The sequence below is a fragment of the Nonomuraea sp. NPDC049152 genome, from assembly GCF_040648355.1.
Lineage (GTDB): Bacteria > Actinomycetota > Actinomycetes > Streptosporangiales > Streptosporangiaceae > Nonomuraea.
Genome location: NZ_JBEZDO010000017.1, coordinates 169,220 through 225,518, shown reverse-complemented (window position 1 = coordinate 225,518; position 56,299 = coordinate 169,220). Strand labels below are relative to the sequence as shown.

General features: G+C 70.5%; 58 protein-coding genes (1 of these 58 only partly in view). 22 read left to right on the top strand and 36 right to left on the bottom strand.

The annotated features are described in order from the left end of the window. Both AB0B45_RS29170 and AB0B45_RS29165 read left to right on the top strand, forming a co-directional pair. The coding region (locus AB0B45_RS29170; RefSeq protein WP_358136799.1) for a transposase at positions 1-437 on the top strand (437 nt) is incomplete at its 5' end. A gap of 21 nt (positions 438-458) precedes the next feature. Beyond that, on the top strand, positions 459-1,445 hold the full coding sequence (locus AB0B45_RS29165; protein ID WP_358136797.1) for a site-specific integrase: 987 nt from the start codon (positions 459-461) through the stop codon (positions 1,443-1,445). Here the strand turns inward: AB0B45_RS29165 and AB0B45_RS29160 are convergent. The 3 genes from AB0B45_RS29160 to AB0B45_RS29150 form a co-directional block, all read right to left on the bottom strand. Beyond that, positions 1,442-2,089: an HAD-IA family hydrolase gene (locus tag AB0B45_RS29160; RefSeq protein WP_358136795.1), complete on the bottom strand. Its 648-nt coding sequence runs from the start codon at positions 2,087-2,089 to the stop codon at positions 1,442-1,444. The two genes, AB0B45_RS29165 and AB0B45_RS29160, sit on opposite strands and share 4 nt — an antisense overlap. Positions 2,090-2,095: 6 nt before the next feature. Then, a complete protein-coding gene (locus tag AB0B45_RS29155) occupies positions 2,096-2,764 on the bottom strand; it encodes a DUF4240 domain-containing protein (RefSeq protein WP_358136793.1) in 669 nt (222 codons plus the stop codon). A gap of 141 nt (positions 2,765-2,905) precedes the next feature. Continuing rightward, entirely contained in the window at positions 2,906-4,060 is a 1,155-nt protein-coding gene (locus AB0B45_RS29150) for an acyl-CoA dehydrogenase family protein (RefSeq protein WP_358136791.1), read from the bottom strand. Between the two features lie 123 nt (positions 4,061-4,183). Here AB0B45_RS29150 and AB0B45_RS29145 point away from each other — a divergent pair, with 123 nt between their 5' ends. After that, entirely contained in the window at positions 4,184-5,497 is a 1,314-nt protein-coding gene (locus AB0B45_RS29145) for a UDP-glucose/GDP-mannose dehydrogenase family protein (RefSeq protein WP_358136788.1), read from the top strand. Positions 5,498-5,507: 10 nt separating this feature from the next. Here AB0B45_RS29145 and purE read toward each other — a convergent pair whose 3' ends face one another. Next, positions 5,508-6,020: a 5-(carboxyamino)imidazole ribonucleotide mutase gene (gene purE / locus AB0B45_RS29140; protein ID WP_358136785.1), complete on the bottom strand. Its 513-nt coding sequence runs from the start codon at positions 6,018-6,020 to the stop codon at positions 5,508-5,510. Beyond that, a complete protein-coding gene (locus AB0B45_RS29135; protein WP_358136783.1) occupies positions 6,017-7,168 on the bottom strand; it encodes a 5-(carboxyamino)imidazole ribonucleotide synthase in 1,152 nt (383 codons plus the stop codon). The genes purE and AB0B45_RS29135 overlap by 4 nt, the downstream gene beginning before the upstream one ends. Positions 7,169-7,733: 565 nt before the next feature. On the opposite strand from AB0B45_RS29135, the gene AB0B45_RS29130 reads away from it, so the two are divergent. Further along, positions 7,734-8,225, top strand: a complete 492-nt coding sequence (locus AB0B45_RS29130) for a GtrA family protein (RefSeq protein WP_358136781.1) — start codon at positions 7,734-7,736, stop codon at positions 8,223-8,225. 203 nt (positions 8,226-8,428) lie between these two features. On the opposite strand, the gene AB0B45_RS29125 is transcribed toward AB0B45_RS29130, so the two are convergent. Next, the gene (locus AB0B45_RS29125) at positions 8,429-9,073 is read right to left on the bottom strand and encodes a maleylpyruvate isomerase family mycothiol-dependent enzyme (RefSeq protein WP_358136779.1); all 645 of its coding nucleotides are present in this window, start codon (positions 9,071-9,073) and stop codon (positions 8,429-8,431) included. 83 nt (positions 9,074-9,156) lie between these two features. On the opposite strand from AB0B45_RS29125, the gene AB0B45_RS29120 reads away from it, so the two are divergent. Next, the gene (locus tag AB0B45_RS29120) at positions 9,157-9,594 is read left to right on the top strand and encodes a MarR family transcriptional regulator (protein ID WP_358136776.1); all 438 of its coding nucleotides are present in this window, start codon (positions 9,157-9,159) and stop codon (positions 9,592-9,594) included. A 4-nt stretch (positions 9,595-9,598) separates the two neighbouring features. On the opposite strand, the gene AB0B45_RS29115 is transcribed toward AB0B45_RS29120, so the two are convergent. The 9 genes from AB0B45_RS29115 to AB0B45_RS29075 all read right to left on the bottom strand — a co-directional run bounded on the left by AB0B45_RS29115 (position 9,599) and on the right by AB0B45_RS29075 (position 16,899). Next, on the bottom strand, positions 9,599-10,873 hold the full coding sequence (locus AB0B45_RS29115) for an ATP-binding protein (RefSeq protein ID WP_358136774.1): 1,275 nt from the start codon (positions 10,871-10,873) through the stop codon (positions 9,599-9,601). 4 nt (positions 10,874-10,877) lie between these two features. Continuing rightward, the gene (locus tag AB0B45_RS29110) at positions 10,878-11,546 is read right to left on the bottom strand and encodes a response regulator transcription factor (RefSeq protein ID WP_043620820.1); all 669 of its coding nucleotides are present in this window, start codon (positions 11,544-11,546) and stop codon (positions 10,878-10,880) included. A gap of 347 nt (positions 11,547-11,893) precedes the next feature. Next, entirely contained in the window at positions 11,894-12,373 is a 480-nt protein-coding gene (gene bfr / locus AB0B45_RS29105; RefSeq protein WP_358136771.1) for a bacterioferritin, read from the bottom strand. Between the two features lie 18 nt (positions 12,374-12,391). Then, positions 12,392-12,571 carry a (2Fe-2S)-binding protein gene (locus tag AB0B45_RS29100; protein ID WP_358136770.1) on the bottom strand — a complete coding sequence of 60 codons (180 nt, stop codon included), beginning with the start codon at positions 12,569-12,571 and terminating at the stop codon, positions 12,392-12,394. A gap of 266 nt (positions 12,572-12,837) precedes the next feature. Further along, entirely contained in the window at positions 12,838-13,434 is a 597-nt protein-coding gene (locus tag AB0B45_RS29095) for an MBL fold metallo-hydrolase (RefSeq protein WP_358136767.1), read from the bottom strand. Next, positions 13,431-14,516, bottom strand: a complete 1,086-nt coding sequence (locus AB0B45_RS29090) for an S-(hydroxymethyl)mycothiol dehydrogenase (RefSeq protein ID WP_358136764.1) — start codon at positions 14,514-14,516, stop codon at positions 13,431-13,433. Before AB0B45_RS29090 ends, AB0B45_RS29095 begins: the two co-directional genes overlap by 4 nt. A 16-nt stretch (positions 14,517-14,532) precedes the next feature. Continuing rightward, positions 14,533-15,489 (bottom strand): adenylate/guanylate cyclase domain-containing protein, encoded by a 957-nt coding sequence (locus AB0B45_RS29085; RefSeq protein ID WP_358136761.1) that lies wholly within the window; start codon positions 15,487-15,489, stop codon positions 14,533-14,535. 11 nt (positions 15,490-15,500) lie between these two features. Continuing rightward, positions 15,501-16,013, bottom strand: a complete 513-nt coding sequence (locus AB0B45_RS29080; protein WP_358136758.1) for a PH domain-containing protein — start codon at positions 16,011-16,013, stop codon at positions 15,501-15,503. A gap of 34 nt (positions 16,014-16,047) precedes the next feature. After that, positions 16,048-16,899, bottom strand: coding sequence for a biotin--[acetyl-CoA-carboxylase] ligase (locus AB0B45_RS29075; protein WP_358136755.1), 852 nt, complete (start codon positions 16,897-16,899; stop codon positions 16,048-16,050). 320 nt (positions 16,900-17,219) lie between these two features. On the opposite strand from AB0B45_RS29075, the gene fdhD reads away from it, so the two are divergent. From fdhD to AB0B45_RS29050, 5 genes are all read left to right on the top strand, one after another. Then, positions 17,220-18,047: a formate dehydrogenase accessory sulfurtransferase FdhD gene (gene fdhD, locus AB0B45_RS29070; RefSeq protein ID WP_358136753.1), complete on the top strand. Its 828-nt coding sequence runs from the start codon at positions 17,220-17,222 to the stop codon at positions 18,045-18,047. 84 nt (positions 18,048-18,131) lie between these two features. Continuing rightward, positions 18,132-18,545: a peptidase inhibitor family I36 protein gene (locus AB0B45_RS29065; protein WP_358136750.1), complete on the top strand. Its 414-nt coding sequence runs from the start codon at positions 18,132-18,134 to the stop codon at positions 18,543-18,545. Positions 18,546-18,707: 162 nt separating this feature from the next. After that, positions 18,708-20,120 carry an MFS transporter gene (locus tag AB0B45_RS29060; RefSeq protein WP_358136748.1) on the top strand — a complete coding sequence of 471 codons (1,413 nt, stop codon included), beginning with the start codon at positions 18,708-18,710 and terminating at the stop codon, positions 20,118-20,120. Between the two features lie 32 nt (positions 20,121-20,152). After that, entirely contained in the window at positions 20,153-21,265 is a 1,113-nt protein-coding gene (locus tag AB0B45_RS29055; RefSeq protein WP_358136746.1) for an epoxide hydrolase family protein, read from the top strand. 313 nt (positions 21,266-21,578) lie between these two features. After that, positions 21,579-22,721: a DUF418 domain-containing protein gene (locus AB0B45_RS29050; protein ID WP_358136744.1), complete on the top strand. Its 1,143-nt coding sequence runs from the start codon at positions 21,579-21,581 to the stop codon at positions 22,719-22,721. A 4-nt stretch (positions 22,722-22,725) separates the two neighbouring features. On the opposite strand, the gene AB0B45_RS29045 is transcribed toward AB0B45_RS29050, so the two are convergent. The 4 genes from AB0B45_RS29045 to AB0B45_RS29030 form a co-directional block, all read right to left on the bottom strand. Beyond that, positions 22,726-23,157 carry a GNAT family N-acetyltransferase gene (locus AB0B45_RS29045; protein WP_358136742.1) on the bottom strand — a complete coding sequence of 144 codons (432 nt, stop codon included), beginning with the start codon at positions 23,155-23,157 and terminating at the stop codon, positions 22,726-22,728. Continuing rightward, the gene (locus tag AB0B45_RS29040) at positions 23,154-25,778 is read right to left on the bottom strand and encodes a phosphoenolpyruvate carboxylase (protein ID WP_358136739.1); all 2,625 of its coding nucleotides are present in this window, start codon (positions 25,776-25,778) and stop codon (positions 23,154-23,156) included. The genes AB0B45_RS29045 and AB0B45_RS29040 overlap by 4 nt, the downstream gene beginning before the upstream one ends. A gap of 64 nt (positions 25,779-25,842) precedes the next feature. Further along, entirely contained in the window at positions 25,843-27,402 is a 1,560-nt protein-coding gene (locus AB0B45_RS29035) for a hypothetical protein (protein ID WP_358136736.1), read from the bottom strand. After that, a complete protein-coding gene (locus tag AB0B45_RS29030) occupies positions 27,378-28,142 on the bottom strand; it encodes an ABC transporter ATP-binding protein (protein WP_358136734.1) in 765 nt (254 codons plus the stop codon). The genes AB0B45_RS29035 and AB0B45_RS29030 overlap by 25 nt, the downstream gene beginning before the upstream one ends. Positions 28,143-28,297: 155 nt before the next feature. On the opposite strand from AB0B45_RS29030, the gene AB0B45_RS29025 reads away from it, so the two are divergent. Then, positions 28,298-29,896, top strand: a complete 1,599-nt coding sequence (locus AB0B45_RS29025) for an acyl-CoA carboxylase subunit beta (RefSeq protein WP_358136731.1) — start codon at positions 28,298-28,300, stop codon at positions 29,894-29,896. After that, a complete protein-coding gene (locus AB0B45_RS29020) occupies positions 29,893-30,093 on the top strand; it encodes an acyl-CoA carboxylase subunit epsilon (protein WP_358136729.1) in 201 nt (66 codons plus the stop codon). The genes AB0B45_RS29025 and AB0B45_RS29020 overlap by 4 nt, the downstream gene beginning before the upstream one ends. Positions 30,094-30,135: 42 nt before the next feature. Here AB0B45_RS29020 and AB0B45_RS29015 read toward each other — a convergent pair whose 3' ends face one another. Continuing rightward, the gene (locus AB0B45_RS29015; RefSeq protein ID WP_358136824.1) at positions 30,136-30,363 is read right to left on the bottom strand and encodes a hypothetical protein; all 228 of its coding nucleotides are present in this window, start codon (positions 30,361-30,363) and stop codon (positions 30,136-30,138) included. Here AB0B45_RS29015 and AB0B45_RS29010 point away from each other — a divergent pair. After that, entirely contained in the window at positions 30,253-31,143 is an 891-nt protein-coding gene (locus AB0B45_RS29010; RefSeq protein ID WP_358136821.1) for an NYN domain-containing protein, read from the top strand. The genes AB0B45_RS29015 and AB0B45_RS29010 overlap by 111 nt on opposite strands. 45 nt (positions 31,144-31,188) lie before the next feature. On the opposite strand, the gene AB0B45_RS29005 is transcribed toward AB0B45_RS29010, so the two are convergent. Further along, entirely contained in the window at positions 31,189-32,058 is an 870-nt protein-coding gene (locus AB0B45_RS29005) for a DUF5937 family protein (protein WP_358136726.1), read from the bottom strand. A gap of 143 nt (positions 32,059-32,201) precedes the next feature. Between AB0B45_RS29005 and AB0B45_RS29000 the strand changes: the two genes are divergently transcribed. The 3 genes from AB0B45_RS29000 to AB0B45_RS28990 are packed head-to-tail and all read left to right on the top strand — an operon-like array spanning position 32,202 to position 35,284. Beyond that, positions 32,202-33,410, top strand: coding sequence for an MFS transporter (locus tag AB0B45_RS29000; RefSeq protein WP_358136723.1), 1,209 nt, complete (start codon positions 32,202-32,204; stop codon positions 33,408-33,410). 9 nt (positions 33,411-33,419) lie between these two features. Next, the gene (locus tag AB0B45_RS28995; protein ID WP_358136720.1) at positions 33,420-34,787 is read left to right on the top strand and encodes an AlkA N-terminal domain-containing protein; all 1,368 of its coding nucleotides are present in this window, start codon (positions 33,420-33,422) and stop codon (positions 34,785-34,787) included. Beyond that, on the top strand, positions 34,784-35,284 hold the full coding sequence (locus AB0B45_RS28990; protein ID WP_358136718.1) for a methylated-DNA--[protein]-cysteine S-methyltransferase: 501 nt from the start codon (positions 34,784-34,786) through the stop codon (positions 35,282-35,284). The genes AB0B45_RS28995 and AB0B45_RS28990 overlap by 4 nt, the downstream gene beginning before the upstream one ends. 56 nt (positions 35,285-35,340) lie before the next feature. On the opposite strand, the gene AB0B45_RS28985 is transcribed toward AB0B45_RS28990, so the two are convergent. Next, complete coding sequence (locus tag AB0B45_RS28985; protein WP_358136715.1) at positions 35,341-36,258, bottom strand: sporulation protein; 918 nt, start codon at positions 36,256-36,258, stop codon at positions 35,341-35,343. 96 nt (positions 36,259-36,354) lie between these two features. Here AB0B45_RS28985 and AB0B45_RS28980 point away from each other — a divergent pair, with 96 nt between their 5' ends. Then, a complete protein-coding gene (locus AB0B45_RS28980; protein WP_358136712.1) occupies positions 36,355-36,966 on the top strand; it encodes an AAA family ATPase in 612 nt (203 codons plus the stop codon). A 21-nt stretch (positions 36,967-36,987) separates the two neighbouring features. On the opposite strand, the gene AB0B45_RS28975 is transcribed toward AB0B45_RS28980, so the two are convergent. Beyond that, complete coding sequence (locus AB0B45_RS28975) at positions 36,988-37,629, bottom strand: hemerythrin domain-containing protein (RefSeq protein ID WP_358136709.1); 642 nt, start codon at positions 37,627-37,629, stop codon at positions 36,988-36,990. Positions 37,630-37,698: 69 nt separating this feature from the next. Here AB0B45_RS28975 and AB0B45_RS28970 point away from each other — a divergent pair, with 69 nt between their 5' ends. Continuing rightward, positions 37,699-38,520 (top strand): MarR family transcriptional regulator, encoded by an 822-nt coding sequence (locus AB0B45_RS28970; protein WP_358136706.1) that lies wholly within the window; start codon positions 37,699-37,701, stop codon positions 38,518-38,520. Here the strand turns inward: AB0B45_RS28970 and AB0B45_RS28965 are convergent. The 12 genes from AB0B45_RS28965 to AB0B45_RS28910 form a co-directional block, all read right to left on the bottom strand. Then, the gene (locus tag AB0B45_RS28965; RefSeq protein ID WP_358136703.1) at positions 38,507-39,427 is read right to left on the bottom strand and encodes a hypothetical protein; all 921 of its coding nucleotides are present in this window, start codon (positions 39,425-39,427) and stop codon (positions 38,507-38,509) included. The genes AB0B45_RS28970 and AB0B45_RS28965 overlap by 14 nt on opposite strands. Beyond that, positions 39,424-40,023, bottom strand: coding sequence for a hypothetical protein (locus AB0B45_RS28960; protein ID WP_358136700.1), 600 nt, complete (start codon positions 40,021-40,023; stop codon positions 39,424-39,426). Before AB0B45_RS28960 ends, AB0B45_RS28965 begins: the two co-directional genes overlap by 4 nt. Before the next feature lie 52 nt (positions 40,024-40,075). Continuing rightward, on the bottom strand, positions 40,076-42,979 hold the full coding sequence (locus AB0B45_RS28955; protein ID WP_358136697.1) for a BTAD domain-containing putative transcriptional regulator: 2,904 nt from the start codon (positions 42,977-42,979) through the stop codon (positions 40,076-40,078). A gap of 210 nt (positions 42,980-43,189) precedes the next feature. Further along, a complete protein-coding gene (locus AB0B45_RS28950; RefSeq protein ID WP_358136694.1) occupies positions 43,190-43,600 on the bottom strand; it encodes a pilus assembly protein TadG-related protein in 411 nt (136 codons plus the stop codon). Further along, positions 43,597-43,965 (bottom strand): TadE/TadG family type IV pilus assembly protein, encoded by a 369-nt coding sequence (locus AB0B45_RS28945; protein ID WP_358136692.1) that lies wholly within the window; start codon positions 43,963-43,965, stop codon positions 43,597-43,599. Before AB0B45_RS28945 ends, AB0B45_RS28950 begins: the two co-directional genes overlap by 4 nt. 17 nt (positions 43,966-43,982) lie before the next feature. Next, positions 43,983-44,402 carry a TadE family protein gene (locus AB0B45_RS28940; RefSeq protein ID WP_358136690.1) on the bottom strand — a complete coding sequence of 140 codons (420 nt, stop codon included), beginning with the start codon at positions 44,400-44,402 and terminating at the stop codon, positions 43,983-43,985. Positions 44,403-44,467: 65 nt separating this feature from the next. Beyond that, positions 44,468-44,698, bottom strand: a complete 231-nt coding sequence (locus AB0B45_RS28935) for a hypothetical protein (protein WP_358136687.1) — start codon at positions 44,696-44,698, stop codon at positions 44,468-44,470. Then, entirely contained in the window at positions 44,698-45,618 is a 921-nt protein-coding gene (locus AB0B45_RS28930; protein WP_358136685.1) for a type II secretion system protein, read from the bottom strand. The genes AB0B45_RS28935 and AB0B45_RS28930 overlap by 1 nt, the downstream gene beginning before the upstream one ends. Positions 45,619-45,704: 86 nt before the next feature. Further along, positions 45,705-46,568 (bottom strand): type II secretion system F family protein, encoded by an 864-nt coding sequence (locus tag AB0B45_RS28925; protein WP_358136684.1) that lies wholly within the window; start codon positions 46,566-46,568, stop codon positions 45,705-45,707. Continuing rightward, complete coding sequence (locus AB0B45_RS28920; protein ID WP_358136681.1) at positions 46,568-47,866, bottom strand: ATPase, T2SS/T4P/T4SS family; 1,299 nt, start codon at positions 47,864-47,866, stop codon at positions 46,568-46,570. Before AB0B45_RS28920 ends, AB0B45_RS28925 begins: the two co-directional genes overlap by 1 nt. Next, positions 47,863-48,597 carry a hypothetical protein gene (locus tag AB0B45_RS28915; RefSeq protein WP_358136678.1) on the bottom strand — a complete coding sequence of 245 codons (735 nt, stop codon included), beginning with the start codon at positions 48,595-48,597 and terminating at the stop codon, positions 47,863-47,865. The genes AB0B45_RS28920 and AB0B45_RS28915 overlap by 4 nt, the downstream gene beginning before the upstream one ends. 1 nt (position 48,598) lies before the next feature. Next, positions 48,599-49,276 carry a hypothetical protein gene (locus AB0B45_RS28910; RefSeq protein ID WP_358136675.1) on the bottom strand — a complete coding sequence of 226 codons (678 nt, stop codon included), beginning with the start codon at positions 49,274-49,276 and terminating at the stop codon, positions 48,599-48,601. Between the two features lie 237 nt (positions 49,277-49,513). On the opposite strand from AB0B45_RS28910, the gene AB0B45_RS28905 reads away from it, so the two are divergent. From AB0B45_RS28905 to AB0B45_RS28890, 4 genes are all read left to right on the top strand, one after another. Beyond that, positions 49,514-49,732: a hypothetical protein gene (locus tag AB0B45_RS28905; RefSeq protein WP_358136673.1), complete on the top strand. Its 219-nt coding sequence runs from the start codon at positions 49,514-49,516 to the stop codon at positions 49,730-49,732. 200 nt (positions 49,733-49,932) lie between these two features. Beyond that, a complete protein-coding gene (locus tag AB0B45_RS28900; RefSeq protein ID WP_358136670.1) occupies positions 49,933-54,417 on the top strand; it encodes an FtsK/SpoIIIE domain-containing protein in 4,485 nt (1,494 codons plus the stop codon). A 48-nt stretch (positions 54,418-54,465) separates the two neighbouring features. Then, a complete protein-coding gene (gene eccB / locus AB0B45_RS28895; protein ID WP_358136667.1) occupies positions 54,466-55,875 on the top strand; it encodes a type VII secretion protein EccB in 1,410 nt (469 codons plus the stop codon). Positions 55,876-55,936: 61 nt separating this feature from the next. Then, on the top strand, positions 55,937-56,074 hold the full coding sequence (locus AB0B45_RS28890; protein WP_358136665.1) for a hypothetical protein: 138 nt from the start codon (positions 55,937-55,939) through the stop codon (positions 56,072-56,074). Positions 56,075-56,202: 128 nt separating this feature from the next. On the opposite strand, the gene AB0B45_RS28885 is transcribed toward AB0B45_RS28890, so the two are convergent. Beyond that, positions 56,203-56,299: the 3' end of a hypothetical protein gene (locus tag AB0B45_RS28885; RefSeq protein ID WP_358136663.1), read on the bottom strand. 746 nt of this gene lie beyond the right edge of the window; only the last 97 of its 843 coding nucleotides appear in the window; the start codon falls outside the window, past its right edge; its stop codon occupies positions 56,203-56,205.

Sequence of the window (56,299 nt, the reverse complement as noted above, 5' to 3'; positions counted from 1 at the left end):
CCTGGCGCTCGGACACCACCAGGCAACCGCCGCTCCCAGCCCCGCCCACGGTGCGGCAAGCCACCGGATGGCTGCTGCGCAACCCCGCCACCCTCACCACCGACGAGCAACGACACCTGGACGCACTCACCACCGCCTGCCCACCCCTGGCCAGGCTCTACGACCACGTCCGCAACTTCGCCGACATGATGGTCAACCGGCACGGCCACCACCTCGAACGCTGGATGGCCACAGCCGACGCCGACGACCTACCCGAACTGCGCTCCTTCATCACGGGCCTGCGCCGTGATCTCGACGCAGCCCGCGCGGGTCTGACCCTGCCCTACAGCTCCGGCCCGGTCGAGGGACACGTCAACCGCATCAAGATGCTCAAGCGACAGATGTATGGACGAGCCAACCCCGACCTACTGCGCAAACGCGTCCTACTCGCCGACTGAGCCCGCCCCTTCACGGAATTCGTGCCAGACCCTCCGTCGACGAAGATCCGCTACGAGTACATCTATCGCCTCCACGTCGCTCCGGCCTTCGGCCGCCGCCAAGTGAAGGGCATCAAGCCGTCCGATATCCAGCGCTGGGTCAGCGAACTGAGCGAGCGCTTCGAGAGCTCCACGGTTCAGACCTCGTTCCTGGTCCTGCAAGGGGTCCTGGAGCTCGCCGTGGCTGATGACGCGATCCGGAAGAACCCCGCAAAGTCATCGATCGTCCAGGTTCCCAAGAGAGTGGGAGAGGAGGTCACCGCGTGGCCTGACGAGCGCGTGCACGCGATGATCGACGCTCATCCGGAGTTCCTGCGTGCCCTTCCGATCATCGCTGCGGCATGTGGTCTGCGGCAGGGGGAGCTGTTCGGGCTGGCGTTGGAGGACATCGACTTCGACGAGCAGACCGTTCGCATTCGGCGGCAGATCAAGAAACTGGGAGACAAGCACGTCTTCGCGCTGCCGAAGAACGACCGGGAGCGTACGGCCCCGCTCCCCGCGTGGGCCGCGGCTGCGATTCGGGCACACGTTGCCAAGCATCCACCCCTGCTGTGCACCCTGCCGTGGGAGAAGCCCAACGGGAAGCCTCGTACTCACAACCTGCTGTTCCGGTGGACGGATGACCAGTTCGTCCGGGCGCGGTCCTACAGCGAACTCGTCTGGAAGCCCGCCTTGGTAGCCGCCGGAGTGATCCCATCGCCCACGAAGGACGCTCGTCAGCGCAGCCGCTTCACCACGACTCGCAAAGAAGGCATCCACCAGCTTCGCCATTACTACGCAAGCGTCATGCTGGCCGGCGGCGTCTCGGTCAGAGAGCTGGCGGAGTACCTCGGCCACGCGGACCCGTCCTTCACGCTTCGCGTCTACGCCCACATGATGCCTGGCTCTCATGACCGCGCCAGGCACGCGATCGACAGCAGACTGTTCAAGCCTCGGCCTACCACCACCAGCACGGAGGCCATGGCCTAGCTCTCTCGCAAGATCTCCATCGCGCGGACCACGTCAGTGACGACGTGGTCCGCTTCCTTATGCTCGCTCGCGCTGCCGTCACGGTTGATCCAGATCGTTCGGAGTCCGGCGGCGCGGCCACCTGTGATGTCGGCGTCGAGACGGTCACCGACCATCCACCCGCCTTCCTCGAGACTCGCGCCGCACCGCCGAGCGGCGATCTCGAACAAGCCTCGCTCAGGTTTACGGACACCTTCGAGGCCGGACAAGGCATACGCGTCCACAACGTCGATCAGGCCTGTGCGCTGGATCTTCCCGAGCTGGTTGTCCGCCGTTCCGTTGGTGACGATTCCCACCTTCCAACCAGCCCCGCGTAGACGCACGAGACCGTTCAGGACCTCGGTTCGACATCGAACGAGATGAGGCATGCGTCGACGGTAGGCACCCCACAGCACGTCGACAGGCTCAGGGAGGCCGAATTCCCCGCGTACCTTGGCGAAGAACTCCTCGCGATGGGGAAGTCCGTCGCGGTCCAGAGAGACCAGCCAGTCGGTCGCCCCGTGCGGCAGCCGGTGCTGATCGGCGAACTCGACGATCCAGACCCTGAAGGCGGCATCCAGATCTATGAGTGTGTTGTCCAGGTCGAAGAGCGCGAGTCGCTGCACGAGGCCTCAGGAGCTGTCGTAGCGGCGTGCAACAAGAGGGAGACGGCGCGCGATTTCCGCTTCGTCGCCGAAGTCCCATTCCTCGCCGTCGGGCTCATCGTTGACGGTGACGAAAGGGAACTTGCCGATGACTCCTCGGGCTCGTACGGCCTCACCCAGGTGATCTGTCTCGAATCCGGTGACTTTGAGGTAAGGGTCGAATGTCACGTAGCCGAGCGCCTCGTACCCGGGATAAACCTCCCCAGGCCAAATCTCGCGCCGCCGCAGGGCGATCCGCACCAGACGAAATGCCCCATCCTCCGACCGCCATGTACGGCGATAGCCACGGAAGAAGGATCGCTGCAACTCCCTGAGATGCTCGACCTCTGGCAACTCGACGACGCGATCAGGGCGGTCGACCACCATCTCGAAGGTCTCGCGACCAAGACTCACCAGCCAGTTCACGAAGTACTCGAAGCCGTCGGTCGAGGGGCCGTCGAACACGATGCAGAAGAGCGCATACATGTCCCACGTGCAGGCGCGGTTGGTGGTGATCGTCCAGAAGGTGTCGTAGTCGACGATCTCTTCGGCGGACAGACCGGACAGGTGCCTCTCCAGCCACGCCACACGCGCACGCCTGGTGTCGGTTTCCCTGCCGGAACGTTCGATCAGGTCCCAGAAGCCGTCGATGTCCACAAGGTGTCATCGTGACAGCTCATTGCTCCAGCGCCAAGATCACGGAACAGCCACGGAACAGAGGGATAGTTCAAGATCCTTCTGAACGCGCGAAACCCGGCCCCCCTCACCGTAGAGACCGGGTTTTCGCAGGTCATCACCCTACTTCAGAAGCTGCCTCGCCATCACCATGCGCTGGATCTGGTTGGTGCCCTCGTAGATCTGGGTGATCTTGGCGTCGCGCATCATGCGCTCGACGGGGAACTCGCGCGTGTAGCCGTACCCGCCGAGCAGTTGCACCGCGTCGGTCGTGATTTCCATAGCGGCGTCCGATGCGGCGCACTTCGCGGCGCTCGACAGGAACGTAAGGTCCTTCTGGGGTCGGCCGTGCATCGCCAGCTCCGACTTGGCCGCGGCGTGGTAGGTCAGCTGCCGAGCCGCCTCCAGCTTCATGCCCATGTCCGCGATCATGAACTGCAGTCCCTGGAACTCGGCGATCGCCTTGCCGAACTGCTTCCGCTCCTTCACGTACCCGATCGCGTAGTCGAGCGCTCCCTGGGCGATGCCCAGCGCCTGGGCGGCGATCGTGATCCGGGTGTGGTCGAGGGTCGCCAGGGCGGTCTTGAAGCCCGTCCCTGGGGCGCCGATCATGCGGGATGCCGGGATGCGGACGTCCTCGAGGATGACCTGGCGCGTCGGCGATGCCTTGATGCCGAGCTTCTTCTCCTTGGGCCCGAAGGAGACGCCTTCGTCAGACTTTTCCACGACGAAGGCGGAGATGCCGCGACCGCCCGCGGAGGGGTCGGTGACGGCCATGACCGTGTAGTACTCGGAGACGCCCGCATTGGTGATCCACATCTTGACGCCGTTGAGGACGTAGTGGTCACCGTCGAGGACCGCACGGGTCTTCATGGCGGCCGCGTCGGATCCGGCCTCGGGCTCGGACAGCGCGTAGGAGAACATCGCCTCGCCCGTGGCGACCGGCGCGAGGTAGCGCGCCTTCAGCTCCTCCGACGCCGACAGGAGGAGGGGGACGGTGCCGAGCTTGTTCACGGCGGGGATCAGCGAGGAGGAGGCGCAGGCGCGGGCGACCTCCTCGATGACGATGACCGCGGCGAGCGCGTCGCCTCCCGCACCGCCGTACTCCTCGGGGACGTGGATCGCGTGCAGGTCAGCGGCCACGAGCGACTTGTAGACGTCCCACGGGAACTCCTCCCGCTCGTCGGCCTCGGCGGCGCGCGGCGCGATCTTCTCATCGGCGAGGGCGCGGACGGTCTCGCGGAGCATCTCGTGCTCCTCGGTGAGGGCGTAGGTCATACCCGAATACTAGGACGTCCAAGCATCTTGTTACCAGCCGGTACGATTTCGCGGTTTACCCAGGTGGCACAGTGGAACTTACGGAGACCGGTAACATGCCTTGGCGATGAAAGGAGCTCACTCGTGCCATATCGCCTTACGGTGATCGGAACCGGGTATCTGGGCATCACTCACGCGGCCTGCATGGCCGACCTGGGGTTCGAGGTTCTCGGCCTCGACGTGGACGCCGACAAGGTCCGTCGATTGCAGAGCGGTGAGCTGCCGATCCACGAACCCGGACTGGAAGAGATCCTGAGGCGAGGGCTCGCGTCGGGACGGCTTCGCTTCACCACCTCCTACGAGGAGGCGGCCGCGTTCGGTGACGTCCATTTCCTGTGCCTGGGCACGCCGCAGAAGCAGGGTGAGTACGCCGCGGACATCTCCTACCTCGACGCGGCCGTCGAGTCGCTCGCGCCGTACCTCGAGAGGGAGTGTCTGGTCGTCGGCAAGTCGACGGTCCCCGTCGGCACCGCGGCCCGCCTGGCCGCCAAACTCGCGCGGCTGGCTCCGGTCAACGCGTCGGCCGAGCTGGCGTGGAACCCCGAGTTCCTGCGCGAGGGCTTCGCCGTCCAGGACACGCTCAAGCCCGACCGCATCGTGATCGGCGTCGCCTCCGAGCAGGCGGAGAAGATCCTGCGCGAGGTCTACGAGCCGCTCGGCGACATTCCGATGGTGGTGACCGACTACCCGACGTCCGAGCTGGTCAAGAGCGCGGCGAACGCGTTCCTCGCCACCAAGATCTCCTTCATCAACGCGATGGCCGAGGTCTGTGAGGCATCTCACGCGGACGTTCAGCAGCTGTCTAGAGCGCTGTCGTTCGACGACAGGATCGGCGGGCGCTTCCTCAACCCCGGTCTCGGGTTCGGCGGCGGGTGCCTGCCCAAGGACATCCGCGCGTTCATGGCGCGGGCGGGCGAGCTGGGCGCCGACCAGGCGCTGACGTTCCTGCGCGAGGTCGACGCGATCAACATGCGCCGACGGGCGCGGATGGTGGACCTGGCGAGGGAGCTGGCGGGCGGCTCGTTCCGCGGGTGCACGGTCGGCGTGCTGGGCGCGGCGTTCAAGCCGAACTCGGACGACATCCGCGACTCCCCCGCGCTCGACGTCGCCGTGACGATCGGGCAGCAGGGCGGGCAGGTCACCGTCTACGACCCGATCGCGCTGGACAACGCGCGCAAGGCGCATCCCGAGCTCTCCTACGGCATCTCGGCGCTCGACGCGGTTCGTGGCGCGCACGTGGTGCTGCTGCTGACCGAGTGGCAGGAGTTCGTGGAGCTGGACCCGGAGGAGCTGGGCGCCGCGGTCGCCACCCGCAAGATCGTCGACGGGCGTAACGCGCTGAACTCCGAGGCCTGGCGCTCTGCGGGCTGGCACTACCGCGCCCTCGGCCGCCCGTAGCCGCCGCCGGCTACGGGCGGTGGGCCGGCAGCCCCAGCTCGGCCGCCTCGGCGCGCAGCTTCTCGCCCTTGGCGTGGGCCTGGTCGCGTAGCGTCTCCTGGAAGGCCTCCATGCGCCGGAGCAACCCCTCGTCGGAGGCGGCGAGGATGCGGACGGCCAGCAGCCCCGCGTTGCGCGCCCCGCCGACGGCGACCGTCGCCACGGGCACGCCCGCGGGCATCTGCACGATGGACAGCAGGGAGTCCATGCCGTCGAGGTACTTCAGCGGCACGGGCACGCCGATCACCGGCAGCGGGGTGACCGAGGCCAGCATGCCGGGCAGGTGCGCCGCGCCACCGGCGCCCGCGATGATCACCTTGAGGCCGCGGGCCGCGGCGTGCCTGCCGTACTCGATCATCTCGGTCGGCATGCGGTGCGCGGAGACCACGTCGGCCTCGAACGGCACGCCGAACTCGGCCACCGCCTCCGCCGCCAGCTTCATGACCGGCCAGTCGGAGTCGCTGCCCATCACGATGCCGATCATGTGTACTCCCCTGTGGTGAGGTAGACGGCCGCGTGCCTGGCACGGGCCCTGGCGTCGTCGAGGTCGGCGCCGAGCACGGTCACGTGGCCGATCTTGCGCCCCGGCCGCACCTCCTTGCCGTAGAAGTGCACCTTGACGCCCGGGTCGTGGGCCATCACGTGCTCGTAGCGCTTGAAGATGGCGGGGTCGTCGCCGCCGAGGAGGTTGGCCATGACGACGTACGGAGCGGCCAGGGAGGGCGAACCGAGCGGCAGGTCGAGCACCGCGCGCAGGTGCTGCTCGAACTGGGAGGTGCGGGCGCCCTCGATGGTCCAGTGGCCGCTGTTGTGGGGGCGCATGGCCAGCTCGTTGACCACGAGCCCGTCGGCGGTCTCGAACATCTCCACCGCCAGCAGCCCGGTCACGCCCAGCTCGTCGGCGATCTTCAGCGCGATGCGCTGGGCCTGGGCGGCGTCCTCGGGGTCGAGGCCGGGCGCGGGGGCCAGGACCTCGACGCAGATGCCGTTCTCCTGGACGGTCTCCACCACCGGGTAGCTGACGCCCTGGCCGTGGGGTGAGCGGGCGACCAGCACGGCCAGCTCGCGCTGGAAGGGAACGAACGCCTCGGCCATCAGCGGGACACCGGTCGCGACCACGTCGGCGGCCTGGGCCGCGTCGTCGCACACCCAGACACCGCGGCCGTCGTAGCCACCCCTGATCGCCTTCAGCACGACGGGCCAGCCGTTCTCCGCGCCGAACTCCTCGACGTCGGCGACCTTCTCCACGGTCCGCCACGCGGGGCACGGCGCGCCGAACTCGGTCAGCCGCCTGCGCATCTCGGCCTTGTCCTGGGCGTGGACCAGCGCGTCGGCTCCTGGATGCGCCTCGACGCCCTCGGCGGCCAGCGCCCTGATGTGCTCGGTGGGAACGTGCTCGTGGTCGAAGGTGACGGCGTCACAGCCGGAGGCGAAATCGCGCAGGACCGTGAGGTCGCGGTAGTCGCCCAGCCTGGTGTCGACGATCACCTTGGCGGCGCTCTCGTCCGGGGTGTTGGCGAGGACCCGCAGCTCGATGCCGAGCGGGATGGCCGCCTGCTGCATCATGCGGGCCAACTGGCCCGCCCCGACAACGCCCACCACGGGGCCGACATGCGAAGAGGTGCTGCTCACGTGCCCGAAGCATACCGGCAGGCGCGCCGCTTCCATCCGGTGGATGGATTTGTGACGCCTGCGACGATACGGCAGGCCCCCGAAAGCCCACCGAGGTCACCGGTGGCCGCCCGTCCTCCCACGCCACTCCAGCGGGGCTTCGCCTCCCGCCGTCACGTCGCACGTTCATACCGGGGAGAGCTGGGCGGTCGTTCCGGGTCGCCTCACAGCACGACCGCCCAGCGCGTACTCCGTCCGGCGTGCTCAGCCGCCCGATCGGATGCGGATGGGACGGCGCTCCGCCCGGCCCCTCGCGGAGCCCCGGCACAGGTCACCCAGGGTGACGGCCGTCCATCGCGAGCCCCCCGACCCCGCGACCTGCGCGTCAGCGTAACGGCCATCGAGCCGCTTTACCCGTCACAAGACGATATTTCTAGAAATGCCGGTTGAGCGTGTGCAATGCGTGACGCACCGGGCGGCTTCGGAGGGTCTTCGCGCCCGGTCGTCCCCCTGGCCGGTAACCTGGTGGCGTCGGACCTGGTTGGAGGGTGCGGCAGGCGAAGCCGGAAAGGACCGTGCAGGAGACGTGGAGTTCCTCAAACGCGCCTACAAGCGGTTCGTTCAGATGGTTCACGAACTGGCGAAGTTCGGGACGATCGGCGGCATCGCCTTCCTCCTCGACATGGGCGCGACGAACCTCTTCCGGTTCGGGTTCGGCTGGGGCGCGCTGTTCTCGGCGGTGCTGGCCACCTGCATCTCGGCCACGTTCGCGTACGTGGGCAACCGCTTCTGGACGTTCCGGCACAGGGAGCAGAGCGGGCTGGCCAGGGAGTACGCGCTGTTCTTCCTGCTCAACGGGATCGGGCTGCTGATCGCGCTGATCTTCATCGGGTTCACGACCTACACCCTCGGCCTGTACGACCCGCTCAGCTACAACATCGCCAAGATCATCGGTGTGGGGTTCGGCACGCTGTTCCGGTTCTGGTCGTACAAGCGGTGGGTCTTCCTGGCCCCCGAAGACCCGCCGGTCGAGCCGTCCACCGGCCTCCCCGAGGCCGTCTCCTCCCCCAGGCACTGACCAGCGAGCCTTCGTTCGGACCGGCATGGGCCCGGTCGTGTCGGCGGATCGCGACCTCCGGCCGCGCCGTCGACGGTCCGAGGCCGCCCGTCCCCGACGCGGCCCGGAACTACCGCTGGACGGTTGAGGCCAAGCGGGAGCGAAGATCGGGCGGGGCTGCCGCTGGACGACTGGGATCGGGCGGGATCGAAGGTCGGGCGGGACTACAGCTGGACGGCTGGGGTCAGGCGAGACTGAAGGTCGGCCAGGCCGGGGCCGGACAGCTGTGAGAGGGCGGCCCGCCGCTCGGCCAGCAGCAGCAGGATCGCCCCGATGGTTCCCTCCACTCGAAGCCCCCGCCCCACGGACCAGGAGCAGTCGGTGGCGACGAGTTCGAGCCCTTCCAGCTTCCGCTGCGCGTGGAAGGGCCCTCCCATCGTCCAGACCCGGGTCGCGGCGGCGGCAGCGGGCCCGGCGGGCATGGTCCGGTCCCTGCCCAGCGGGATCGCGATGTCCTGCCCGTGCACGAGGACGTCGATGAGCGGTTCGAGGTCGCTGATGACGGGAGCCTTCCTGCGCGATCCGACCATCTCCCGCAGCAGGACGCCGTACTGCCGTACGGGCAGCTCGGCCTGCCGTACGGCGGTGTCGTGGATCATGCGGTTCATGTCTCCACGAGCCCTCAGCATCGCGAGTACCGCAGTGAGCAGGCCGATGTGGGCGAGCGTCAGGTGAGCCGCGACGTCGCGCACCCGCCAGCCCTCGCACAGGCTCGGTGTCGCCCACTCCTCCTCGGACAGCTCGTCGAAGAGGTCCGCGAGGCCGGACCGTTCGTGGTCGATCGCCTGCCACACCTCGTCGCGGTCCATCCCGGCCTCCCGCCGTCCGCCAACTTGGTACGATGTTGGAACCATTTTGGTTCGATAATCTGTCCAACGTCAAGGGGGTTTCCGTGTCTGAGGACGAGCTCAACCTCGGCGTGCTGTGCTTCATCCCCTACCGCGCCATGGAGACCAGAGTCATGGAGGCCCTGGCCAGGGCCGGCTTCGACGACATCACCCCCGCCCAGGGCCGGGTGTTCCAGCGGATCGGGCCGAACGGCACGCGCGTGAGCGACCTGGCCGAGCAGGCCAGGGTGAGCAAGCAGACGACCACGTTCCTCGTCGATCAGCTCGAGAAAGCCGGCTACGTGGAACGGGTGCAGGATCCGACCGACGCGAGGGCCAGGCTGGTGCGGGTCGCCGCTCGCGGCCACGCGGCCGGCGTGGTCGCCAAGGTCGTCGAGGCCGAGGTCGAGTCCGAGTGGACACGGCACCTCGGCAAGCGGGACGCCGGCCACCTTCGCCGGGCTCTCACCCGCCTCCGCGAGATCACCGACCCCTACCGGTGACGGTTCAGGCGGGGCCGGTCACCACGCGGCGGCTCGCGTTGTCGGCCGGGCGCAGGAAGATGGCGAACACCGCGGGACGGCGGCGCACGAGTTCGAGCCGCCCGCCGTCGGCGGCGGCCAGCGCGCGGGCGAGCGTGAGGCCGAGGCCGGTGCCGCCGCCCCCGCTCACGTTGCGTTCGAAGACCTTGGGGGCGATCTCGTCGGAGATGCCGGGCCCTTCGTCGGCCACCTCGATGACGATGTAGTTGTCGCTGCTGCTCGTCGACACGGAGACGGCGCCGCCGCCGTGCTGGATGGAGTTCTCCAGGAGGGACGCGATGACCTGGCCGAGGCCACCGCCGGTGGCCAGGGCCTTGAGGCCGCGGGCTCCGCCGAGGGACAGGGAACGGCCCGCGCGGCGGAAGGCGGGCTCCCACTCGGTGACCTGCTGGACGAGGACCTCGTCGACGGAGATCGGCTCGGCCTGGGCGATGCGCTGGCGGCGGGCGGCGGCGAGGAGTTCGTCGATGACCGCGGTGAGGCGTTCGGCCTGGACGATGGCGGCCTCGCCCTCCTCTCGGACGATCGCGGGCTCGTCGGAGGCGGCGACGATCTCCTCCAGGCGCATAGTGAGCCCGGTCAGGGGGGTGCGCAGCTGGTGGGAGGCGTCGGTGGCGAACTCGCGCTCGCGCGTGAGCAGGTCGGCGATGCGGGTGGCGCTGCGGTCGAGCACCTCGGCGACGCGGTCGAGTTCGGGGATGCCGTAACGGTGTTTGCTGGGCCGGGCATCCCCCGAGCCCAGCCGATCAGCGATCTTGGCCAGGTCCAGTAGGGGGAGGGTGAGCCGGCGGGACTGCACGATGGCGAGACCCACCGCGACCGCGAGAGCCGCGGCGGCCAGCGCCACGATGAGGAGCAGGCGAGCGCGGACGTCCCGCTCGACCTGATCCTTGTCGCGGCTCACCCTGACGTAGATGCCGCTGTCCGACTTGGCCTCCTCGTGCATGGAGTGGCCGGACGGCGGGGAGACGCCGACGACGGTAGCCGTCGGCGGGTTGCCGTTCACATAGATCTGGATGTATCGGTCCGGGTACTTCTGTGCCAGCTGTTGCGGATCGAGTGGTGTCTCCTGGATACGGGCGTATTCCACCTCACCCACGAGGCGGGTCGCCTCCGCCCTCAGCTGCTGGTTGGCGTCCTCGACGATCAGTCGGCTGACCACCACGCCCAGGGGCACCCCGAGCAGGAGGACGGCGATGACCGCGACGACCAGGGTGGAGGAGAGCAGGCGGCGGCGCACTGACCTACTCTCGCTCGAATCGGAAGCCGACTCCCCTGACGGTGGTGATGTAGCGCGGCTTGGCGGCGTCGTCGCCGAGCTTGCGCCTGAGCCAGGAGATGTGCATGTCGAGGGTCTTGGTGGAACCCCACCAGTTGGTGTCCCATACCTCGCGCATGATCTGTTCGCGGGTGACCACCTTGCCGGCGTCACGCACGAGGACGCGTAGCAGGTCGAACTCCTTGGTCGTCAGGTGGAGCTCCTTCTCCCCCATCCAGGCGCGACGGGAGTCGGCGTCGATGCGGACGCCCTGGACCACCGGGGTCTCTGAGGTGCCGCGCCTGAGCAGCGCTCTGACGCGAGCGAGGAGTTCGGCCAGGCGGAACGGCTTGGTGACGTAGTCGTCGGCACCGGCGTCGAGACCGACGACGGTGTCGACCTCGTCGACGCGTGCGGTGAGGATGAGCACCGGCGTGCCGTGCCCTTCGGCACGGATCCGGCGGGCGACCTCGAGGCCATCCATCTCGGGTAGGCCTAGGTCGAGAACGATGAGGTCGATGCCTCCCGACAGAGCCCTCTCGAGGGCCTGCGGGCCGTCGGGGCTCACCTCAACCTGGTAGCCCTCGCGGCGCAGGGCGCGCGCGAGTGGCTCGGAAATCGAGGTGTCATCCTCGGCGAGAAGTACGCAGGTCATGAAGCGATCGTAGGACCTTAGGCGATCGTTTCCCGGGCACAGCGCGCGGTTTGACTCGCGTTTGACCTATCTATTGACCTGGGCAAACGCTGATAAATGAGGGCTAGTGCGAATTTAATGCCCCACACATTACCCGGCCCTCAGCGTCCGCTCTTTCCTCTGCTAGGGCAAGCCCCCGTCTGCGCGCCATGGTCATCGCAGACCGCCGTCCAAGCACGACACTCCGGCGGGGCTCCGGTTCTCGCCGCCACGTCGCCCGAGAATCGCCCGTTTCGCCGAACGGCTTCGCCGTCCGGACAGCGAAACGCCCGCCGGGACGGATGTCACGGCGGGCGGGCCACGTTTTGCTAGTCGGAGGTCGGCTCGGCGTAGCGGGCGAGGTACAGCTGCTCGCCCAGGCTCTGGATGAGCCCCAGCTCGGTCTCCAGGTAGTCGATGTGGTGCTCCTCGTCCTCGAGGATGTCCTCGAAGAGGCGGGCGGAGGTCGTGTCGCCCTTCTCGCGCATCAGCTTGATGCCCGGCTTGAGCCGGTCGACCACGCTCAACTCGACCTCGAGGTCGGCTCTGAGCTGCTCCTCGACGGTCTGGCCGATGTGGAGGGTGCCGAGCCGCTGGTAGTTGGGCAGTCCTTCGAGAAAAAGAATGCGATCCGTGAGCCGCTCGGCGTGGCGCATCTCGTCGATGGACTCGTCGCGCGTGTGCTTGGCCAGTCTGGTGTAGCCCCAGTTCTCCTGCATCTTCGCGTGGAGGAAGTACTGGTTGATAGCGGTGAGCTCCGCGGTCAGCTGCTCGTTGAGCAGCTCGATGATCTGCTTGTCGCCCTGCATTGAACTGGGCTCCTCGTGCTATGCGGTCGGAATCAGGTCCTCGGACCGCTTCAGGATCGCACAGATCTTACGTACGCAAGTGGCACAGTCCGCCCCGGCGCCCGTGGTGTCGCGGATCTGCCGTGCGCTCTTGGCGCCCGCGGCGATGCAGTCGTGGACCTCGTTCTCGGTCACGGCGCGGCAGACGCATACGTACATCGGGGGACAAACCTCTCGCAGAAGACGGAGCCATAAGGTTAGGCACACCTAATGTAACCCACGTTGGTAAGGCTTGCCTATGTGTAGTGCGACACAGGCATAAAACACCCATAGGAGGACATCTCTCCTACAGGGATGCTCGGCCCTTCCCGTCAAGGATCTCCGGCCGGGCGCCGCGCGCGCATCCGCCCGCGGGCGCACGTTCCCACGGCGGCACTGCGCCTCCGGATGGCGGTGCCGCTACCTCCGGAGGCGGACGCGGGCTCCTAGAAGGAGGAGCTCTCCGCGCCGATGGTGGTGGAGTCGCCGTGACCGGTGTGGACGACGGTCTCCTTCGGCAGCGGCAGCAGCCTGGTCCTGATCGACTCGACGAGCGTCTCCCTGGAGGAGAACGACCGGCCCGTGGCGCCAGGGCCGCCCTGGAACAGCGTGTCGCCGGTGAAGACCGCGCAGAGCTCGGGCGCGTAGAGGCACACCGCACCCGGCGCGTGACCAGGGGTGTGGATGACCTGGAGCTCCACGCCGCCCGCCGCCAGCCTCTGGCCGTCCTCCAGCGGCGTGTACGGCACCGCGTCGCCGTACTCCATCTCCCACAGCACCTGATCCGCGGGGTGCAGCAGGATCGGCGCGCCGGTCAGCTCCGACAGCGCGGAGGCGGCGTTGATGTGGTCGTTGTGCGCGTGGGTGCACACGATCGCGGTGACGGTCCTGCCGCCCACCCGCTCGGCGATCTTCTCCGCCGAGTGGGCGGCGTCGATGACGATCACCGAGCGCGCGTCGCCGACCAGCCAGACGTTGTTGTCGACGTCCCATGTGCCGCCGTCGAGGGAGAACGTGCCCGAGGTGACGACCCTGTCGATCACAGCGTCACCACCGAGCGCAGGACCTCGCCCCTGTGCATCCTGGCGAAGGCCTCCTCGACCTGGCCGAGCGGGATCGTCTCCGACACGAACTTGTCGAGCGGAAGCCTGCCCTGCAGGAAGAGGTCGATCAGCATGGGGAAGTCGCGGGAGGGCAGGCAGTCGCCGTACCAGGAGGACTTGAGCGCGCCGCCGCGGCCGAAGACGTCCAGCAGGGGCAGCTCCAGCCGCATGGCCGGCGTGGGCACTCCCACGAGGACGACGACGCCCGCCAGGTCCCTGGCGTAGAAGGCCTGCTCGTAGGTCTCGGGGCGGCCGACCGCCTCGATGACGACGTCGGCGCCGAACCCGCCGGTCAGCGCGCGGATGGCGGCGACGGGGTCCTCCGCGCTCGAGTTCACGACGTCGGTGGCGCCGAAGTCGCGGGCCCAGGTCAGCTTGCGGTCGTCGACGTCCACCGCGATGATCTTGACGGCGCCCGCGAGCGAGGCGCCGAGGATGGCCGCGTCGCCGACGCCGCCGCAGCCGATGACGGCCACGGTGTCGCCGCGCGAGACGTTGCCCGTGTTGAGCGCGGCGCCGAGGCCCGCCATCACGCCGCAGCCGAGCAGGCCCGCGACCTCGGGCGGGGCGTCGGGGGAGACCTTGGTGCACTGGCCCGCCGCGACCAGCGTCTTCTCGATGAACGCGCCGATGCCAAGCGCGGGGCTGAGCTCGGTGCCGTCCTTCAACGTCATCTTCTGCGTGGCGTTGTGGGTGGCGAAGCAGTACCAGGGCCGCCCGCGCAGGCAGGCGCGGCAGTTGCCGCAGACCGCACGCCAGTTGAGGATCACGTAGTCGCCCGGCGCGAGGCCGGTGACCCCTTCGCCGACCGCCTCGACGACGCCGGCCGCCTCGTGGCCGAGCAGGAACGGGAAGTCGTCGTTGATCCCGCCCTCCCGGTAGTGGAGGTCGGTGTGGCAGACGCCGCACGCCTTCACGGCCACGACCGCCTCGCCCGGTCCCGGGTCCGGCACGAGTACGGTCTCGACGGAGACTTCCTGGCCCTTACCTCGGGCGATGACGCCCTGGACTTCGTACGGCATGCCGCTCATCATCTGCTCAAGACGATGATCTCCGCAAGACATACGGCTGCACCACGCCGAGACCCCTCGCAGGTCGGCGGCGGATCTTGTGCAGATCGAAGTCCTTGCCGGCCAGCCCCTCGGCCAGCTCCGCGTCGATGATGATCGTGCCAGGCCGGGCGATGGCGGTCAGCCTGGCGGCCAGGTTGACGGTCGTGCCGAACACGTCGCCCATCATCGGCAGCACGGGACCGTAGGCCATGCCGATGCGCAGCTCGCCCGTCTCGATGAGGTCGAGCGCGATCGCGGCGGCCTGTGCCTGGGTGGGCGCGGTGAACAGCACCTCGTCGCCCAGCGTCTTGACCAGCCTGGCGCCGTGGGCGGCGACCACGTCGGAGGCGCGCGACTCGAATCCCTCCACGAGCTCGGCGAGCTCCCGCTCCGACAGCTCCCTCGACCTCCTGGTGAAGGAGACCAGGTCGGCGAATCCCACCGCGATCGACACGCGGGTCGGCACCCGCTCGTCGTTGATGTCGGCCATTGCGAGCAGGCGGGTCCCCGCGGCGGCGAGCTGGGCCCGCCAGACGTGGACGAGCACGTGCTCGAAGTCGGGCAGCAGCTGCTGTGACGTCTCCAGGATCCTGGCGAGGTCGCCGTCGGACGGCTCCTCGCTCGGCAGCATCGCCCCGATCATGATCTCGGCCTGCCATTGGGCGAGCCTCGCGGTGGTCTGTCCGAGCGCCCTGGCCAGGCGGATGACCGTGGGCTCGTCCAGCAGCCCGCCGTCGAGCATCTTGCGGACCCTGCCCAGCGCGGCCACGTCCGCGTCGGAGAACGCCACCGCGTCGTCGGCGTGCGTCGCGAACCCCAGAGCGCGCCAGATCCGTTCGGCGAGCTCCTGCGACACCCCCGCCGCCGCGGCGACCTGCTCCCTGGTGTAGCGGGCCGTGGTGCCGACCAGCAGCCGCTCGATCTCCTCCGCCGTCGGCCTCATCGTCGTGACGACTACCTTCCGTCGACGTCGCCGTCGGAGACGTCCTCGACCGCGCGGAACAGGTCGGCCCGCACGTCCTGGATCTTGGGGATGTCGCGGAGGGCCAGCTGGCCCTGTTCGCTGGCCGACTCGACGGTCAGCGTGCCGCAGCCCAGCATCCGCTCGGCGAAGGACTGGTCGGAGCTCACCGAGTTGACCTTGGTGAGGGGGATCTCGTCGGTCGACTTGTTCAGCACGCCCGTGCTGATCGTGAAGCGGTGCGTGGTGAGCACGTAGCCGGTGTTCTTCCACTGCAGGTAGGGGACGAACGACCAGATCGTCAGCAGGATGACCGCGATCACGACGACCGCGGCCCTGCCGTACAGCGCGAACTCCCAGTCGCCCGGGATCAGGTACAGCCCCGCGCCGGTGGCGGCGAGGATGAGGACGAGCGCGAGCGCGGGCCCGACGAGCCGCTTCCAGTGCGGGTGGAACGACCTGATGCGCCGTTCGCCCTGAGTCAGGTGATGATCCGGGAGAGTCATGGCAGAAATCGTGGCACGGACCCCTCGTCGAACGCTACGAAGAAGGACGAACGTGGACCACGTCGCCCGCGCTGAGGGTCTGCCCCGCGACCTGGAGATGCCCCGACGGGTCGATGCCCGTCGCCATGCCGGTCAGCAGCCGCTCGCCCGGCAGCTCCACCCGCACCTCGCGGCCGATCGTGGCGCTCGAAGCCTGGTAGGCGGCGCGCAGGCCCGAGGCGTCGGCGTCGCCGTCGGCCGCCGTCCACTCGCGGTAGTGGCTCTCGATCTCGCGCAGGATGGCCTTGATCAGCGGGTCCCTGTCAGTGCCTTGCGGGCGCTCGCGGTCGGGGTCGGGGTCGGCCTCCGCGCCCTCGAGCTCGATGGCGATCGAGGTGGCGGCGTCGGTGGGCAGCTCGGGGGTGCGGAGCGTGACGTTCAACCCCATGCCGACGACGACCGCGCCGTTCTCGACCCGCTCGGCCAGGATGCCTGCCAGCTTCCTCTCGCCGACCAGCAGGTCGTTCGGCCACTTCAGCCTGACGTCCAGCTCCGCGACACGCCGTACGGCGGAGGCCGCGGCCACCCCGAACAGCAGCGGCAGCCAGCCCTGGCGGTCGGGCGGCACCTGGGGGCGCAGCAGCACGGAGAAGGTGAGCCCTGAGCGGGGTGGCGCGTTCCAAATGCGGCCCAGCCTGCCGCGGCCCGCGAACTGGGCCTCGGCGATCAGCACCGACCCCTCCCTCGCACCCGCTCTGGCCTGCTGGGCGAGGTCCGCGTTGGTGGATCCGGTACGGTCCACGACGGTGAGGTCCGTCCACAGGCCGCCCGGCCTGACCAGGGCGCGGGCGAGCGCCGCCTGGTTCAGCGGCGGGCGGTCGAGATCGGCGAAGCGAGAATCGGACACCTCACCATCTTCTCCCAGATTGACCCCTCATCGCGCCCGATTCGGCCGACCCAAACCCCCACCCGAGGTCCCCGCCTCCTGAGGCCGCCGAAGAGGCACCGATCGGCGGCCGGCTGACGTCTCCTTGAAGGGCAGGGGGCTTCGTTTCCTGAGGTCTCGCGGAGAGGTGCCGGGCGGCCCGCGGGGATGCGTCTTCCTGGAGGACGGGGGGATGGCAGGGTCTTCGCGCGGGTCACCGTTCAGGGCTTCCGTCAGGAGGAAGATGAAGGCATGAGCGGACGCGGCGGTGCTGCGGAGTTTGCGAAAGTAGGGTACGAAAGGTGACAACCCCGACCACGCGCGCCCAGATCACCGAAATCTCTGGAAAAGTCGCCAGAGATCGACGGGACTACCTGGCCACCGAAGAGCCCATGGAGATCCGTGTCACCGCTCCGGGCGGCGAGCGCAGGACCGTGGCCATCACCATGCGCACGCCGGGTCACGACTTCGAGCTGGCAGCCGGGTTCCTGCACGGCGAGGGACTGGCCAGGCCGGGCGGGATCAAGGCCATCGGCTACTGCACCGACGAGGACGTGACGCTGGAGGCCCGCTACAACACGGTCACGGTCGCGCTGGACGGCCCGCTCCCCGACCTGCCCGCCCTCGACCGGCACTTCGTCACCTCCAGCGCGTGCGGGGTCTGCGGCTCGGCCAGCCTTGACACGCTGCGCGGCCGCTGCCATCCCCTCCCTCCGGGCGAGCTGTCGATCACCCCCGAGATCCTGTACGGCATGCCGTACCGGCTGAGGGAGGCTCAGGGCGGCTTCGGCAAGACCGGCGGCCTGCACGCGGCGGGGCTGTTCACGGCGGACGGCGCGCTGGTGGCGCTCAGAGAGGACGTCGGCAGGCACAACGCGGTCGACAAGCTGGTCGGGTGGGCGTCACTGAACCAGAAGACGCTCGCCGGGCACGTACTGATGGTCAGCGGCAGGGCCAGCTACGAGATCATGCAGAAGGCGCTGGCCGCGGGCATCCCGATGGTCTGCGCGGTGTCGGCGCCGTCGTCGCTGGCGGTCGATCTGGCCAGGGAGTTCGGGATGACGCTGGTCGGGTTCCTGCGCGACGAGCGGTGCAACGTCTACGCGGGCAGGGAACGCATCACCCTCTAGCCGTTCACGGCCTCTTCACCAGCAAGATCGAGTCATGTATCTTCGTAAAGTCCGTCGAAGAAAAGTTTCATTAAAGGAGAGGTAGTGGACAAGAAGCTTCACATGCTGGCGTTACCGATCGCGGCCGTTGCGCTGTCCATCCTGCCGACCGCTCCCGCCCATGCCGCCGTTGGCTACGACCGTTGCCATGCCGGCTACTACTGCATGTTCTCGGGTCTCGATGGCACGGGCGACATCATCGAGCTCCAGGCGAACGCGCCGGACCTGGCCGTGTTGAACATGGACGACCGGGCCAAGTCCGACTGGAACCGGACCGGTTCCTACATCCACCTCTACTCCGAAGCCGACTTCGGCGGTTGTTCGGCCGTGACCACCCCGGGCGGCAAGGGCAACTTCTTCATCACCTACCGCGACTTCTTCAGCTCTGTTCGCATCGGCGGTCCGAACGGCCCGTCCTGCGGCACCGACCAGGAGTTCCGGGTCAAGGCACACGTCTGACGAAAGCGGTCAACGGCCCGGCATCGTGCTCACGATGCCGGGCCGTTCGCATGCGATCCCATCCGGCCTGTGGCGCCACTTCTCTGCGCGAAACTATGGAATGAATCATTCCGTTCTGCTATTCTGGAACAGAACAAGCCGTTCCGATGCAGGAGGCCTGCGATGACCGCCCTCGACACCCGTCCCGTGGTGACGATCCCTCAGCAGCCAGTCGCCTACCGCTGGCGCTGGCCCGCGCTGTTCGTGATCCTCGCCGGCTCCGTGATGGAGCTGCTCGACGCCACCGTCACCCACATCGCGGGCCCCACCATGCGGACCGAGCTCGGCGGCGGCACCTCGCTGATCCAGTGGCTCGGCGCCGCCTACACCCTGGCCATGACCGCGGGCCTGCTGACCGGCGGCAGGCTGGGTGACATCGTGGGACGCAAGCGGATGTTCCTGATCGGCGTCACCGGCTTCACGATCGGCTCGATGCTCTGCGCCGTCGCGATCTCGCCCCAGACGATGATCGCCGCCAGGGTCCTGCAGGGCCTGTTCGGCGCGGCGATGATCCCGCAGGGGCTCGGGCTGATGAAGGAGATGTTCCCGCCGAAGGAGCTTCAGGCGGCGTTCGGGCTGTTCGGGCCCGTCATGGGCCTGTCGGCGATCGGCGGCCCGATCCTCGCGGGCTGGCTGGTCAGCGCCGACCTGTTCGGCACCGGCTGGCGGATGATCTTCCTGATCAACCTCCCGCTCGGCATCGCGGCGGTCCTCGCGGCGGCTCGCTTCCTGCCCTCCTCGCCTCCGGCCGGCGGCGTCAAGCTCGACCTGCCCGGCGCGATCCTCGCCTCCCTCGGCACCGTTCTGATCGTGTTCCCGCTGGTCCAGGGCGGCGAGTACGGCTGGCCGATCTGGGCGTTCGCGATGATGGCCGCCTCCGCCGCGACCTTCGCCGCCTTCGTCACCTACGAGAAGCGCCGCGACCGCGACCCGCTGATCGCCCCGTCCCTGTTCCGCAAGCCCGCGTTCGTCTCCGGTCTGGCCGTCGGCGCCATCTACTTCGCCGCGTTCGGCGGCGTGTTCCTGGTGATCGGCCTCTACACGCAGCTCGGCCTCGGCTACTCGCCGCTGAAGGCTGCGCTGACCGGCGTGCCGTCCTCCATCGGGATGATCATCGGCATGGGCGTCGCGCAGGCCACCCAGAAGTACGGGCGCAAGGTCCTGCTCGCCGGCGCGGTCGTCATGGGCCTGGCGGTGTCGGCCCTGCTCGTCATCGCCGAGCCCGGCGTCACCCCGTGGCAGCTCGCCCCCGCTCTCGCCTTCACCGGCCTCGGCAGCGGGCTGATCATGGGCCCCTACTTCACCATCGTGATGGCCGCGGTCGACCCGCGGGAGACCGGCTCGGCCTCGGGCGCCCTCACCGCGATCCAGCAGGTCGGCAACGCGCTCGGCCTGGCCGTCCTCGGCACCGTCTTCTTCGGCACGAACAGCGTGGAGATCACCCTCGCGGTGGCGACCGTGATGATCGCGGCTACGTTCCTGGTCGGGCTGATGCTGCCCAAGCAGGGCCGTACCGACACCGAGTTCGTGCACTGACCCCTGCAGACGCCTCTCCGAAAGGACCTGAGATGATTCACCCCTTCCGCATCGAGATCCCCCAGGCCGACGTCGACGACCTGCGCGAGCGGCTGCGCCGTACCCGATGGAGCGGGGAGATCCCCGGCCAGGGCTGGAGCCGCGGGGTGCCCGTGGACTACCTGAAGCAGCTGGCCGCCTACTGGGCCGACGGCTTCGACTGGCGGGCGCAGGAGGCGCGGCTGAACGGCTTCCCGCAGTTCACCACCGAGATCGACGGCCAGAACATCCACTTCGCGCACGTCCGCTCGGCCAACCCGGACGCCACGCCGCTGCTGCTCGTGCACGACTGGCCCGCCTCGTTCGTGGCGTTCGTCGAGGTGATCGAGGAGCTGTCGCGCGACTTCCACGTCGTCGCGCCCAACGTCCCCGGCGTCGGCTTCTCCGGGCCGCTGACCGGCCCCGGCTGGAGCACCGGCAAGATCTCGGCCGCGTTCGTCGAGCTGATGGACCGGCTCGGCTACGAGAGGTACGGCGTGCAGGGCCAGGGCGGCGGCGCCTGGTACGCGGTCGAGATGGGCCGCCGGGCCCCTGAGCGCGTGATCGGCGCCCACGTCAACGGGTACGTCACCTTCCCCTCCGACGATCCGCAGGACTTCGCGGGACTGACCGAGGGCGAGCAGGAACGGCTGGCCAGGCTGCAGCACTTCCGCGACGACATGATGGGCTTCAACGTCCAGCAGTCGACCAGGCCGCAGACGGTGGCGTACGGGCTGCACGACTCGCCGGTGGGGCAGCTCGCGTGGATCGTCGAGAAGTTCAAGGAGTGGACCGACCCGGCGGCGCCTTCGCCCGAGGACGCGGTCGGGCTGGACAACCTGCTGACCAACGTGAGCCTGTACTGGTTCACGGGGACGGCGGGCTCGTCGGCGAACCTGTACTACGAGAACGCGCACGACCCCGCCGCGTGGGGGCCGAAGGAGCGCAGCACCGTCCCGACGGGGGTGGCGCTGGCCAAGGGCACCGACATCACGATCCGCCGGTTCGCCGAGCGGGACGCGCCGGTGGTGCGGTGGACGGAGCTGGAGCGGGGCGGGAACTTCCTGCCGCTGGAGCGGCCCGAGGCGTTCGTCGAGGACGTCAGGGCGTTCTTCGCCGCCCTCTGACCGAACCTTCGAGACCCCGGGCACCCGGCGCCCGGGGTCTTCGGCGTGCCTCCCCTGCCACGACACGCCCTCGGTCTCCGACGGCCCGAGGGAAATCCCGGGACGGAGGTCCCTCGGGAGTGGGGGGATCTCGGGGGTGGAGGGCCCCGGAGCGCTACAGCGGCGCCGGCGAGGGTGGAGGTCTTCGCGGGTGGTGGGGCTGGGAGAGGCGCGCGCGACGGTCCCGAGAACGATCGAAGAGGCGACTTTGGTCGGATGCGGGAGCGTCGGAGGTTCGATGTGCGGGCCGTAAGCGATCTCTAGCGTCAAGGTCATGACGCAGACCGTGGCACCCCCGACAAGGCGCATCCACGAGATAGACGCCGTCCGCGGCTTCGCCCTCGCCGGCATCCTGGTGGCGAACATCGGCTTCTTCGCCGACCCCGGCTACGCCACGAGCGACGGCGCGATGCCGATGTCCGAAGGCCCCGTCGCCGCCCTCGTCATGACGCTGGTCCTCACGAAGTTCTATGTGATCTTCTCCTTCCTGTTCGGCTACTCCTTCACACTCCAGATGCGCTCGTGGGGCGACAAGGTCAAGGGCCGCATGCTGCGCCGCTGTCTCGGCCTGTTCGCGCTGGGTGTGGCCCAGGGCTTCCTGCTGTGGATCGGCGACATCCTGACCCTCTACGCCGCCCTCGGCCTGATCCTGCTCGCCATGCGCAACGTCCGTCCCAGGACCGCCGTCATCACAGGATCGGTGATCATCGTCGTACTGACGGTGATCTGGCTGGGGCTGGCGGCGCTGACCCTGCTCGACCCCACCGCGGGTACGGCCCCCGCCGTGGACCACGCGGCCGCCGCGAGGGCGCAGGCGCTGGTCACCGGCACCCCGCTGGACTTCCTCACCTACCAGGTCGAGACCTACCCGATGCTCGCGCTGTTCGTCTGGCTCGGGCAGGGCCCGATGGCGATGGCGCTGTTCCTGTTCGGGATGGCGGCGGGCAAGTCGCGCCTGTTCGAGGAGCGGGAGCGCTGGGCGCACCTCGTGCCGCGCATCCAGCTGGCGGGCTTCGGCATCGGCCTGCCCGCCGCGTTGTTCTACACCTGGTCGAACACCGCTTACGGCTCCTGGCAGCTGGTCGGCCTCGCGGTCAACGACGTGGCCTCGCCGCTCCTGTCCGCCGCCTACGTGGTCACGCTGCTCCAGCTGGTCAGGCGCTTCCCCGTGGTCGGCTCCGTGCTGTCCAACCCCGGCCGGCTGGCGGCGTCCAACTACATCGGCCAGTCGGTGCTGATGTGCCTGGTCTTCACCGGGTACGGCCTGGCGCTCGGCGGCAGGCTCGCGCCGATCGCGGTGATGGGCGTGGCCGTGCTGATCTACGCGGTGCTGGCGGCGCTGAGCGCGTGGTGGCTGCGCAACCACCGTTACGGCCCCATCGAGTATGGCCTGCGCGGCCTGACGAACCTGAGGTGACGCGCTAGAGCTCCTTGCGCATGAAGACCACCTCGCGCTCGCCGATCCGCTCCACCGTGGTGACGGTGTAGCCGAGCCGCTGGTAGAGCGCGATGTTCGGGGTCATCTTGGCGTTGGTGATGAGCCGCAGCGCGGGCAGACCCAGCTCGGCGGCGCGCGCCTCGGCGAAGGCGAGCAGTCGTCTGCCCAGGCCCTGGCCGTGCTGGTCGGGCCGGACCGCCACGTTGTCCACGTACAGCACGCCGTCCTCGGGCACCAGCACGATCAGCCCGCGCAGATCGTCGAGGACGAACACGTGCCCCGCCGCGAGGTGCGCGGCGTAGTCGTCGTCCATCGGCTTGGGGCGGATGCCGATGACCTCCGCCCACGGCTGGTACGCCTCGGCGACGATCTTCTCAATGGTGGGCAGGTCGCCGGGGCGAGCGGGTCTGATCAACCTGTGTTCTGCAATCCGGCGGCGACGCCGTTCACCGACAGCAGCAGCAGCGTCGACAGCCTTTCGCGTTCGTCGTCGGTGAGGTTCTCGGTGGTCCGCAGCGCGGTGAGCGCGCGCAGCTGCAGGTGGGACAGGGCGTCCACGTAGGGGTCGCGCAGCTGTACGGCCCGCGAGAGCACCTTCCTGCTCTCCAGCAGCCTGGAGTGCCCGGTCACCCGCAGCACGAGCCGCCTGGTCCTGTCGTACTCCTCCAGCACCTGCGCCTCGAAGTCGGGCCGGCCGCCGAGGGCGAGGTAGCGGGCGGCGATGGACCGGTCGGTCTTGGCGAGTGACATCTCGACGTTGTCGAGCAGCGAGGCGAACAGCGGCCACTCCTTGTAGGCCGCCTGCAGTTCGCCGAGGTCCTCGACGGAGGCGAGGCCGCTGCCGAGGCCGTACCAGCCGGGCAGGTTGACCCGGGTCTGCGCCCACGCGAACACCCACGGGATGGCGCGCAGGTCGTCGAGGGAGCGCGGCGCGCCGAGCCCGCGCCGCGCGGGGCGCGAGCCGAGACGCAGCGAGCCGATCTCCTCCAGCGGGCTGACCAGGGCGAACCACTCGGGGAAGCCGGGGGCCTCGGTGAGCGCGCGGTAGGCCTGCTCGGAGGCGTTGGCCACCCGCGAGGCCAAGCCGCGGAAGCGGGCGGCAGCGGCCGCGGTGCGTTCGCCGACGACCGGGGAGGAGGCGAGCAGCACCGCGTTGGCGACCTGCTCCATGTGGCGGCGGGCGATGGCCTGGTGGCCGTAGCGGGCGAAGATGACCTCACCCTGTTCGGTCACCTTGAACCGGCCCGCGACCGACCCCGGCGCCTGGGCCAGCACGGCCCTGTTGGCGGGGCCGCCGCCGCGGCCGAGCGCGCCGCCGCGGCCGTGGAAGAGCCTGAGCTTGATGTCGTTGGCCAGTGCCCAGGCGGTCAGTCGTTCCTGCGCCTCGTACAGCTTCATCGTCGCGGCCGCGGGGCCGAGCTCCTTGGCGGAGTCGGAGTAGCCGAGCATGACCTCTATACGGCGGTCGTTGTCGGCCAGGCGGCGCCGCACCTGGGGCAGGTCGAGCATGCCGGCGAGCACGTCGGCCGAGTTGTCGAGGTCCTGGCCCGACTCGAAGAGCGGCACCACGTCGAGGACGGGCGCGCGCTCGCCCAGCGCGTGGAAGGCCAGCTCGTGGACGGCGGCGATGTCGTCGGCGCCGCGGGTGAAGGACACGACGTAGCGGGAGCAGGCGGTGACGCCGAAGCGCTCCTGGATCCAGGCGATCACCCTGATCGTGGCCAGGACCTCCTCGGTACGCTCCGACAGCGTCCCGCCGGCGCGGATCTCCTCCAGCGCGGCGGCGTGGACCTGGGAGTGCTGGCGCACCTCGAGCTCGGCCAGGTGGAAGCCGAACGTCTCCACCTGCCAGATGAGGTGCTGCAGCTCGCCGTAGGCCTGCCTGGCGGCGCCCGCCTCGGCCAGGGACGACTGGGCGAGGCGCAGGTCGGCCAGCAGGTCGGACGGCGAGCGGTAGGCCAGGTCGAGGTCGCGCCGGCGAGTGGCGCCGATGCGGGCGGCGACGAACAGCAGCCACTGCCGGTGCGGCTCGGACGGCGAGCGGGTGGCCAGCTCGGAGACCAGGTCGGGGTTGGCGTCCTGGGCGGCGGCCAGCGCCCTGCGCAGGCCGGCGGAGGGCGGGGTGAACTGGGCGGCCGCGGTGAGCGTGCGGGCGATGCGGGAGGTGGCGGTCTCCAGCGCGGTCAGCACGTGGTCGGCCTGGATGAGGACGGCCTCCCTGGTGACCTTGGCGGTGACGTTGGGATTGCCGTCGCGGTCGCCGCCGATCCACGAGCCGTAGCGGATGAACGGCCTGGCCAGCGGCGCGCGGGTGCCCGAGCCCTCGTCGAGGGCGGCGTCGAGCGAGCGGTAGACCTGCGGGACCACGCGGAACAGCGTCTCGTCGAAGGCGGCCATCGCGGTACGCACCTCGTCGAGCGGGTCGAGCTTGGTGTTGCGCAGCTGGGCCGTACGCCAGAGGAGGTCGATCTCCTCCAGCAGCCTGCGCCTGCTCTCCGCCCGCTCGGAGGAGCCGCGTCCCGGCATGTTGTACTCGGTCAGCTGGCCGCTGACGCGCTGGATGGCGGTGACGACCGCGCGCCTGCGCGCCTCCGTGGGGTGCGCGGTCAGCACGGGGTGCAGTTCGAGTCCCTCGACCAGCTCGGCGACGCGTTCCTTGCCCAGCTCCTCCACGGCGGAGGCCAGCGACTCGCGCTGGACGGCGTCACCGGCGTCGCGCTCGCGCAGCGTGCGGATGCGGTAGTGCTCCTCGGCCAGGTTGGCCAGGTGGAAGTAGCAGGTGAACGCCCGAGCGATCTGGACCGCCCTGTCGATCTCCCACTCGCCCACGAGGCGTTCCACCTGCTCGTGGGACACCTCGCGGCGGCGCGCGCCGATGACCGCTTTGCGCAGGCGTTCGACATCCTCCAGGAGCCCGGGACCGCCCTGCTCGGCGATCACCTGGCCCAGCAGCTCGCCGAGCAGCCGCACGTCGCGGCGGAGCTCGTCGGGCATCTCGCTGACGGCACTGTGGCGCGGGATGGCCTGGTCAATCATGTCTCGCACGATATCTACTCGTCCCGCGCGACTGGAGACCGGTCTCACCAAATGGACTAGACCATTAGGTGGGCCTGGAGACGGCGGCGAGCAGCTCGGGCATGCGCGGGTAGCCCCACTTGCCCGCCAGCAGCCTGCCCGTCCACGCCAGCGCCAAGCCGTACGGCAGCGCCACCAAGCTCATCCAGCCGACCCCCAGCAGCACGGGCAGCGCGACGGGCAACGCCAGCACGGCCGTGGCGATCATGGCGCCGAAGGAGGTGACGAAGGCCACCCCGCCCTGGCCGGGCGCCGCGCCGGTGAAGGCGTTGAGCCGGTCGGGCACCGTGTACGGCACGAGCACGCTGGTCACCGCGCCGACGCCGAGCCCGATGCCGAGCACGCCCCACGCGGTGAGGACGGCGGGCACGACCCAGGCCAGGTTGCCGGCGAACAGCCCGCCGATCACGCCGAGCGCCGTCAGGATCGGAACCGCGATGATCGCCACGGCGAGATGCCGTCCCGCCAGGTCGCCGCGCAGGTCACGGCCGTCGCCGTAGACGACCGCGTTCATCCACAGGGAGCGGCCGTCGATGCCGAAGGTGTTGCACTGCTGCAGGCCGATCATCAGAGCGCCGACGCAGGCGGGGCCGATCGCGGCGCCCGCGCCGCCTGCCGAGCCGTCGCCGTTGATGCTGAAGGCCAGCACGCACGTCACGGCGATGGAGGCGAACCAGCCGACGCGCCCGCGCGGGTCGCGCCTGGCGTACTTCAGCTCCTTCGACACCACGGCCGCGACCTGGCCGTCGGGCAGGAACCGGTCGAGCAGGCCGCTGGATCTGCGTACCGAGGCAGCCTGGGTGGAGGCGTCGGTCGTGACGAGGGCGCGGCCCAGCGCCTTGATCCACAGCCAGCCGAGCACCAGGACGAGCACGGCGAGCGCGGCCAGTTCGAGCGCACCGGTCGCGCCGCCGTCGCCGATGGCGTGGGCGGCCCAGCCTGGCGGCGTCCAGCGCAGCACGGAGGCGAGGCTGTGCAGCATCGCGAGGGGGTCCCCGCTCAGGCCGCGGTTGACGATCAGGTTGGGCAGCTGGGCCATCAGCACGAAGACGATGACGGCGACGGCCAGCAGGTCGCGGCCCCTGCGCGAGCGCAGCAGCCCCGACAGCGCGGTCGTGATCAGCCTGGAGGTGACGATGCAGAGCGCGAACTGCAGGATCACCGCGACGAGGCCGAGCAGGAAGCCGCCCGCTCCTCTCGCGAGGCCTGCCAGCGCGCCCGCCGTCACGATCAGGGAGACGATCGGCCACACGCCGGTGACCGAGGCGGCGAACATGCCGGTCGCCAGCTGTCTCGTGCGCAGGGGGAAGAGGGCGAGCCTGGCGGGGTCGAGGGTGTCGTCGAGCCCGAAGGCCAGCAGCGGCACCGTCGCCCAGAAGACCAGCAGGACGGTGAAGGCGATCACTCCGACATCGGTGGCCACCTGCGGTGATGTCATCCTGAGGAGCGTCAGCAGCAGGAAGCCGCCCGCCGCCACGATGAGCGCGGCGAGCAGGGAGAAGGCGAAGCCGATGATGCGCTGGGTGTCGCCGCGCAGTCCTCCGGCGATCAGCCTGATCTTCAGCGCGACGAAGAGCCCAACCACGTCAGCCCCTCCTCTCCGCCGTGCCGTACGCCGACGAGGTCGAGGAAGGCCTGGTTGAGGCTGCGCCCGGCGCGGACCTCGTCGATGGGGCCCTGGGCGACGATGTGGCCGCCGCTCATCACCGACACCCAGTCGCACAGCCGCTCGACCAGGTCCATGACGTGGCTGGAGAAGATGACGGTGGAGCCGGAGGCGGTGTAGCGCTGGAGCACCTCGGTGAGCGTGTTGGCGCTGACGGGGTCGACGCCCTCGAAGGGCTCGTCGAGGAAGAGCACGGAAGGGTTGTGCAGCAGCGCGGCGGCCAGGCCGATCTTCTTGCGCATGCCGGTGGAGTAGTCGACGACGAGTTTGTCGGCCGAGTCGACCAGGTCCATGACGCGCAGGAGCTCCTCGGCGCGCTGCTCGACGTCGGCCTTGGGGATGCCGCGCAGGCGGCCGTTGTACTGGAGCAGCTCGCGGCCCGACAGCCGCTCGAACAGCCGCAGTCCCTCGGGCAGTACTCCGATGTGGGCCTTGACCTGGACGGGGTCGCGCCACACGTCGACGTCGCCGATCCGGGCGAGCCCGCCGTCGGGACGGAGCAGACCGGTGATCATGCTGAGCGTGGTCGTCTTGCCCGCGCCGTTCGGGCCGACCAGACCCGCGAAGCTGCCCGCGGGCACGGTGAAGTTCACCCCCGCCACCGCCACCTGCTGCCCGAATCGTTTGAACAGGCCCTCTGTGCGCACTGCCTCCGTCATGAGAACCAGTCTGGTGCCTTTTGGCAACCTTGCGCACTGGCCGGACCACTCGTGCGGTTTCGAGGGGATCACGGTTTCGATCGCGCAGCTGGGGGCCGGCGACGGTGAAACGCTCCAGCTGAAGGCCTCTTGATCCCAGGACTAGTCTTACGGACATGAGTGCCGCACTGCCGTCCGAGCCCCCAGAGATCGACATCCATACCACCGCGGGCAAGCTCGCCGACTTCGAGCGGCGGCAGGACGAGGCCGTGCACGCCGGCTCGGCCCGCGCCGTGGAGAAGCAGCACGCCAAGGGCAAGATGACCGCGCGCGAGCGCCTGGCGGCCTTCCTCGACGAGGGGTCCTTCGTCGAGTTCGACGAGTTCGCCAGGCACCGCGCGACGGCCTTCGGGATCGAGAACAACAGGCCCTACGGCGACGGCGTGGTCACCGGCCACGGCACCGTCGACGGCCGTCCCGTCGCCGTCTACAGCCAGGACTTCACCGTCTTCGGCGGCTCGCTCGGCGAGGTCTACGGCGAGAAGATCGTCAAGGTCATGGACCACGCGCTCAAGGTCGGCTGCCCGATCGTCGGCATCAACGACGGCGGAGGGGCCAGGATCCAGGAGGGCGTGGTGGCGCTCGGCCTGTTCGCCGAGATCTTCAAGCGCAACGTGCACGCCTCGGGCGTGGTCCCGCAGATCTCGCTGGTCATGGGCCCCTGCGCGGGCGGCGCCGTCTACTCCCCCGCTCTGACCGACTTCGTCCTGATGGTTCAGGAGAAGTCGCACATGTTCATCACCGGGCCCGACGTGATCAAGACGGTCACCGGCGAGGAGGTGAGCTTCGAGGAACTGGGCGGGGCCCACACGCACAACTCCAAGTCGGGCGTCGCGCACTTCGAGGCGGCCGACGAGGCCGACTGCCTCGACCTGGCCAGGGCGCTGCTGTCCTATCTGCCATCCAACAACCTGGACGAGGCTCCGGTCTACGACGCCGACGCCGAGCCGGCGGTCACCGACGAGGACCGTGAGCTCGACACGCTGATCCCCGACTCGGCCAACCAGCCCTACGACATGCGCACGGTCGTCGAGCACGTGCTCGACGACGGCGAGTTCCTTGAGGTCCACGCGCTGTTCGCGCCGAACATCGTGGTGGGTTTCGGCAGGGTCGAGGGACGCTCGGTCGGGATCGTCGCCAACCAGCCGATGAGTTTCGCTGGAACGCTCGATATTGCCGCATCCGAAAAAGCCGCAAGATTCGTACGGACTTGTGATGCCTTCAATATCCCCGTGTTGACATTTGTGGATGTCCCGGGATTCCTGCCGGGGACCGACCAGGAATGGAACGGAATCATCAGGCGCGGCGCCAAGCTCCTGTATGCGTATGCCGAGGCCACCGTGCCGCTGGTCACGGTCATCACCCGCAAGGCCTACGGCGGCGCCTACGACGTCATGGGCTCCAAGCACCTCGGCGCCGACATCAACCTGGCCTGGCCGACCGCCCAGATCGCGGTCATGGGCGCGCAGGGCGCGGTCAACATTCTCTACCGGCGCGAGCTGGCCGGAGCCGACGATCCCGACGCCGAGCGGGCCAGGCTGGTCACCGAGTACGAGGACACGTTGGCCAATCCGTTCCTCGCCGCCGAGCGCGGATACGTCGACGCCGTGATCCGGCCGTCCGATACCCGGGTTCAGGTCGTCAAGGCGCTGCGCGCGCTGCGGAACAAGCGGGCGTCGCTGCCCCCGAAGAAACATGGGAACATCCCGCTATGACACCTCATCTGCGAATTATTCGCGGTAACGCGACCGCCGAGGAGATCGCGGCTCTGGTGACGGTTCTCGCGGCCCGGCACGCCGAGCCTGATCCTCCGGCGGCGCCGCAGCGCCAATCATGGCGAAACCCGGCCAGAGTCATGCGTAAACCCCTCGTACCTGGGAAGTCGGCGTGGCGAAACAGCGTCCTGCCCTAGAGGATCCTGAGAAACGGGTGTCAAGTTCGCCGGGAGTTGGGACTATCTAGAAAAGTAGGCGTATATAGTCAGCCGATCAACGAGCACCGCGGCCTGGAGGACGACATGGCCATCCCAGACCTCACGCCGCACCCTGTCGCGGCGAAGTACGCCGTCCTTGTGGACGTCGGTTATCTCTATGCCGCGGCAGGTGAAGTACTGCTCGGGGCCAAGGAGCGCAAGGAATACCGGGTTGGCGCCGATGAGCTCATCCAATCCTTGCAGAAGCATGCTGAGCAACGTATTTCTGGCGAACTCCTGCGGATCTATTGGTATGACGCCGCCCGTGACCGTGTGCCGACCGTGGACCAGCGGGTCATCGCCCAGCTTCCCTGGGTCAAGGTACGGCTTGGCAACCTGAACGCGCGTGGTCAGCAGAAAGGCGTGGACGCCCAGATCAGGAGCGATCTTGAGGCTCTGGCCAGGCACCACGCGGTGACGGACACGATCCTGCTGGCGGGCGATGAGGACATGGTGCCCGCGGTCGAGGCCGCCCAGGCCTACGGCGTGCGGATCCACCTGTGGGGTGTGGAGCCGCCCTACGGCACCAACCAGGCCGAGCGCCTGGTGTGGGAGTCCGACACCGTCGAAGTGATCTCCGCTGACTTCCTGAGGCCGTTTTTCAGCCGTGCGCCGCAGCCCGTGGCGGTGGTGCCGCCGGTCACCGCCCCGTCGCCCGCGCAGGTCTTCGCCGGCCGTACGGCCGCGCCGAAGCCGCACGTCAAGCCCGGCCAGGTGGCCAAGCTCGGACCGTCCAGGCCCAGGGTGGAGGACGTCGGCGAGCACGTGGCCCAGAAGTGGATCCTCACCCGCGGCCGCGACAACATCAGGGACCTGCTCCCAGGGCCGATCCTGCCCACGGTCATCGACACCGAACTGCTCATCGAGGCGGAGAAGGAGCTCGGCCACTCGCTGCGGCCCTACCCCGAGGCGCGGGTGTGGCTGCGCGACGGGTTCTGGGCGCGCGTCTACCGCGAGTTCGACCTGGGCGTGGGGGTCTCCTCCAAGTAGAGGCCGTCGCCGCCGAGGGCCGCGGGCAGGTTGGCGCTCGGCGGGTCAGGTGGGGTTCAGGAGGGCTTCGGCGACGGCGGTGCGGGCGTAGAGGACGTAGCGGCCTGTGCGGTGCGAGCTGCACAGGCCCGCCTTCTTCAGGGCCGTCAGGTGCTGGTTCGCTCCCGGCTCCGACAGGCCGGCCCGCGCCGCGAGGTCTCGGGTCGAGGCGGGCTGGTCCAGCTCGGCCAGCAGCCTGGCCCTCATCGAGCCCAGCACCGCCGCCAGCGCGGCGGGCGGGTCCCTCCGCTCGCTCTCCCACAGCGTCGCGATCCCTCGCGGCGGGTAGCGCAGCGTCGGCTGGAACGGCGGCACCGTGATCGAGAAGATCCGCGGCCACGCGAAGACGGAGGGCACCAGCAGCAGCCCGCGCCCGTCGAGCGGCCTGACGCCCCGGCACAAGCGGTGCGCGAGGTGGAGCCGCTCCCCCTGCCAGCTCACGTTCGCGTCGAGGTCGGTCAGCATCCCGTGCACGCCGCCCTCGGCCAGCATGCGAGCGCGGTACAGCAGGTCGCCTTCCAGGAGCGCACGGACGCGCGGCCAGTACGGCTCGACGGCCGCCGCCCAGTACGCCCTGATCTCGTCGGCCAGCCGCGCCAACCCCGCCTCCGGGTCGTCATAGAGGGCCTGCAGCAGCGGGGTGCGGTCGCCGACCCACGCGTCGAGCTCTGCGCGCACGTCGGCGGCGCGCGACAGCATCCCTGCCAGCTCCAGCTCCAGGTCGGGCAGCGAGGTGGTGGGCGGCGGGGCGATGAAGGCGACGAGCGAGATGGTGGGCACGGGCACGAGGTCGGACAGCAGCCGCCAGTCCACGTCGGCCAGGCGGCGGCGCACCTGGCCGGCCCACGGGCGGTTGATCCCCGTCGGCTCCTTCACCACCCTGACGCTGGCGACGACCTCCCACAGCGGCGAGACGGCGAAGCGCGTGTTGGCGATGTCCTGGACGGTAAAAGTCAGTTCGATTAGCTCTCTCCTTAATTCATCGCCATTAAAGCACCACGACGGGCATCGTGCCAGGCATGGATCGCGACTTCAGGCGGCTGTACGTCGCCGCGTTCGGCAGCCAGTTCGGCACCCAGCTCTCCTACGTGGCGCTGCCGCTGCTGGCCGTGACCGCGCTCGACGCGAGCCCTGGCGAGGTCGGCCTGCTCAGCTCGCTGGCCACGCTGGTCGTGCTCGTCATGGGCCTGCCCGCGGGGGTGTGGGTCGACAGGGTACGGCGGCGCCCCGTCATGGTGACGATGGACGTGGTGCGCGCGGCGGCCGTGGCCTCCGTCACAGCCGCCTGGTGGCTGGACGCGCTGACGATGGAGCAGCTCTACCTGGTCGCGATCGTATCGGGCGTCGGCACCCTGTTCTTCGACGTGGCCTCGCACAGCATGGTGCCCGCACTGGTCGGCCGCGACCGGCTGACCTCGGCCAACTCGCTGCTCGTGGGGACGAACTCGGCGATGTACATCTCGGGTCGCAGCGTCGGAAGCGTGCTCACCCAGGTGCTGGGCGCTCCGCTGGTGCTGCTGCTCGACGCGGTGACGTACGTGTGGTCGGCGCTGTGGCTACGCGGGATCAGGGCGGTGGAGCCGCCTCCGGCCGTACGGGAGCCGGTCGGAAGGCAGCTCCGCGAAGGGCTGCGGTTCCTGTTCGGGAACAGGGTGCTGGTGTCGATCGCGGCGCAGGGCGCGATGGTGAACCTGGGATTTCCGCTGGCCACGGTGCTGCTGCCGGTGCTGCTGATACGGGAGCTGGCCTTCCCCGAGTGGGTGTTCGGCGCGTTCCTCGCGGCCAGCGGGGTGGGGTCGCTCGTGGGGTCGGCGTGCGCGCACCTGCTGGCCAGATGGCTCGGGCAGGGGCGCGCGGTGTGGCTGCTCGCGGTGGGGACCGCGCCGTTCTCCCTTTTGGTGCCCCTGCTGGACCAGGGCGCCTGGATCTGGCTGTCGGCCGCGGGCTTCTTCGTCCAGTCCGTGCGCACGGGCGTGAACAACGTGCTGCTGGTGAGCTTCAGGCAGCAGCTCACGCCCGACCACATGCTCGGCAGGATGACCTCGATCATGCAGGTCATCCTGATGGGCGCGGTGGGCGTCGGCGGGCTGCTCGCGGGTGGCGTCGGCGAGCTGTGGGGCGTGCGCGCGCCGCTGTGGGCGGGCGCGATCCTGATGGCGCTGTCGTGGGCGCCGCTGATCACGGTGAGGTCCGAAATCCGCCAGTTGAGTGTGCCCAGCAGGAGATAGCGTCGTGGCATGGAAACGTTGGACTTCGACGCCTGCTACCGCGCGGTGTCCGCGCGCGACGCCAGGTTCGACGGGCGCTTCTACACGGCGGTGAAGACGACAGGCATCTACTGCAGGCCGATCTGCCCCGCGCGCACGCCCGCCTCGCGCAACGTGCGTTTCTACCGGCACGCCGCCTCCGCCGAGGCCGCGGGGTTCAGGCCGTGCAAGCGGTGCCGCCCCGAGCTGTCGCCCGGCGACCCAGGCTGGGACGTGCGCGGCGACCTGGTGGGACGGGCGCTGCGGCTGATCGACGACGGCGCGGCCGACGACCACGGCGTCGCGGGCCTCGCGACCAGGCTGCACATCACCGAGCGGCACCTGCACCGGCTGTTCGTCGGCGAGCTGGGTGTCGGGCCGCTGGCGGTGGCCCGCACCAAACGGCTGCTGCTGGCCAAGCAACTGCTGACCGAGACGGCGCTGCCGGTGACGGAGGTGGCGTTCGCGGCGGGGTTCGGCAGCGTGCGGCAATTCAACGCCACCATGCAGGAGACGTACGGCTTCACGCCCTCGGAGATGCGCGCCACCGCGCACCGGCCCGGCGCTCCCGCCGCGCTCAGGCTCAGGCTGAACTGGCGGGAGCCGTACGACGTGGAGCGGTTGTTCGCCTTCCTGGCCGCACGCGCCATCCCCGGTCTGGAGCGCATCGAGAACGGGTCCTACCACCGGGTCGTGCAGGGCGGCTCGATCACGCTGACGCCCGGCGAGGGGCACGTCCTGCTCGACGCCTCGCTCGACGACACCAGGCACCTGGCCAGGGTCGTGGCGCGCTGCCGCAGGCTGCTCGACCTCGACGCCGACCCCGCCGCGATCAGCGAGGCGCTCGGGGCGACGTCGCTGGCCCCGCTGGTGGCCGCGCGGCCGGGGCTGCGCGTGCCCGGCGCGTTCGACGGGTTCGAGCTGGCCGTGCGGGCGATCGTCGGACAGCAGATCTCGGTCGCGGGCGCCAGGACACTGCTCGGCAGGATCGTGGACAGGGCGGGTGGTTTCCCCACCGCCGCGCAGATGGCGGACATGGACCTGTCGGGGCTCGGCATGACCACCAGGCGCGTGGCCACGCTGCGGGACCTGGCGGGCCGTGTCGCCGCGGGCGACATCGACCTCGACGGCGGCCAGGACCCCGCCGACGCGGTCGCCGACCTGCTCAAGGTGCCGGGCATCGGCCCGTGGACCGCCGGCTACATCTCGCTGCGCGCGCTGCGCGACCCGGACGCGTGGCCTTCGGGCGACCTCGTCCTGGTCAAGCGCATGGCCGCGCTCGGCATCCCTCAGGATCATCTCGAGCGGTGGCGGCCCTGGCGGGCCTACGCCGCCCTTCACCTCTGGAGCTCTTCATGATCGAGGCACAGCTGCTGCCCAGCCCCGTCGGCCCGCTCGCGCTGCTGGCGCGCGACGGCGTGATCGTGGCCGCCGGGTTCACCGCCGACCCCACCGAGATGTTCGTACGGCTCTCGCCCGAGCTGCGGGCGCACGGCCTCGACGTCGTGGACGACCTCGGCGCCCCCGCGGAGGCGGTGCGCGCCTACCTGGCCGGCGACCTCGACGCGCTCGACGCCGTTCCCGTCGAGCAGCCGGGCTCCCCCACCCGCAAGCGGCTGCACGAGGCTCTGCGCGAGGTCAAGGCGGGGACCACGGTGTCGTACGCGGAGCTGGCCGAGCGGGCGGGCATGCCGAGGACCGCGGCGAGGGCGGCGGGCTCGGCCTGCGCCCAGAACCTGATCGCGCCGTTCGTGCCCTGCCACAGGGTGCTGCCGAGCACGGGCGGGTTCGGCGGCTACTACTACGGCGTGCCGGTCAAGGAGTGGCTGCTGGCGCACGAGTCCGGCAGGGCGTGAGCCTCGGGCCCCGGCTCGGTGGCGACCCGAGCCGGGGCCTAAGCGTCAGACCCGCGTCACCAGTCGCCTTCGCCCTCGTCGCCCTCGAAGATCTCCTCGATGACCTCGCCCACGACGAGCCCGCCGACCACGCCGGCGGCGGCACCCGCTGCCACGGCACCGAAGCCGGGACCGCCATGACCGTGGTCGTCGTCGTAGCCGTGGTGGCCGTGATGGTCGTGGTGGCCGTGGTGGGAGGACCGCGACAGCTGGGCCATCCAGCGGTCGATCTCCCCCGCCCAGTCGGTGCGCAGAGCCTCCTCGTGGGTGACGTGGAAGCGGCCGATCGCGTCTCCCGAGCGACCTCCCGACTCCAGGACGATCTCGAGACCGCCCTCGTCGGCGACGAAGGTCAACTCGGCCTCCCCGCCGCCAGGGGCGTAGAACTCGATCTCCTGGTAGAACGGCAGCTCCTGACGCACGCCGTGCAGCCGGCCGACCTCCAGGTCGGCGGACCTGAACTGGAAGCCGAGCTGCGGGAACGCCTCCAGCACCCGCAGCTGCGAGGGCAGCGGCTCGACCACGACGGGGTCGAGGTCGCCCTTGTCGACGGCCTTGGCGATGGCCAGTTCGGTGCGCACACCCACGGCCATCCCCGTCAGCGGACGGCCGCCTACCTCGCTGATCGGGGTCTCCCACGGCACGCTCACCGTGAAGCCGAGGGTCCTGTCCTCGCCCTTGGCCAGCGTGAAGGGCCCTGAGACGGTCGTGCGGAAGAACTCGCCGACGCCGCTCCCCTCGCCTTCGCCGTGCTCGATCTCGACCCTGGCGACCAGACCGAGCGTGACGTGCTCGATCTCGGCGTCGAAGTCGCCACCCTTGAGCCGTACTTCACCGGACAGCCGCCCGCCAGGCTGGACCCGCGGGGTGGTGAGGACGGTGTCCACTGTGGGGGCGCCGACGCCGAACGCGCCCAGCATCCGCTTGAAGACCACGGCTAGTTCTCCCTGTCGAGTTGGATGGTGCGACCTCACGCCTCAACGATCAAGGTGCCGAGCCGGTTCCTGATCGCGGGACGTATGCTTTCGCGCATGACCGTCCGAGGGGCGATCGAGACCCTGCGCTATCCCGCCAAGTCACTGGTGATCGTCACGGGCCTGCCAGGCGCGGGCAAGACGACCCTCCTACGCCGCCTGTACGGCATGGACGGCACCGAGAGCGTCCCGTTCACCTCGGGCCACGTGACGGTGATCGACTCCGGGCAGTCGCGCGCCCGGTGGACCGGCAGGCTGCGCTGGGCACCCAAGCCGGTGCGCACCGGCGTGGTGTTCGCCACGCACGTGTGGCGGATCAGGCGCGGCCTGAGCGTGGGCGGCTCCGTGATCGCGCACAACAGGGGCTGCGGGCCCCGCGTCCTGCGAGCGTTCGCGTGGCTGGCCCGACGTCACAGCGCGGAACTGCACCTGCTGCTCCTCGACGCGCCACCCGAGGTCGCGCTCGCCGGGCAGTACGCCAGGGGCAGGGTCGTGCCGACCACGACCTTCACCCGCCATCGCCGCCACTGGCACGCGCTGCTCGGCCAGGTGCGGGCAGGCGACCCGAGACCCGCGCTGGGCGCGCACGTGCTCGACCGCGCGGGCGCCGACCGGCTGATCAGGATCGCCTTCGACGACCATCAGGGGTTGGCGGTCTCCGGCGGCTGACAACCCGCGAGCTGCCGACGATCAGGACCTTTCGGACCGGCCCCAGGCGTTCATCGCGTCGTAGGCGGCGCGCCACTCGCCGCGGTAGGCGGCCTGGATGTGCTCGGGCATGCGGCCCAGGATGAGCGCGGTCCGCTCCTCGCTCGCGTCGTCCAGCACCCATGGCAGGTAGCGGGTGGCGTCGGCGCCGACCCGCTTGCCGTGCTCCTGGCCGAAGGCCTGCCACTGCTCCGCGGTGACGCTCAGGTCGATCACCGCCAGCGCCTCGCTCTCCTCGTGCTTGAGGTGCCCGCCGAGGACGCCGGTCAGGGTGTCGGAAAGGTCGCCGAGCCGTTCGTGACCCGAGTCGGGGTCGGCGATCGCCGCGTCGAAGGCCTCCAGGAGGGGGTCGATGAGCGCGTGCTCGGCCTCCATGGCGGCAAGCAGGGCCAGCTCGTCGGGCCGGTCGGCCAGGGTTCGCTCCATCACCGGCCACAGCATGTCGTCCTCGGTGGTGTGGTGGACCCGCAGGTAGGCCTTGAACATCTCCCAGCCCACGGCCGCGCCCAGCAGCCGCCCCGGGTCGTCGTCCATGCGGGCGGTGATCCGGGCGATGCGCTCCGCGTCCCGCCGGAGGGCGTCGTGCACCGCGAACATCATCGTCATGTCGAGTTCGTAGGTCATGCGACAAAGCTAGAGCGACACATCCCAACTGTCAACATCCCAACTATCAATCTCTGATACGATTGTGCCGTGACCTCGACCCTGCCTGATCTGGTCAAGCGCTCCCTGGGAAACCTGCTGCGCCAGGCGTTCACGCGGTTCGCCGGAGAGTCCCGCTCGCGCGAGTTCGTCCTGCTCGACGTGCTCGCCGACCAGGACGGCTGCTCGCAGCAGGACCTGTCGGAACGGCTCGGCATCAACCGGACCATCATGGTGAAGCTCGTCGACGGCCTGGAGGCCCACGGCCACGTCACCAGGACCCGCAACCTCGGCAACCGCCGCTCCAACGTGCTGCGCCTGACCGACAGGGGCCGCCAGGCGCTGGCGAGCATGCGCGAGGCCGCCGCCGCCCACGACGCCGAGCTCACCGCGGCTCTGACGCCCGGCGAACGCGACAGGCTCAACGAGCTGCTGACCCTGCTGCTCCCCGAACCGGCGCAGGTCCAGAGCACCGCGTACCTGATCTCCCAGGCGCACTACCGGCTGCGCAGGCTCGGCGACGCCCTGCTGGCCGAGACAGGATTGCGGACCAGGCACTTCGGCCCGCTCGCCGGGCTCGACGAGCTCGCGCCGTGCGCGCAGCACCGCCTCGCCGACCATCTGCGGATCACCGAGCCCGCCGCGGCGGAAGCGGTCAACGAGCTGGTCAGGGCCGGTCTGGTGGCGCGCGGCAGAGACCCGCACGACCGCCGCCGCTACGCGCTGGAGCTCACCGACCTCGGCAGGCGGCGGCTCGAGACGGTCAGCGAGGCGCAGGTCACGCTCCAGGCGCGGGTCCGCGAGCTGCTCGGCGGCCCCGAGCCCGAGCAGGAGCTGCGCGAGCTGCTCCAGAAGCTGGTCAGCGACGCCTGACCGTGCTCTGCACCTCGCCGACGGGCACGTCACGGGTGGCGCCCACCTCGACGGGGTCGTAGGCGAACGGCACCACGTCGTCCTCCACCTCGACGGGCCACACGGTGGTGACCGTCAGCACGTACACCTCGCGCGGCTGGTCGACGGAGGCGCGCAGGTACCGCACGCCGCAGGTGAACTCGCCGCCCTTCTGGTACGGCCGGCCCGACGTCCCGCAGTCCTCGCGCACCTCGGCCCGGTCCGACGACGTCCCAGCGTCGATCTTGATGTCCTGGAGCGACGCGGTGACGGTCGCGCTCATGACGCCAGGGATGGACGCGGTGACCGAGCGCGTCGGCGTCCCGACGCCGCCGAGCCACACCCAGGTCGGCAGGTTGACGTAGCTCTTGGCGTCGGGGTTCAGCTTCACCTGCGGCTCGGGCACGGTCAGCGCCGCCCTGGCGATCTCCACCAGCTCCGCCAGCGTGATGCCCGCGGGCGGCGTGGTGCCGGGCGGCACCCACACGAACTGGTCCAGCCCTCCCCAGCAGGCCCTGCCCCGCGCGTCCGCCTCGTTGTAGGCAGGGGTCCACCAGCGGCCCGGCTGCCCGATCTTGTCCTTGAACTGCTTGAGGAAGGCCTGGAACCGCTCCTCCGTGCCGTTGGGATTCATCCTGAACCAGTAGGCCCTGACGTCCTCCTGGGTCTTGAACATCTCGGCGGCGTCCGGGCCCGGCTCGTACCAGCAGGGGCGTTTGAGCTGGTAGCCGTCGCCCTTCCCGCCCTTCGCGCCGTTGCCGGTGATCACGATCTTGGAGTTCTCGAGGCGGACGCCTGCCGTACGGCCGTCCTGGAAACCGTCGCCGCGCGGACCTCCGGGGTCGAGCAGCAGCAGGCCCGTGACGGCGGCCGAGAGGAGGCGGTTCATTGGGCACACCCTTCCTTGCCGTGCCTGAAGTCCTTGACCCGCCAGACGCCGTCCTCGCCCTCGGCGAGGATCATGGCCTGCAGGTAGGCGGCCCTGGTCCACGCGGGCTGGGTGGGTACGGCCACGCCGCCCCTGCCCTTCAGGACCCGCAAGCGCGTCTCGTCCACGCAGGCGCCGACCTCGGCGCCGCCGTCCATGACGGCGGTGACGTTCATCGCGTAGATCCGCGCGGTGCCGCGCACCGACAGGTCGTCGAAGCTCAGCACCCAGTCGACGGCCTCGCGTCCGCCCGGGTCGGCCACCCTGGCCAGATAGGAGTCGTCGCCGGTGACGACGGCCTTCCACATCCCCGTGTAGATGTCGGTGAACGCCTTGAGCAGCGCGGCCTGCCGCGGGTCGGTGGTGGCGGGCCGTTCGACGAGGATCTTCGTCTTCGGCCCCACGAGGATCGTCTCGGTCGAGGGGGCGCCGGCCGTCGCGCGCGTGGGCGCGGCGGCCTGGCGGGGGGTGAAGGGCCGATCGGCGCCGGCGGTCGCGCAACCGGCCCCGAGCAGGGCGGCGACCACCGGTGCGATCAGCCCTCGCATGCGGATCACGCTAGGTCTCCCTGTCTTCCAGGAGCCATTGATGTGCGGCTTTTGGTATGAATCACGCGGAAGACTCCCTGACCACGTAGATCCGCCATGACGGCAGCAGGTCGTCGATGAGCGCCTCGGTCTCGGGGGCCATGCCGCCGCCGTACGGGTGAGAGGCCGACCTGCGGGTCAGGCCCTCGACGACGGCGCGCAGCCGTACCTGGTCGCCCGTGGCGTGGGTGGCGCGCAGCAGGTCGCGCCACAGGCCCTCGTCGTCGGCCGCAAGCAGCAGGCCCGCGCGGACCGCGGCCACCGCCGCGTCCGCGTCGCCGTGGGCCAGCTTGACCTCGCACAGCCGGTGGGCGGCGTCGGCGACGGCCGCCGCCACGTCGTACTCCAGCTCGTCGGCGGCCAGCCACGCGTACCTGCCGCCCGGCCTTCCCGCCAGCAGCGGCCCTCTGACCAGCCCGAGCGCCTTCTCCAGCAGGACGGCCCGCGCGGTCTCGTCGTCGTGCGAGCGCCTGACCAGCTCACGGAAGAGCACCCAGTCGGTCCGCACCTCGGGGCCGAGCCTGAGCCGTCCCGCCTCGTCGGTGCGCAGGTGTTCCTCGCCGAGCCAGTGCGCGACCCGCGCGATCGTGGCGTCGCGCACCAGCGCCTGCACGCCCCGCGGCCACAGCACGCCGCCGAGCACGACGGGATGGACGCCGCCCGGATGCGTGGCCAGGTAGACCAGCAGCTCGGTGGCCAGCTCCATCCGCCCCTCCTCCATCGGCTCGGGGCCGCTGACCTCGATGGGGCCGAGCAACCTGATCTCGACGGCGGGCGGGTGGAGCTCCTCCAGCGGTTCGGGATCCGGCATGGCCTCGCCCTCGTGGCGCTGCGCCGTGTCGAACAGATCCAGCAGCGCCCGGTAGTGGCGTCGGGGTAGCAGTTGCGCCGTCACCTCGAAGCCCAGCTCGGGGATGCGCGCGCGGCCGTCCTCGGTAATCTCCATGGTCCAGGTGGCGTGCGGCACCTCCCCGGTGACCACGAACCCCGCCGTGTCCTTCCTGGCGAGCAGCGCCAGACGCCGGGCCTCCTCCACCGTGGGCGCGACGGCGCTGAGCAGGTAGTGGGCCAGGTGGGACTGGCCGTTGATCCGCCCGGTCAGCACCTCCTGGCGGGGCGCGGCCATCTTCTCCAGCTCCGGGAGCGCCTCCGACAGGCTCCCCACGGAGCTGACCCGGTCGGGCGCGATCGCGGTCAGCTCCTCGCCGAACCCGACCAGCGTGATACGCATCTCGTCCGACCATCTGTTGGTGGCCAGCTCGACGGCCAGAGCGGCGAGCGCGGCGGTGGTGTGCGGGCCGCGGATGTTGATCAGCCCGTGGGCGGCCTCCAGGTCGACGAGGACACGGCCGCCGCCGTCCGTGCCCAGCGAGACCAGCCCCGGGTACGGCGCGCCGCCCGCCTGCTCCTCCAGCAGCCTGCCCTCGTGGGCGGCCAGCCGCCAGACCTGCCCGCCGTCCTGCGCCTCCCACGGCTCGGGCGCGTCAGGGCTGGGCGGATGGATCCACAGGTCGAGGGTCCTGGCCGACAGGTGGGCGGCGTAGACCGTGGGAGGGACGCGCTTCTGGGCGGCCAGCTCGACGCCGAGCAGGCGCAGGCCGATGTCCAGCATGCGAGCGCCGGGGGCGTCGGCGCCCAGGCGGAGCGCCACCTCGGCCTTGGCGGCGTCGTCGCGGGGGCGGGCGATGCGGTGACCGAACGCGCGACGCCAGACCTGGCGGCGGCGCCTGCCCCCGAGAATCACGAGGAGTCCCGCGGCGGCCAGGGACGCGCCCGCGAGGTAGTCGACGAGATCGAGCCCGGGGTTCTGCTCCGCGCCACCGTCCTGGTCGGCGGGCGCTTCCGCCACCGCTCGCCCCGCCTCGGCCCCATCCTCCACAGGCCGTGCGCTCTCCCGGGGCCGCTCGGTCCCTTGCGGCCGCTCCGCCTCCTTTGCCTGCTTCGTCTCCTCGGAACGCCTGGCCTCCCCGGCCCGCCTCGCCTCCTCCGCCCGTTTCACTCCCTCTGCGCGCTTGGCCGCCTCTTCCGCCCGCTTTACCTCCTCTGCACGCTTGGTTGCCTCCGCGCGTTTCGCCTGGTCGGGGCGCTTCGTCTCCTCGGTCTTCGGGTTCTGGTGAGCGGGGTTGGCCGTCTCCTTCGCGGGTGCGGGCTGAGCGGCCTTCCCCGGCTCCTGCTCCGACACCGCCGGTGGGCCAGGATGGGCTTTGAGGATCTTCTCCCTCGACTGCCCAGCGGGCACGATGTGCACGTTGACCGCGTCGTCCGGCATGTCCAGCACCCACCCCGGCCTGATCAGGTCGGCCATCCGCAGGCGGGCCCCGTCGGGCTGTTCCTTGTGCTGGTTCAACCGGAAGATCTCCGGATATCTCCGCCCATCGCCCAGACACTTCTCCGCGATCTCCCACAGGCTCTCATGGTGCCTGCCGTGCGGAGGCTGAACGGTGTAGACCTTCCTGGCCTTGTAGACGGTCGTCTCCTCCTCGAACACCGGCGCGGCGTACGCGACCGTCGTCATGGCGGGACGTGCGGGCGGCGCGCTCAACCCCGCGATGGGCACGGCCACCGCGCCCGCCGTGAACAGCAGCAACACCGCCGACACCAGCCGGTTGGCCAGCGCCTGCGTCGCCCCCGACAACGGCACGCGGGCCGGCATCCCCACCCTGCGGATGCCGCCGTAGACCTCGACGACGACGCACACGAACAACTGGAGCCACGCCAGCCACACCAGCAGCACCATCAGCGCGACGACCGTGCTGGCGCCGACCTGACTGGTCACGAGGTCGAGGTCGAGCAACTCGGGAGAGATCGGCGGCCCCGCCAGCGTCAGCAGCGCGTACGGCACGCCGCCCACGAGCGCGACCAGCACGACGAGCGCGCCGAGCCCCGCGAAGATGTCGCCGGGAGTCCGTTTCGGCAGGATCCGCACGGGAGCGGGCCTCGGCCGCTGGCGCGCGGGTCTCTCCGGCCCGCGCGCGGGTTTCGCGGGGACGCCCGCCGGTTGTGCGGCACCGTTTCCTGGGCGTGCGGGACCGTCCGCGCGCGCGGGTTCTCGCGTCGGCATGGCCTCTCCCTCCTTCGCATCAAGCGTCGTCACCCGCCGCGGGCCGAGCCAGCGAGTGACGTGATTCGGTCTGGCTCAGCGGGCGTCGGGCGCGGCGGTGGCCTGCCCCTCCATCTCGGCGCCTGGGAATCCGAGCGCGCCGAGGAAGTAGGCCGTCCAGCGCACCCGGACCCAGACCGTCACCTGCGTCTGGGCGTCCCCGACCCGGCAGTCGGCGGGCCGTACGTCGGCGGCGGAGTAGGCGTTGATCACCTCGGTGGCCCGCGCGCACACCTCGTCCTGGCCGAGCAGGCGGGCCTGGCCGGTCTGGCGCAGGTGTTCGACGTCGATCCGGTCCGCGCCCGCCCTGGCCGCCTGCTCGGCCACGTCGGCGGCCCGCAGCCTGGCGTTGATCGCCGCACCTCCGTCCACGAGCAGCCCGGCCAGCAGGAACACCACCACCGAGAACAGCACGGTGAACACCGACATCGACCCGCGCTCGCTCAATCGACCCTCCTGAACTGCTCCAGCGGGACGACCGAGGTGCCCGTCATCCGCTTGGTGGCGCCGAAGCCCAGGAACTCCAGGTCGAGCTCGCAGGTGACCGCCGCCTGGACCTGGCCGCCCTCCTCCCACCTGGTGCCCGACAGCGAGACCTGCGGCGCGGCGCACTGCCCCTCCAGCGCCGACCTCGCGCTGTCCTGGGCCGCGCCTTCCGCCGCGTCGAGCGTGCGCTGGACGGAGGCGGCCCGCGCCGCGTCCATGGCCGCGCCGTTCACCTCGCCCTGCGCCTCCACCAGCCGTCCCGCGCCTGCCAGGAACAGCAGGAACAGCAGGAAGACCGGGGCCAGCATCACGGTCTCGACGGCCATCGAGCCTCTGTCCGCGTTCAACGGCAGTCGTCGCCTCCGTTGTCGGGGCGGAAGCACTCCACCGGTCCTCCCGAGGTCGCCGTGATCGTGAACGTCAGCTCGGGGAGCAGCGGGATCACCTGCACGGCGCTGCCCGTCACCGTCACCCATCGCTCATCGCTTCCCTTCGGTACAGCTGACGCGGCGGCGCCGCCGAGGATGCGGGGGCCGATCGCGCGGGCGACGTCCTCGGCCCTGGAGACGGCCTCGTCCTGCCAGCTCGTCGAGTCGAACGGGGCCGACCTGGCGACCCTCGCCCCCTCCCTGGCGGCGGCGTCGGCCACCTGCCGCCCGTGGAACCACAGCGCGACCTGCACGATGAGGAGGACCACGGCCAGGACGACCGGCATGATGAGCGCCAGCTCCACGACCGTCGCCCCCCGCTGCCCGCTCTTCACATCGGGCGACGCCTCCCCGGCCGACGGACGACCGGCATCGTGCCGGGACAGGTCGCGGGCGAGGTTCACTCGTCGCCGCCGCCGGACCCGCCGCCGCCGAAGCTGTTCTGCAGGTCGGTCTGCTTCTGCTCGACCAGCGTCTTGATGAGCGTCGCGAGCCCGAGCGCCACCCCGGCGATGATCGCGGTGATGATCACCCACTCGACGGCGGACGCCCCCCGCGACGGGGCGGTGCGGGCGCGGTGGAGGCGGACCCCGAGGTACGCCGTCAGGTACACGATCCATGGATGGTTCATCAGGACCCCAACATCTTCATAGCGGCGGGAAAACTGAGAAAGATCACGAACCCGGCGCACAGCAGGAGCTGGGCGACGAGCATGGACTGGGACCGCTCCCCCGCCCGCCCCTCGATCTCGGCGAGTTCGCGGCGGCGCAGGGTGGCGGCGCGGGCGGTGAGCGAGGCGCGCACCTTCGCGCCGTCGTCGGCCACGAGCCCGAGCGCCGCCGACAGGTCGCGCAGCTCGTCGACGTTGATCTCCTCGCCGAGCTGGCCGAGCGCCTGCCACGGGGTGATGCCGACGATCCTCGCCCCGCTGAGCGCCTCCCTGATGCGGGACATCGCCCAGTTCGGCGAGTCGCCGCTGACCGAGACGGCCATCATGAGCGCCTCGGGGACGCCGCGCCCGCCCGCCAGGTTCATGGCGACCAGGTCGAGGAACGCTCCGACGACGTGGCGGAAGTCGCGCCGCTTCGCCGCCGCGTCCCTTCTGATCTGCAGGTCAGGCAGGAGGAAGAACACCAGGGAAACGGCCAGCGCCGCCCAGAACGGAATGGTGAGCGACACGCCCCACTTCATCAGCACCAGCCATCCGACGAGCACGGGGAAGGCGAGCAGTCCTGAGGCGGCGAGGAGCGCCTTGGTGGCCAGGAACCCCTCGAAGGAGCGTCCGACCAGCGCGAGGTCGGCCTTGATCGAGCGGACCTCCCAGCCTCTCGCGGCGTAGAGCCTGGCGAGCCGTACGCCGAGACCGCGTCTGAACGCGCTGACCTCCTCGTCGGGAAGGACGAGCTGGAGGCGGGGCGCGTCGGCGTCCTCCCTGGCGGCGTCGAGCGCCATGAGGCGGGCCACGAGCCCAGGGCGGGCGGGGAAGAGCGCCCGCGCCAGGAGGAAGAGCCCGAGCCCCAGGACCCCTCCGGCCAGCACACCCTCAACCACCCGACCCCTCCTTCCCGTACGGCTGGCCCGGCCGGCCGGCGGAGCACTCGCCCAAGCGGTGGGAGGTCAGGGGCGACCGGCGGATGTCAGGCATGAGGGGCTCCCGTGGGCTTGGGGAGGTCGAGGGCGAGCAGGCGGGTCGGTTTGTCGAAGCGGGCCAGCCGTCGCATCCACGCGAACCCCGCGCCGAACAGCCCCGCCACCACCACGAGGACGGCCTGTCCCAGCCATGAGCGGTACTCGGCCACGTAGGACGGGTTGAACACCACCAGCGCCGCCGCGAAGCCGAGCGCGGTGAGCACGACGATCTGCACCGATCTGCGGGTGGAGCGACGCTCCGCTTCGACGCGGCGGCGCATGTCCAGCTCCTCCCTGGCCGAGACCGCCAGCGCCCCCAGCACGTCCCGCAGCCCGGGCCCGCGCAGTTTGGCGTTGAGGATGAGGGCCGCGATGACCAGGTCGGCGGAGGGGTCGTCGAGCTCGTCGGCGAACAGCCGCAGGGCGTCGGGCAGCGCCATCCTCGTGTGGAGCCGGTCGACCATGGCCCGCAGGTGCGGGCGCAGCATCGGCGCGGCGGCGCGGATCGACGAGGGGATGGCCTGCTCCAGGCCCGCCGCGCCCGCGATCGTGTCGCGCAACGACTCGGTCCACGCGGCGAGCCCTTCGAGACGCACCATGGCCGCCCGTTCGGAGGCCGCGCCGCCGGACAGCCCGCGCCAGGCGAAGACGAGCAGCGCGGCGCCGCCCGCCATCACCGGCCACTGGGTCACGGCGAGGATCAGCGTGGCCAGGATAGCCGCCACCGCCGTGCGGGTGGAGAGCGTGCGGAGCAGGCGGCGAGGCGACGAGGCGGGGCGGGGGCGCATGCCGTGGAGGGAGAGGAAGAGCAGGAAGAGGCCGCCGCCGGCGGCGGCGCCCGCGAGCATGGCCAGGGGGTCGAGGCCGATCATCACCAGCCTCCGGGGACGTAGCCGTGCGGGGTGAGCTCGTCGAGGCAGGAGACCGGCGCGTGCGGCACGGCGGCGCCGTCGGGCCCCGGCGCGAAGATCTCGCTGGACAGGACGCGCCCGTCGACGCCGTTCACCTCCCTGACGCTGGAGACGAAGCGCCGCAGCGTGCCGCCCGACGCGTAGTCGTTGCGCTTCTCGATGAAGACGACGAAGTCGATGGCGCCGGCGATGAGCATGTGGGTGGCGTCGACGGGCAGCCGCTCGGCGGCCTGCAGCGCGTAGGTGGAGATGCGGTTGAAGACCTCCATGCTGGAGTTGGCGTGGATGGTGGACAGGGAGCCGTCGTTGCCCTGCGTCATGGCGTTGAGCATGGTGACGATCTCGTCGCCGAGGACCTCGCCGACGATCACGCGGGACGGGTTCATCCGCAGCGACCTGCGCACCAGCTCGGCCATGGTGATCTCGCCCTGCCCCTCGGAGTTGGGCAGCCGTTGCTCGAAGGCCACCACGTTGGGGTGCAGCTCGGGGAACTGGTCGAGGCCGAGCTCCAGCGCCCGTTCGACGGTGATCAGCCGCTCGACGGCGGGGATCTCGTTGGCCAGCGCCCGCAGCAGCGTCGTCTTGCCCGCGTTGGTGGAGCCGGCGATCATGATGTTCTTGCGGGCGGCGACCGCGGCGCTGAGGAAGCGGGCCAGGTTCGGGCTCAGCGTGCCGTTGCCCACCAGGTCGGACAGGAAGACCTTGCCGAGCCTGGCGCGGCGGATCGACACGGCGGGCCTGACCGTCACGTCCATGACGGCGGACAGCCGGGAGCCGTCGGGCAGGCGCAGGTCGAGCTGCGGGTTGGCGGTGTCGAACGGCCTGCTGGACAGGCCCGAGTAGGCGGCCAGGATCTGGATGAGCTCGATCAGCTCCTCGTCGGACTCGGCGACGGGCTCGTGGGTGAGCTCCTGGCCGTCGGCGTAGCCGACGAAGACGCGGTCGCAGCCGTTGATGTCGATGTTCTCGACGTCGGCGTCGTCGAGCAGCGGCTGGAGGCGGCCGACGCCGAACAGCGCGGCGTGGATGCCCGCGGCGAGCGCCTCCTCCTCTTCCAGCGTCGGCGGGGTGCGGCCGGAGCCGATCTCGCCGCGCGCGAACTCCTCCAGCACCTGGGAGGTCAGCGCCCTGGCGAACTGCCGCTCGTCCTCGCCCGTCATCGCGGGCATGCCGTTGGCCTGGTCCAGACGGCGCTGGTGGGCCAGGCGGTCGCCGACCTCCTGCCGGAAGCGCTTCACCAGCGAGTGGTCGAGTGTCATGACACCCTCACCTGGGAGGAGAGGCGTCCTGCCAGCTCGCGGGCCGTACGGATGAGCAGGGAGCGGTCGAGCCGCCCTCCCCACTGGCCGCGCAGCAACTCAGCACCCTTGGGGTCGTGCGCGAGCCCCGCCACGAAGGCCGCCTGGCCGCCCACGATCCTGCGCACCTCGTCGATGGAGGCGCGGTAGGTGCGCGGGTCGGCGATCACGACCACTCCGACCTGCGGGCCCTTGGGCAGGATGGCGAGGCGCTCGCGGAGGTGGGCGACGTGGTCGAGGCTGGCCCTCGTGAGCAGCACGAGCAGCTCGGCCTCCGCGATCAGCTCGCTCACCTGCGCGTGCGCGCCGAGCCTGCCGCAGTCGGCCAGCACGTCGGCGTGCGGCAGAGCGGACAGCGCACGGCCCAGCGGCCCCCACATCCAGGTGAGCCCGGCCGCCTGCTCGCCGTGGGTCAGCCCCGCCAAGACGTCGAGCCCGCCGATGATCTTCTGGGTGTGCTCGTGGATCTGCCCTGGTTCGAGCCCGCGCCTGGCGGTCGCGCCCAGCGTGAGCAGGCCCCTGCCGGAGTTGAGCATCCCGCCGTCCAGGGCGGGCAGCCGGTAGGCGAGGTCGCCGCCCGCCGGATCGCATTCGGCCAGCAGGACGGCACGCGGCCAGACGGCGCCGAGCGCGGTCGCCGCGGTGGTGACACCCGGCGCGCCCTTGTCGGCGGCCAGCACGATCAGCGCCACGTCAGCGCGCTCCCGGCAGCTCGGCCACCGCGATCTCGCCGCTGGAGGCATAGGCGGCGATCTGCGGCGACACGGTCGCGTCGACGATCACCGTGATCAGGCCCGCCGAACCCGATCTGGTGGGCTCGCCCACGATGTGGACCAGGGCGTTGGGGGCGAGCACCCTGCTCTGCGCGGTCGCCGACCGTCCTGGCACGTGGATGACCTGCACGCGGTCGCCCTCCTTCAGGCCCGCGGGCGCCTGGCCAGGCTTGAGCGCGAGCCCGACCTTGGCCTTGCCGGGGCCGAGCTCCTTGCTGGCGGTGACGGTCATCTCGTCGGTGAGGAGGGTGCCGGGCAGGAGGGTCACGCTCGCGTACGTCTCGATCACCGCGAGCCGCCGCGACCACGCCACATATCCGATGCCCGTATCGGCTATCTGCACCTCTTCCAGCGCATTGGGGGAGATCTTCTGACCCGCCCCGATCTGTTGCACGACCCTGATGGCGGAAATGCGGTCGCCGCTGCGCATGACCAGCAATGTGGTGGCCAGCGCGCCACCGAGAATGAGGAGTACGGCAAGCGCCGCGAGCGCGGGTTTCCGCTCGCGTGGCGGCACGGGGAGCTTGCGGGAAGCGCTGCTGGAGAGCACGCCTGCGGGTCCTGCCGCGTTGACGGCAGGCTTTTCGCTGGTCCTCATAGGTGGGGGGCTCCCATGATGAAATTGCGGAATTCAGGCCATTATGTGCATCTACCGGCCTGGCGCGGGGCCCGAATGCGATGAACAATGCTCCTTTCGCAGGTAGGAGGCTGTCAACCAGACCCGTTAATTAAAGCTGCTTGAAATGCCCGCTTATTTAGTGATAGCAACCACATTCGTCTCAGAATTCACATGTTCGTCACCTGAACCTGTTCAAACTGTGGGATGCTTGGTCGCATGGGCAGGCTTCGCGGGCTCTTCGCCCGGCTCCGTCGTCGCTGGGTCTCGCGTGTCGCGGGCGCTCCTGCCACCTCGCGGGTGGTCGGCGGGCTGCACAAGGCGGCCTCGAACCTGGTGGAGGTGACCGCCGAGGTGAACGCCTACGCCGGGCTGCTGGAGGAGAAGGCGGAGGAGCTGAAGGATCGCACGCGGGCCCACCAGCAACCCCCTTCCTGACACAACAGCCCCCCTTTCACGCCCCGGCATCGTCGCGTCGAACCGCGACCCCGCCTGCGGCAGTCCTGAAAGGCGTAACCCCGTGCGGACCGGCGCGCTCGCCCGGCGAATGGTCATTCATGCCGGAGTCGTCATCCGGGCGGCGAACACGGCAGGCAAGGGTTAGCGTGGCGGCCGGTCCGACCCCGAGGAGACGGCACATGCGGATCATGCTCACCGTGCTCGACGAGCGCGGCGACCGTGACGTCGTGATCGAGGGCGACGAGGCCACCACGGTCGCCAAGGTGGCCGAGGCCCTGACGGAGCCGCCCGAGGAGCCGCTGGCAAAGGTGGTCCGCCTGTCCAGGAGCCGCGCGCCGTACGGGCTCGGCGGCTCGCCCCGCATCCCCCGGCAGCGAAGCGAGGTGCGCACGGCGGCGCCCCCGGCGGGCGAGGACGCCTGGGCGACGGGCTCGGGGCTCGGGTTCGAGGGGCCGACGGTGTGGCGCGACGGCAAGCCCGTCGACCCGAGGGCGCCCGCGCGGGCCGTCCTGCGCGACGGCGACACGATCACCCTGCACCCCAGGCTGGCGGGCCTGACCGTCGTCGCGGAGCCCGGCGGGGTGGCCGAGGTCAGAGTCGTCGGCGGTCCCGACGCGGGTTCCGTGCACCGCCTTGGCCTGGGCGTCCATGTGATCGGCGCCGACCTCACGTGCGCGATGGCCGTACGGGATCCCGCCCTGGTGCCCGAGGCCGCGATCGTCAGGGTCACCCCTGCCGCGATCACCGTCGAGCCCCCGCCCGCCAGGCACCAAGAGCCGCCGAGGAAGAAGGCGAAGGGCAGGTACGCCGAGGAGCTCGACGAGCTGGCACTGCGGGACACCCCGCCGATGGGCGAGCCGCCCGGCATCCTCATGGACGGCGAGCCCGTCACCGCCCCCGTCGACTGGCCCGAGCACGCCCTGCTCACCGCCGGTTCCTCGATCTTCACGCTGACCGCGATCGAGCCCGCCGACGCCCACCTCGCGCCGCATCCGGACGGCGGCCTGGCCTACAACCGCCCGCCCCGGCTGAAGCGGCCCGACACGGCGCGCAGGTTCGAGGTCCCGCAGGAGCCCAAGCGCGCGGAGACGATGCGGCTGCAGCTGCTGGCCGCCTTCCTGCCCGCCGTCCTCGGCGTGACGATGATGCTCGTCACCGGCCAGTGGTACTACCTGCTCATCGCGCTCATGACCCCGCTCATCATGGTCGGCCAGTGGTGGAGCGACCGGCGGCACGGGCGCAGGCAGGACAAGCGCTCGGCCAAGCAGTACAGGGAGGACCTCGCCCTCTTCCGCGAGGAGGTCGAGCAGGCCCGCAGGACCGACCAGCGGGCCAGGAGGGCGGCGGCCCCCGATCCCGCCGAGGTGCTGCTGACCGCGACGGGACCGCGCAGGCGGCTGTGGGAGCGCAGGATCCACGACGCCGACGCCCTCAGGCTCCGCGTCGGGCTCGCCGATCTGCCGGCGGAGCTGGAGTTCGACGTGCCGTACGACACTCCGGTCTGCGAGAAGGTGCCGGTGGCGCTGCCGATGCGCAGGCTCGGCGTCGCGGGCGTGACGGGCCCGCGCGAGGACGCCGCGGGCCTGGTGTCGTGGCTGGTCGCCCAGGCGGCCGCGTTGCACAGCCCGCGCGACCTGGCGATCGTGGTGATCTCGGCCTGCCCCGACGCGCAGGAGCGGTGGGGCTGGGTGCGGTGGCTGCCGCACTGCGCGCCGCACCGCGGTGAGGACTGCGTGGCGCTGATCGGCGCCGATCCCGAGTCGGCGGGCAGGCGGGTGGCGGAGCTGACCGCGCTGATCGACGAGCGGCTCAACACCGCGATCCCCGAGTTCGGGAAGGTCCCGACCGGCTGGGACGACCTGGGCGGCCCCGAGGCGGCCGACCACCGGCCCTCCTACGACGAGCGGCCCTACGACGTGCTGGTGGTGCTCGACGGCGCGCAGGTCCTGCGCGGACTGCCCGGCATGCCCCAGGTGCTGCGGCAGGGCCCGCGCGCGGGCGTCTACACCCTGGCCGTCGACGAGGAGCAGCGGCTGCTGCCGGAGGAGTGCGAGACCGTGGCCGCCTGCGGCCTCGACGGCCTGGTACGGCTGCGCGGCGGCGGCCTCGACGTGCTCGGCGCCGCGCTGGCCGACCGGGTACCGCCGTCGTGGTGCGAGCGTCTGGCCAGGGCGCTGTCGCCGCTCCTCGACGTCTCCCGCGACGACCCCTCGGACAGCCTGCCCGAGGCCGTGCGCCTGCTCGACCTGTTGCACCCGCCCGTCCGATGGAACGCTCCGAGCACCGAGGCGCTGCTGGGCGTCGGCCCCGACGGCCCGTTCACCGTCGACCTCGCCAAGGACGGCCCCCACGCGCTGATCGCCGGCACGACGGGCGCGGGCAAGTCGGAGCTGCTCCAGACGCTCATCTGCGCGCTGGCCGCGCGGAACAGGCCGGACCAGCTCACGTTCGTGCTGATCGACTACAAGGGTGGGGCTGCGTTCAAGGACTGCGCCAGGCTGCCGCATACCGTCGGCATGGTCAGCGACCTCGACGGCCATCTCACCCAGCGCGCGCTCACCTCGCTCGCCGCCGAGATCAGGCGCAGGGAACGGTTGCTGCTGGAGGCGGGGGCCAAGGACATCGAGGAGTACGAGGGCACGCTCCCGCGCCTCGTGCTGATCATCGACGAGTTCGCCGCGCTGGTCGCCGAGCTGCCCGACTTCGTGGCGGGGCTCGTCGACATCGCGCGCAGGGGGCGTTCGCTCGGCATCCACCTCATCCTGGCCACGCAGCGCCCTGCCGGGGTGGTGACGGCCGACATCCAGGCGAACACCTCGCTGCGGATCGCGCTCAGGGTGACCGAGGCGGCCGAGTCGGCCGATGTGATCGACGTGCCCGACGCCGCGCACATCTCCAAGGCGACTCCTGGCCGGTGCTATGTCAGGTCGGGGTCGGGGGCGGCGGTCGCCGTCCAGGCCGCGAGGGTGGGCGGGCGCGCCCCCGGCGACGCGCAGGCGCGGCTGCGCGCGGTGGCGCTGGGCTGGCCCGCTCTGGGCAGGCCGCTGCCGCCCGCGCCCGAACCCCTCGAAGGGCCGGCGATCTCCGACCTGGCGATCCTGGCCGACACGATCGCAGCGGCGGCGGAGCGGGCTGAGGTGCCCGAGCAGCCGAGCCCGTGGCTGCCGCCGCTGCCCGCGCAGGTCGTCCTCGATCCGCCCGAGGGGCTGGCGTTCGGGCTGAGCGACCTGCCGTGGGCGCAGGAACGGCGGCCGTTGACGCTCGACCTCGAACGGGGCGGCCACCTGCTGATCGCGGGCGCGGCGCGCAGCGGCAGGTCCACGGCCCTGCGCACGATCGCGGGCGCCATCGCCGCCGCGCGCTCCCCCGCCGACGTGCACGTGCACGCCGTCGACTGCGGATCAGGAGCGCTGCTGCCGCTGGTCGCGCTGCCGCACTGCGGCGCGGTCGTCACGCGCGACCAGCTCGACAGGGTCGAGCGGCTGCTCACCAGGCTGCGCGAGGAGGTGGGGCGCAGGCAGCAGTTGCTGGCGGAGGCGGGACACGCCTCGCTCGCCGAGTACCGCGCGGCGGGCCACCGGCTGCCGTGGCTGGTGCTGATGCTCGACAGGTGGGAGGGCTACGTCGCCGCCTTCGAGGGCTACGACTACGGCAGGCTCATCGAGGTGCTGCTCCAGCTGCTCAGGGAGGGCCCCGCGGTCGGGCTGCGGGCGGTGGTGACGGGCGACCGCTCGGCGCTGCTCGGCCAGGTGTCGACGGTCTTCGACGAGCGGCTGATCCTCCGCCTCGCCGACCCGGCCGACTACGGCCTGGCCGGGCTGCCGCTGAAGGACCTGCCCGCCTCGATGCCCCAGGGCCGGGCGCTGGCCATGAGGGAGCAGGGCGTCGTGGAGAGCCAGATCGCGCTGCTCGACCCCGACCCGTCCGGCCCCGCCCAGGTGGCCGCGCTGCAGGCGCTGGCCCGCACCCGCGAGCCCGAAGGCGAGCCGCCGCTGCGCGTGGACGCGCTCCCGATGCGCGTCACCGCGAGCCAGGCTCTGGCGCTCGGGCCCGCGCCGAAGGGGCCGCTGTGGGGGCTGCTCGGCGTGGGCGGCGACGCGCTGGCTCCGGTGGGCGTCGATCTGCTCGCCCACGGGCCGGGGGCCGTCGTCGCGGGGCCGCCCCGCTCGGGCCGCTCGTCGTCGCTGCTGACCGCCGCCCGATCTTTGATCGCGCGCGGCACGCCGGTCGTCGCCGTCGTCCCTCGCCGCAGCCCGCTGCGCGACCTGGAGGGCGCGCTGGCGATCCTCGACGGCGACGCCACGGGCCTGCGCGAGCTGCTCGAAGGACGCGAACGCTACGTCCTGGTCGTGGACGACGCCGAGCTGATCAACCCCGACTCGCCGCTCGGCCGGCTCATGGAGGAGACGCTCAGGACCGGCAGGGACGGCGAGCACGGCCTGATCATCGCGGGGACGACGGGCGACCTGACGACCGCCTACCGCGGCTTCGTCGCCGAGACCCGCAAGTCACGCACGGGGCTGCTGCTGTCGGTACAGAGCCCCGCCGACGGCGACCTGTTCACCGTACGGCTGCCGCGCGGCGCGGTCGGCGGGCCGCCGGGGCGGGGGCTCCTGGTGACGCTCGGCACCGTCACCCCCGTCCAGACCGCCCTGCCGGACTGATCGGCTCGCTCCTATGCTGGTCCGCATCCCCCGGAGAAACGGAGTGCGATGCAGACCAGGAAGGACCTCTACCAGGCGCACCGGCTGATGCAGCAACGCCTGGGCATGGCCCTGCTGCAGGCCGAGCCCGACGTGCCGGAGTCGCCCATGCGACGGCAGAACGTCGCGACGTTCTGCGGCATCCTGCTTGGCGTACTGGTCATGGCGGTCTTCGGCATCTGGGGCCTGGTCAGTCCAGGTGGTGCCACCAATCTGACCCAGCCGGGACAGCTTCTGGTCGAGGAGGAGAGCGGCGCCCTCTACGTCTACAGCCAGAAGGAGCGACGGCTGATGCCCGTCGCCAACTACACCTCGGCCAGGCTGCTGCTCGACGCCGCGGAGATCAAGACGCGCAACGTCTCGGCCGCGTCGCTCAGGGAGTTCAGCAGAGGGCCTCTGGTGGGCATCGCGGGCGCCCCCTACTCGCTGCCCTCGCGCAAGGAACTGGTCAAGACGCCCTGGTCGGTGTGCGTGGTGGAGGGCGAGGACCCGATCCTGGGCCGCAAGGCGTACACCACGCTGGTCGGCGGGATCGACCTCGGCGGCTCGCCCGTCGGAAGCGGTGTGATGGTGGTCAACGACGGCCATCAGGACTGGGTCATCTGGGCCGACCGCAGGATGAAGGCGGCTTCCCATGCGGTGCGCATGCTCGGGGGGCAGGCCAGGAAGGTGCCCCCGGCGTGGCTCAACGCCATCCCCCAGGGCGGGAACTTCGAGGGGCCCCCGGTAAGCGACCGCGGACGGAAGCTGAAGAGCCGTGACGGCAGGACGACCGTGGTCGTCGGGCGGGTGTACAAGGTGTCGGCGCTGCCCGGCAGTGAGGATCGCTGGTACGTCCTGCTCAACGACGGCTTCGCGCCCATCACCGCCATCCAGGCCAGGCTCCTGCTCGAGGACCCGGCCAGCAAGCAGGCGTACGGCTCGCGCAGGGCCGTCCCCCTCTCGACTGACGCGGCGTCGGTGAACGCCTCGCCGTCCAAGCAGAACGTCATCACCGGCGCGCTGCCCTCGACGATGCCGCAGGTCGTGAACCCGCCGGCCTCCGCGCCGCTGTGCGCCGTCTACGCCGATGCCCAGAAGGGCTCGGTCAAGGCGAAGCTGACGACGGGAAGCCGCATTGCGATCAATCCGCCTCGCACCTCGGCCGATCCCGAGCACTTCGACCAGGTCCTGCTACCGCCGGGCGCGGCGGCCGTCGCCGGTCTGCTGCCCGGTGAGAACCAGCTCGCATCGATCACCCAGTACTTCCTGATCACCGATCAGGGACGGAGGTTCGCCCTCCTGTCGGGCTCGCAGATCGCCACCCTCGGCTACGAAACCACCGACGTCACACCGATCCCCTCCTCGATCCTGCATCTCATCCCGGAAGGGCCGAAATTGGACCCAGCCGTAGCACTCCATCCGATTGCCCTTAACTAGGCCGAAACACCCGAAAACGCTAGGGTCCCGACTCTTCCGGTCAACTGCGGAAAGGACATGCGTGAGCGGTTTCGAGGCCGGTGGGAAGAAGCTGCGCGCGGCGATGGAGACGTGCGCGGAGCAGACCGACGACGTGGTGGCAGCGACCTCGAGTGGCCAGCGGGGCGGGGCCGACTTCGGCCTCGCCCGGGCACGGTGAAGAGCGGCATGGCCGTCGCCGAGGGCGGTTTCGCTACGACTTCAACCGCGATCACATCGGCCCCGGCTCCAGGCCATCTGGCCCGGGACGCTCCTGACCTATCCCCCGGAGGAGTAGGACGCCTGCGCCTACGTCAGGAAGGGGAGGACGTTACTCATCCCTCCCATGTCCGGCTTCACATTGGCCTGGACATCGGCGGTGGGGTCCTTGGCGACCTCCTGCTTG

Coding starts and splice junctions, on each gene's coding strand:
- AB0B45_RS29150 (WP_358136791.1), bottom strand. CDS start 4,060: ATGACCTACGCCCTCACCGAGGAGCACGAGATGCTCCGCGAGACCGTC.
- purE (WP_358136785.1), bottom strand. CDS start 6,020: ATGATCGGCATCGTGATGGGCAGCGACTCCGACTGGCCGGTCATGAAG.
- AB0B45_RS29125 (WP_358136779.1), bottom strand. CDS start 9,073: ATGGACCGCGACGAGGTGTGGCAGGCGATCGACCACGAACGGTCCGGC.
- AB0B45_RS29110 (WP_043620820.1), bottom strand. CDS start 11,546: ATGACCTGCGTACTTCTCGCCGAGGATGACACCTCGATTTCCGAGCCA.
- bfr (WP_358136771.1), bottom strand. CDS start 12,373: ATGCAGGGCGACAAGCAGATCATCGAGCTGCTCAACGAGCAGCTGACC.
- AB0B45_RS29100 (WP_358136770.1), bottom strand. CDS start 12,571: ATGTACGTATGCGTCTGCCGCGCCGTGACCGAGAACGAGGTCCACGAC.
- AB0B45_RS29090 (WP_358136764.1), bottom strand. CDS start 14,516: ATGCCGTACGAAGTCCAGGGCGTCATCGCCCGAGGTAAGGGCCAGGAA.
- AB0B45_RS29085 (WP_358136761.1), bottom strand. CDS start 15,489: ATGAGGCCGACGGCGGAGGAGATCGAGCGGCTGCTGGTCGGCACCACG.
- AB0B45_RS29080 (WP_358136758.1), bottom strand. CDS start 16,013: ATGACTCTCCCGGATCATCACCTGACTCAGGGCGAACGGCGCATCAGG.
- AB0B45_RS29060 (WP_358136748.1), top strand. CDS start 18,708: ATGACCGCCCTCGACACCCGTCCCGTGGTGACGATCCCTCAGCAGCCA.
- AB0B45_RS29055 (WP_358136746.1), top strand. CDS start 20,153: ATGATTCACCCCTTCCGCATCGAGATCCCCCAGGCCGACGTCGACGAC.
- AB0B45_RS29050 (WP_358136744.1), top strand. CDS start 21,579: ATGACGCAGACCGTGGCACCCCCGACAAGGCGCATCCACGAGATAGAC.
- AB0B45_RS29040 (WP_358136739.1), bottom strand. CDS start 25,778: ATGATTGACCAGGCCATCCCGCGCCACAGTGCCGTCAGCGAGATGCCC.
- AB0B45_RS29030 (WP_358136734.1), bottom strand. CDS start 28,142: ATGACGGAGGCAGTGCGCACAGAGGGCCTGTTCAAACGATTCGGGCAG.
- AB0B45_RS29025 (WP_358136731.1), top strand. CDS start 28,298: ATGAGTGCCGCACTGCCGTCCGAGCCCCCAGAGATCGACATCCATACC.
- AB0B45_RS29020 (WP_358136729.1), top strand. CDS start 29,893: ATGACACCTCATCTGCGAATTATTCGCGGTAACGCGACCGCCGAGGAG.
- AB0B45_RS29015 (WP_358136824.1), bottom strand. CDS start 30,363: ATGCTTCTGCAAGGATTGGATGAGCTCATCGGCGCCAACCCGGTATTC.
- AB0B45_RS29000 (WP_358136723.1), top strand. CDS start 32,202: ATGGATCGCGACTTCAGGCGGCTGTACGTCGCCGCGTTCGGCAGCCAG.
- AB0B45_RS28995 (WP_358136720.1), top strand. CDS start 33,420: ATGGAAACGTTGGACTTCGACGCCTGCTACCGCGCGGTGTCCGCGCGC.
- AB0B45_RS28990 (WP_358136718.1), top strand. CDS start 34,784: ATGATCGAGGCACAGCTGCTGCCCAGCCCCGTCGGCCCGCTCGCGCTG.
- AB0B45_RS28980 (WP_358136712.1), top strand. CDS start 36,355: ATGACCGTCCGAGGGGCGATCGAGACCCTGCGCTATCCCGCCAAGTCA.
- AB0B45_RS28975 (WP_358136709.1), bottom strand. CDS start 37,629: ATGACCTACGAACTCGACATGACGATGATGTTCGCGGTGCACGACGCC.
- AB0B45_RS28965 (WP_358136703.1), bottom strand. CDS start 39,427: ATGAACCGCCTCCTCTCGGCCGCCGTCACGGGCCTGCTGCTGCTCGAC.
- AB0B45_RS28945 (WP_358136692.1), bottom strand. CDS start 43,965: ATGGCCGTCGAGACCGTGATGCTGGCCCCGGTCTTCCTGCTGTTCCTG.
- AB0B45_RS28935 (WP_358136687.1), bottom strand. CDS start 44,698: ATGAACCATCCATGGATCGTGTACCTGACGGCGTACCTCGGGGTCCGC.
- AB0B45_RS28925 (WP_358136684.1), bottom strand. CDS start 46,568: ATGATCGGCCTCGACCCCCTGGCCATGCTCGCGGGCGCCGCCGCCGGC.
- AB0B45_RS28920 (WP_358136681.1), bottom strand. CDS start 47,866: ATGACACTCGACCACTCGCTGGTGAAGCGCTTCCGGCAGGAGGTCGGC.
- AB0B45_RS28910 (WP_358136675.1), bottom strand. CDS start 49,276: ATGAGGACCAGCGAAAAGCCTGCCGTCAACGCGGCAGGACCCGCAGGC.
- AB0B45_RS28905 (WP_358136673.1), top strand. CDS start 49,514: ATGGGCAGGCTTCGCGGGCTCTTCGCCCGGCTCCGTCGTCGCTGGGTC.
- AB0B45_RS28900 (WP_358136670.1), top strand. CDS start 49,933: ATGCGGATCATGCTCACCGTGCTCGACGAGCGCGGCGACCGTGACGTC.
- eccB (WP_358136667.1), top strand. CDS start 54,466: ATGCAGACCAGGAAGGACCTCTACCAGGCGCACCGGCTGATGCAGCAA.